The organism is Desulfofarcimen acetoxidans DSM 771 (assembly GCF_000024205.1).
In the GTDB taxonomy this organism is placed as follows: Bacteria; Bacillota; Desulfotomaculia; order Desulfotomaculales; family Desulfofarciminaceae; genus Desulfofarcimen; species Desulfofarcimen acetoxidans.
Genome location: NC_013216.1, coordinates 4,261,607 through 4,319,277, shown reverse-complemented (window position 1 = coordinate 4,319,277; position 57,671 = coordinate 4,261,607). Strand labels below are relative to the sequence as shown.

At 39.2% G+C, this 57,671-nt stretch carries 48 protein-coding genes and 5 pseudogenes (1 of these 53 cut by a window edge); 47 read left to right on the top strand and 6 right to left on the bottom strand.

Translation table 11 applies throughout. The features are described 5' to 3' along the window. From DTOX_RS19990 to DTOX_RS24600, 21 genes and pseudogenes are all read left to right on the top strand, one after another. Positions 1–2,312, top strand: partial view of an O-antigen ligase family protein gene (locus tag DTOX_RS19990; RefSeq protein WP_015759483.1) — the 3' portion only. It extends 88 nt beyond the left edge of the window; only the last 2,312 of its 2,400 coding nucleotides appear in the window; its start codon lies beyond the left edge, outside the window; its stop codon occupies positions 2,310–2,312. 182 nt (positions 2,313–2,494) lie between these two features. Then, positions 2,495–4,015, top strand: coding sequence for an undecaprenyl-phosphate galactose phosphotransferase WbaP (wbaP, locus tag DTOX_RS19985; RefSeq protein WP_015759482.1), 1,521 nt, complete (start codon positions 2,495–2,497; stop codon positions 4,013–4,015). Positions 4,016–4,087: 72 nt separating this feature from the next. Beyond that, positions 4,088–5,125 (top strand): glycosyltransferase family 2 protein, encoded by a 1,038-nt coding sequence (locus DTOX_RS19980; RefSeq protein ID WP_015759481.1) that lies wholly within the window; start codon positions 4,088–4,090, stop codon positions 5,123–5,125. Beyond that, the gene (locus DTOX_RS19975) at positions 5,122–6,063 is read left to right on the top strand and encodes a glycosyltransferase family 2 protein (protein WP_015759480.1); all 942 of its coding nucleotides are present in this window, start codon (positions 5,122–5,124) and stop codon (positions 6,061–6,063) included. Before DTOX_RS19980 ends, DTOX_RS19975 begins: the two co-directional genes overlap by 4 nt. An 85-nt stretch (positions 6,064–6,148) precedes the next feature. After that, on the top strand, positions 6,149–6,910 hold the full coding sequence (locus DTOX_RS19970) for a sugar phosphate nucleotidyltransferase (protein ID WP_015759479.1): 762 nt from the start codon (positions 6,149–6,151) through the stop codon (positions 6,908–6,910). 21 nt (positions 6,911–6,931) lie between these two features. Beyond that, positions 6,932–7,795, top strand: coding sequence for a dTDP-4-dehydrorhamnose reductase (gene rfbD / locus DTOX_RS19965; RefSeq protein ID WP_015759478.1), 864 nt, complete (start codon positions 6,932–6,934; stop codon positions 7,793–7,795). Further along, a complete protein-coding gene (gene rfbC, locus DTOX_RS19960) occupies positions 7,788–8,336 on the top strand; it encodes a dTDP-4-dehydrorhamnose 3,5-epimerase (RefSeq protein WP_015759477.1) in 549 nt (182 codons plus the stop codon). Before rfbD (DTOX_RS19965) ends, rfbC (DTOX_RS19960) begins: the two co-directional genes overlap by 8 nt. Positions 8,337–8,366: 30 nt before the next feature. Next, complete coding sequence (gene rfbB, locus DTOX_RS19955; protein WP_015759476.1) at positions 8,367–9,359, top strand: dTDP-glucose 4,6-dehydratase; 993 nt, start codon at positions 8,367–8,369, stop codon at positions 9,357–9,359. Continuing rightward, complete coding sequence (locus DTOX_RS19950; protein ID WP_015759475.1) at positions 9,356–10,186, top strand: ABC transporter permease; 831 nt, start codon at positions 9,356–9,358, stop codon at positions 10,184–10,186. Before rfbB (DTOX_RS19955) ends, DTOX_RS19950 begins: the two co-directional genes overlap by 4 nt. Further along, positions 10,176–11,582 (top strand): ABC transporter ATP-binding protein, encoded by a 1,407-nt coding sequence (locus DTOX_RS19945; protein ID WP_015759474.1) that lies wholly within the window; start codon positions 10,176–10,178, stop codon positions 11,580–11,582. The genes DTOX_RS19950 and DTOX_RS19945 overlap by 11 nt, the downstream gene beginning before the upstream one ends. Further along, positions 11,566–15,285 carry a glycosyltransferase gene (locus DTOX_RS21785; RefSeq protein ID WP_015759473.1) on the top strand — a complete coding sequence of 1,240 codons (3,720 nt, stop codon included), beginning with the start codon at positions 11,566–11,568 and terminating at the stop codon, positions 15,283–15,285. Before DTOX_RS19945 ends, DTOX_RS21785 begins: the two co-directional genes overlap by 17 nt. Positions 15,286–15,316: 31 nt before the next feature. Beyond that, positions 15,317–15,862 (top strand): adenylyl-sulfate kinase, encoded by a 546-nt coding sequence (gene cysC / locus DTOX_RS19935; RefSeq protein WP_015759472.1) that lies wholly within the window; start codon positions 15,317–15,319, stop codon positions 15,860–15,862. 496 nt (positions 15,863–16,358) lie between these two features. Further along, on the top strand, positions 16,359–17,291 hold the full coding sequence (locus DTOX_RS19930; protein WP_015759471.1) for a glycosyltransferase family 2 protein: 933 nt from the start codon (positions 16,359–16,361) through the stop codon (positions 17,289–17,291). Positions 17,292–17,318: 27 nt separating this feature from the next. Then, on the top strand, positions 17,319–17,738 hold the full coding sequence (locus tag DTOX_RS25525; RefSeq protein ID WP_015759470.1) for a GtrA family protein: 420 nt from the start codon (positions 17,319–17,321) through the stop codon (positions 17,736–17,738). A gap of 49 nt (positions 17,739–17,787) precedes the next feature. Next, positions 17,788–19,602 carry a hypothetical protein gene (locus DTOX_RS19920; RefSeq protein WP_157863027.1) on the top strand — a complete coding sequence of 605 codons (1,815 nt, stop codon included), beginning with the start codon at positions 17,788–17,790 and terminating at the stop codon, positions 19,600–19,602. 105 nt (positions 19,603–19,707) lie between these two features. Then, a complete protein-coding gene (gene rfbA, locus DTOX_RS19915) occupies positions 19,708–20,592 on the top strand; it encodes a glucose-1-phosphate thymidylyltransferase RfbA (protein ID WP_015759468.1) in 885 nt (294 codons plus the stop codon). A 95-nt stretch (positions 20,593–20,687) separates the two neighbouring features. After that, positions 20,688–21,230, top strand: a pseudogene (rfbC, locus tag DTOX_RS24615) (dTDP-4-dehydrorhamnose 3,5-epimerase); the annotation flags it as partial. Between the two features lie 3 nt (positions 21,231–21,233). Beyond that, positions 21,234–22,073 carry a dTDP-4-dehydrorhamnose reductase gene (rfbD, locus tag DTOX_RS24610; protein ID WP_042317513.1) on the top strand — a complete coding sequence of 280 codons (840 nt, stop codon included), beginning with the start codon at positions 21,234–21,236 and terminating at the stop codon, positions 22,071–22,073. Between the two features lie 85 nt (positions 22,074–22,158). Next, complete coding sequence (gene rfbB / locus DTOX_RS19905) at positions 22,159–23,217, top strand: dTDP-glucose 4,6-dehydratase (RefSeq protein ID WP_015759466.1); 1,059 nt, start codon at positions 22,159–22,161, stop codon at positions 23,215–23,217. Between the two features lie 308 nt (positions 23,218–23,525). Continuing rightward, positions 23,526–24,044 (top strand): annotated as a pseudogene (locus tag DTOX_RS25520) (hypothetical protein). A gap of 90 nt (positions 24,045–24,134) precedes the next feature. Further along, a pseudogene (locus DTOX_RS24600) lies at positions 24,135–24,351 on the top strand (sugar phosphate nucleotidyltransferase); the annotation flags it as partial. A 21-nt stretch (positions 24,352–24,372) separates the two neighbouring features. Here DTOX_RS24600 and DTOX_RS19895 read toward each other — a convergent pair. Further along, complete coding sequence (locus DTOX_RS19895) at positions 24,373–24,675, bottom strand: type II toxin-antitoxin system RelE/ParE family toxin (protein WP_015759465.1); 303 nt, start codon at positions 24,673–24,675, stop codon at positions 24,373–24,375. After that, positions 24,662–24,934, bottom strand: coding sequence for a type II toxin-antitoxin system Phd/YefM family antitoxin (locus tag DTOX_RS19890; RefSeq protein WP_015759464.1), 273 nt, complete (start codon positions 24,932–24,934; stop codon positions 24,662–24,664). The genes DTOX_RS19895 and DTOX_RS19890 overlap by 14 nt, the downstream gene beginning before the upstream one ends. A gap of 314 nt (positions 24,935–25,248) precedes the next feature. Between DTOX_RS19890 and DTOX_RS19885 the strand changes: the two genes are divergently transcribed. The 17 genes from DTOX_RS19885 to DTOX_RS19805 all read left to right on the top strand — a co-directional run bounded on the left by DTOX_RS19885 (position 25,249) and on the right by DTOX_RS19805 (position 42,389). Continuing rightward, positions 25,249–25,977 (top strand): WecB/TagA/CpsF family glycosyltransferase, encoded by a 729-nt coding sequence (locus DTOX_RS19885; protein WP_015759463.1) that lies wholly within the window; start codon positions 25,249–25,251, stop codon positions 25,975–25,977. Positions 25,978–26,168: 191 nt separating this feature from the next. Then, positions 26,169–27,272 carry a polysaccharide pyruvyl transferase CsaB gene (gene csaB / locus DTOX_RS19880; protein WP_015759462.1) on the top strand — a complete coding sequence of 368 codons (1,104 nt, stop codon included), beginning with the start codon at positions 26,169–26,171 and terminating at the stop codon, positions 27,270–27,272. Positions 27,273–27,303: 31 nt separating this feature from the next. Then, complete coding sequence (locus tag DTOX_RS19875; protein WP_015759461.1) at positions 27,304–27,741, top strand: hypothetical protein; 438 nt, start codon at positions 27,304–27,306, stop codon at positions 27,739–27,741. 63 nt (positions 27,742–27,804) lie between these two features. Beyond that, complete coding sequence (locus tag DTOX_RS19870; RefSeq protein ID WP_015759460.1) at positions 27,805–29,142, top strand: LCP family protein; 1,338 nt, start codon at positions 27,805–27,807, stop codon at positions 29,140–29,142. A 121-nt stretch (positions 29,143–29,263) separates the two neighbouring features. Beyond that, positions 29,264–30,397, top strand: a complete 1,134-nt coding sequence (locus DTOX_RS19865; RefSeq protein ID WP_015759459.1) for a glycosyltransferase — start codon at positions 29,264–29,266, stop codon at positions 30,395–30,397. Then, positions 30,391–31,542 (top strand): glycosyltransferase, encoded by a 1,152-nt coding sequence (locus tag DTOX_RS19860; RefSeq protein WP_015759458.1) that lies wholly within the window; start codon positions 30,391–30,393, stop codon positions 31,540–31,542. Before DTOX_RS19865 ends, DTOX_RS19860 begins: the two co-directional genes overlap by 7 nt. An 81-nt stretch (positions 31,543–31,623) precedes the next feature. Beyond that, positions 31,624–32,808 (top strand): glycosyltransferase, encoded by a 1,185-nt coding sequence (locus tag DTOX_RS19855; RefSeq protein ID WP_042316297.1) that lies wholly within the window; start codon positions 31,624–31,626, stop codon positions 32,806–32,808. Positions 32,809–32,864: 56 nt separating this feature from the next. Continuing rightward, positions 32,865–34,487: an O-antigen ligase family protein gene (locus DTOX_RS19850; RefSeq protein WP_015759456.1), complete on the top strand. Its 1,623-nt coding sequence runs from the start codon at positions 32,865–32,867 to the stop codon at positions 34,485–34,487. Beyond that, positions 34,456–34,953 (top strand): DUF4330 domain-containing protein, encoded by a 498-nt coding sequence (locus DTOX_RS19845; RefSeq protein ID WP_015759455.1) that lies wholly within the window; start codon positions 34,456–34,458, stop codon positions 34,951–34,953. The genes DTOX_RS19850 and DTOX_RS19845 overlap by 32 nt, the downstream gene beginning before the upstream one ends. A gap of 99 nt (positions 34,954–35,052) precedes the next feature. After that, a complete protein-coding gene (gene fabZ / locus DTOX_RS19840; RefSeq protein WP_015759454.1) occupies positions 35,053–35,478 on the top strand; it encodes a 3-hydroxyacyl-ACP dehydratase FabZ in 426 nt (141 codons plus the stop codon). A gap of 283 nt (positions 35,479–35,761) precedes the next feature. Further along, positions 35,762–36,862: a glycosyltransferase family 4 protein gene (locus DTOX_RS19835; protein ID WP_015759453.1), complete on the top strand. Its 1,101-nt coding sequence runs from the start codon at positions 35,762–35,764 to the stop codon at positions 36,860–36,862. A 58-nt stretch (positions 36,863–36,920) separates the two neighbouring features. Next, complete coding sequence (gene galU, locus DTOX_RS19830) at positions 36,921–37,790, top strand: UTP--glucose-1-phosphate uridylyltransferase GalU (RefSeq protein WP_015759452.1); 870 nt, start codon at positions 36,921–36,923, stop codon at positions 37,788–37,790. 465 nt (positions 37,791–38,255) lie between these two features. Further along, a complete protein-coding gene (locus DTOX_RS19825) occupies positions 38,256–39,668 on the top strand; it encodes a phosphoglucomutase/phosphomannomutase family protein (protein ID WP_015759450.1) in 1,413 nt (470 codons plus the stop codon). 50 nt (positions 39,669–39,718) lie between these two features. Beyond that, entirely contained in the window at positions 39,719–40,519 is an 801-nt protein-coding gene (locus DTOX_RS19820; protein WP_015759449.1) for a tyrosine-protein phosphatase, read from the top strand. Positions 40,520–40,653: 134 nt separating this feature from the next. Next, on the top strand, positions 40,654–41,319 hold the full coding sequence (locus DTOX_RS19815) for a YveK family protein (RefSeq protein WP_015759448.1): 666 nt from the start codon (positions 40,654–40,656) through the stop codon (positions 41,317–41,319). A gap of 21 nt (positions 41,320–41,340) precedes the next feature. Then, on the top strand, positions 41,341–42,081 hold the full coding sequence (locus DTOX_RS19810; protein WP_015759447.1) for a CpsD/CapB family tyrosine-protein kinase: 741 nt from the start codon (positions 41,341–41,343) through the stop codon (positions 42,079–42,081). Between the two features lie 56 nt (positions 42,082–42,137). Continuing rightward, the gene (locus tag DTOX_RS19805) at positions 42,138–42,389 is read left to right on the top strand and encodes a YlmC/YmxH family sporulation protein (protein ID WP_015759446.1); all 252 of its coding nucleotides are present in this window, start codon (positions 42,138–42,140) and stop codon (positions 42,387–42,389) included. Positions 42,390–42,420: 31 nt separating this feature from the next. Here the strand turns inward: DTOX_RS19805 and DTOX_RS19800 are convergent, their stop codons facing one another. The 4 genes and pseudogenes from DTOX_RS19800 to DTOX_RS19785 form a co-directional block, all read right to left on the bottom strand. Continuing rightward, complete coding sequence (locus tag DTOX_RS19800) at positions 42,421–43,632, bottom strand: ABC transporter permease (protein WP_015759445.1); 1,212 nt, start codon at positions 43,630–43,632, stop codon at positions 42,421–42,423. Then, positions 43,629–44,336, bottom strand: coding sequence for an ABC transporter ATP-binding protein (locus tag DTOX_RS19795; protein WP_015759444.1), 708 nt, complete (start codon positions 44,334–44,336; stop codon positions 43,629–43,631). Before DTOX_RS19795 ends, DTOX_RS19800 begins: the two co-directional genes overlap by 4 nt. Positions 44,337–45,099: 763 nt before the next feature. Next, a pseudogene (locus DTOX_RS19790) lies at positions 45,100–46,340 on the bottom strand (IS110 family RNA-guided transposase). Positions 46,341–46,987: 647 nt separating this feature from the next. Then, a complete protein-coding gene (locus tag DTOX_RS19785; protein WP_242652637.1) occupies positions 46,988–47,560 on the bottom strand; it encodes an IS630 family transposase in 573 nt (190 codons plus the stop codon). Between the two features lie 425 nt (positions 47,561–47,985). Here DTOX_RS19785 and DTOX_RS19780 point away from each other — a divergent pair, with 425 nt between their 5' ends. The 9 genes and pseudogenes from DTOX_RS19780 (at position 47,986) to DTOX_RS25515 (ending at position 56,390) form a co-directional block, all read left to right on the top strand. Continuing rightward, positions 47,986–48,621 (top strand): sugar transferase, encoded by a 636-nt coding sequence (locus DTOX_RS19780; RefSeq protein ID WP_015759443.1) that lies wholly within the window; start codon positions 47,986–47,988, stop codon positions 48,619–48,621. Between the two features lie 136 nt (positions 48,622–48,757). Further along, positions 48,758–49,846, top strand: a complete 1,089-nt coding sequence (locus DTOX_RS19775) for a glycosyltransferase family 4 protein (protein WP_015759442.1) — start codon at positions 48,758–48,760, stop codon at positions 49,844–49,846. Positions 49,847–49,967: 121 nt separating this feature from the next. Then, positions 49,968–50,852 carry a sulfotransferase domain-containing protein gene (locus tag DTOX_RS19770; RefSeq protein ID WP_015759441.1) on the top strand — a complete coding sequence of 295 codons (885 nt, stop codon included), beginning with the start codon at positions 49,968–49,970 and terminating at the stop codon, positions 50,850–50,852. Then, positions 50,839–52,179 (top strand): O-antigen polymerase, encoded by a 1,341-nt coding sequence (locus tag DTOX_RS19765; protein ID WP_015759440.1) that lies wholly within the window; start codon positions 50,839–50,841, stop codon positions 52,177–52,179. Before DTOX_RS19770 ends, DTOX_RS19765 begins: the two co-directional genes overlap by 14 nt. A 466-nt stretch (positions 52,180–52,645) precedes the next feature. Further along, the gene (locus DTOX_RS19760; protein WP_157863026.1) at positions 52,646–53,668 is read left to right on the top strand and encodes a glycosyltransferase family 4 protein; all 1,023 of its coding nucleotides are present in this window, start codon (positions 52,646–52,648) and stop codon (positions 53,666–53,668) included. Then, a complete protein-coding gene (locus DTOX_RS19755; RefSeq protein WP_015759438.1) occupies positions 53,661–54,509 on the top strand; it encodes a sulfotransferase in 849 nt (282 codons plus the stop codon). The genes DTOX_RS19760 and DTOX_RS19755 overlap by 8 nt, the downstream gene beginning before the upstream one ends. A gap of 56 nt (positions 54,510–54,565) precedes the next feature. Then, positions 54,566–55,114 carry an acyltransferase gene (locus tag DTOX_RS19750; RefSeq protein ID WP_015759437.1) on the top strand — a complete coding sequence of 183 codons (549 nt, stop codon included), beginning with the start codon at positions 54,566–54,568 and terminating at the stop codon, positions 55,112–55,114. 361 nt (positions 55,115–55,475) lie between these two features. Continuing rightward, positions 55,476–55,814, top strand: a pseudogene (locus tag DTOX_RS21780) (IS110 family transposase); the annotation flags it as partial. Positions 55,815–56,105: 291 nt separating this feature from the next. Then, positions 56,106–56,390: a transposase gene (locus DTOX_RS25515; protein ID WP_083773509.1), complete on the top strand. Its 285-nt coding sequence runs from the start codon at positions 56,106–56,108 to the stop codon at positions 56,388–56,390. Positions 56,391–57,671: the final 1,281 nt, after the last annotated feature.

The following is a 57,671-nucleotide window of genomic DNA, read 5'->3' as shown; positions in this document are numbered from 1 at the left end:
TGGTTATTCTTGCAGGTTTATCTATGCTGCTGTTTTTTTCGCCTTTTTCCCGAGGCCTATTTTTTGCGACAGAACAAAAAACGGCATTGCTCCTGGCGCTGTTAATTTTTCTTGTGGTTTGCATAGGGAAGTTAATCAGGAAAGAAACAAAAATATTTTATCATCCGATGGATTACTTTTTGCTGGCGCTTCCGGTAGTATATATAATTGCGACATTCAATGCTGTAAATTACAACCTGTCAATTAATGAAATAGTTAAAAATTTATTATACTTCCTGGTTTATTGGACTGTGGTTCAGTCTATACAAAATGAAAGAGACAGAAGCCTAATCCTGCATGCTATATATTTTGCCGCTCTGGGTACGGCACTGGCAGGTTTGGCGGCGGGGATAGGACTTATTGATATTCAAGATGGCATAGCTCTGGCGCCTAAGGTATGGATAAGTTCATCTTTTCAATACCACAATGCTTTTGCCAGTTATCTCGGTGCGGCCTTGTTCCTGGGTTTATACTTTTGGAACAAAACCAGGTCAACCCGTGATGAGCCGGTATTGTCGAGTAAACTCGCATTTTTACCCGGCTGGTTTGTGCGTTTAAATCCGCAGTTAATATTTTATACCAAAATAAATTTTTTGATTTTAACAGTTTTTTGGGCAGCCAAGTCACGAGGCGGTATATTATTTTTTGCCGCTGTATTGCTGCTTTATTTGGTGGTTTTAGGCAAGGATAGGGTAGCTGCAGCAGTATACATGTTGTTAATGTCTGTACCTGCATATATCGCCGCGGAAAAGTTTTTAAGCTGTATGGTGGCTCATCAAATGATTTCCGCTGTACTTTGGGTGGCGACAGGTGTAATTTTGGCAGTGGCCGGGCAGTTGCTATTTATTTTGTATGACAGGCAAATAGGACAATTAGGTCTTGCCGATGAAAAGAATCAGAAATATTTTTTTGCTTTGATTGCTTTGCTTGCAGTCGCAGGCGGGTTGTTTTTGGCCCACTATAGTAATGTTGAGAACAGGGTTTTATCCTTTAGCTATTTGCGAAACGCGCTGGAGAGAATGTACTTTGTTGACGATGCTGTGAAGATGATAAAAGAGCGGCCTTTGCTGGGTTGGGGTGGGGGTGGCTGGGAAGAGGCTTATCGCTCATTCCAGGAGTATCTTTATAATTCCACCCAGGTACATTGCTATTATGTACAAGTAGCTGTGGAGACAGGCATTATGGGTATTTTAACCTTGCTTGGAATTGTTGGCAGCTTCATTATATTGGTTTATAATTTATATTGTGAGCATAAAGAAAATAAGACTAAGCTTCAGGTTGTATTTACCCTTGCTGCGGCGGTGTTGTTTATAGCCGGTCATGCTGCGATGGATTTCAATCTTTCACTCTCTGCTTTGACCATGGTATTGAGTACCTTTTTGGGGATACTGGTTGGGATGTGGAGATTGTCCCCGCAAACTGTTGAAAGAAATCCGATTGACAATAAAGCCGGTTCCGCCGGTTGCCTGTATATAGCGGTGATTATGGCTGTTATTATTTTTGCTGCTGACAGCAGTTTGATATTGTCGGATAAATACGCTAAGTCTGCGAATGAAAGATTTTCGGCAAAGGATGCGACTAACGGAGTCATGTATTTGCAGCAAGCGGTTGAATCTAATCCCTTCAATCCGGCCAATAATTATGCTTTGGCGCAGATATACAGCAGCAGCGGCTTAAAAGACCAGGCTATTGCCGAAGCGAAGAAAGTATTGGAGCTAAGCAAATATGACCCCACCAAGTATGTAAACATTTCCCGTTTATATTATGGTTTGGGTGATAAGGAGAAGGCCGCTGAATTTGCGGAAAAAGCTGTCGAACTGGCTCCGTATAGGATAGAGATGTACGATAACCTTGTTGAATTGTATTATACATTGGGGTATAACGAAATATCTAATCAGAACAAAGAGGCGGCGGCTGAACGCTTTAAGAAAGTTATTGATATTTCAATGGAAATTCAAAACAGAGTAGACAGATTAACCGATTACCAGAAGAAGATGTGGAAAGATGGGCCGATGTTGGCTCTTACCACAAATATGGCCTCAAAAACGGGAGCAGCGCGCTACTTTTTGGGCCAGTATAAAGAAGCAGAGGAAAACCTGAATTTTGCTGCCACTGATGAAAATCTAAAATCAGAAGTTCTGCTCTGGCAGGCACTGGTAGCGGAAAAGCTTGGTTACCCGGAAAAAGCTCAGGAATTCTTGCGGGTTGGGGAAAAAGACAATGAGAAAATTCGGGAGCAGTTTTCAGGGCTGTCCTCAATAAGCCTTAAGTAGAATATGATTACTGATAAGCAGTATTTACTGCGGCAATTAATTCGATTGGATATTTAGGTGGTTAATGCCGGAGCTTATATGAGAATAGTTTGCTCTGGCTAATACTTATTTATTTTCACTTTTGATTCGAGATATAGCCGCTATTTGTATATCAGTCAGTTTTTCCTGGCGGGGGTGTTAGTTTGTCCGGCGATCCGGCAGTAAAGGTACTTATGGATATGAAAAACAGGACTTGCTCAAGTTTGGATGAGACTGTCATATTTTCGCGCAGTCTTCTGGCTGTACCACTTTTAATAATTTTGGATATGCTGGCTATTGCTTTTAGCCTGGGAATTGCCTATCTGATCAGGACATATGTTTTACCGGTTTTGCTGCCGGGATTTTTTCACTCGGGATTGCTGTCCAGTTCCCTGCAAAACTTATGGTGGCAGCCTTTTATTTTGGTTGCCTGCATGATTTATGAAGAGCTGTACCAGAAAAGATTGCCATACTGGAAAGAAGTAGAGAAAATATTAAAGGCTTGTACACTTGCCGTAATATTCTCCATAGCCTTGCTCTACCTGGCCAAGCTGAGCGGTGAAATGTCCAGAACTCTGGTGATGATGACCTGGTTTATGACGGCAGTGTCTATCCCGCTGCTTCGCTATACGGGAAAACTGCTGCTGGTTAAGGCCGGTGTCTGGAGTAAACCTGTGCTGGTTATCGGTGCGGGAAAAACCGCGGAATTGATAGCAAGCGCTTTAAGCAGAGAAAAGACTATGGGCTATGAGATTATAGGTTTGTTGGATGACAACCCTAATCTTACAGGTATTTATAATGCAAAATCTAAGAAGGTCATGCCCGTACTGGGAACATTTGTGCAAGCGGAGAAGATTATTTCGCAAACCAGGGTACAGGAAGTAATTGTCGCTGCACCCGGTATGCCGTCTAAGAAATTGGTTGAGCTGACTAATAGCCTGCAGCCTTTGGTGAACAATGTGATGGTTGTACCGGACCTGTTCGGTTTATCTATGAACGGCATAGAAGTAGAGTATTTTTTTGAGGAGCAGGCCCTGCTGCTAAATGTAAAAAACAGGCTTAAGTCAACACTTAACAGAAGCATAAAGAGACTTTTTGACGTCTTGACCGGTTCAATACTTTTGTTATTATGTATTCCCTTACTCTGTATGATAGCCATTGCCATAAAAATTGATTCCAGAGGACCGGTATTCTTTGCTCACGAACGTATGGGGCAGGGGAGTGAATGTTTTACCTGTTATAAATTTCGAACTATGTATTTAGAGGGTGAGAGCTTATTAAAGAAGCACCTGAGGAAGAACCCTCAGGCAAGGCAGGAGTGGTTGAAATACAATAAAATTAAAGATAATGATCCTCGCGTTACCAGAGTTGGCGCAGTCTTAAGAAGATTTAGTCTGGACGAATTGCCTCAGCTAATAAATGTTGTATTTGGCAACATGAGCTTGGTGGGTCCCAGGCCATATTTAATGAGAGAGAAAAAGCAAATGGGTAACTGGGTTTTCGATATACATGTGGCAAAACCCGGTATAACGGGGCTTTGGCAGGTAAGCGGTCGCAATGAAATTGAATTTGAGGGAAGACTTAAGCTTGATGTTTGGTATGTTAGAAACTGGTCATTGTGGCTGGATATTGTTATGCTTTTGAAAACGCTTAAAGTGGTTTTGAAGCGCGATGGGGCTTATTAATAACAGGATTTTAATAATTTAGAATCAGTAATTATAACCGGCAACAGTTCTAAATAAAGTAGCGGGTGATGTATGTTAAGAAAAGATATCATAAATCCAAATGTTAGCTTAATAATTGTAACGTATAACGCAGAAAAATTTATTGCAGATTGTTTGCTTTCAGTCAATAAGCAAAATTATACTTGTTTTGAAACTATCGTAGTGGATAATGCCTCAAATGATAACACTGTTAACCTGATAAAAACCGGTTTTAGTTGGGCTAGGCTAGTTGAGTCCCAACAAAATTTAGGTTTTACAGGTGGGGTTCATCTTGGCTATTCTATTGCGAAAGGAAAATATATAGCGCTGCTTAACCCGGATACTAGAGCGGATAAAGAATGGCTGGGCAACCTTTTAACAGTTATGGAACGTGATGATGAATGTGGTATTTGCGCTTCCCTAATGCTGAAGTGGGGAACTCAACTGATAGATACCGCCGGTGACGGCTGTACCAGGGCAGGCAAGGGTTTTAAAATAGGGAATGATCAACCGGCAAAATTTTATCAGGAAACCAGGGAGGTTTTCGCCGCTTGTGGAGGAGCTGTTTTGTACAGGCGGAAAATGATTGAGGAGATAGGATTTTTTGATAATAGCTTTTTTCTGCTGCATGAGGATACCGATTTGTGTTTTCGGGCCAGGCTTGCCGGGTGGAAATGCATGTATGTTCATAATGCTATGGTAGAGCATAAAGTTAGCTCCTCAATAGGCTATAAAACACCTTTGGCCGTATATCATTCAGTCAAAAATTCGGATATGGTTTGGCTAAAGAATATGCCCGGTCATTTTTTATTTCTTACGATTCCGGAGAAAGTAATAAGCGATCTGGCTTCTCTTATTTATCTGGGAATAATTCACCACAGGCTTAAAGACTATTTAAAAGCTAAATGGTATATTGTTAGAAATTTAAAAAATATTATCACTGCGCGAAGTGAAATGCAAAAGAAGATAAACAAACATGGAAAACTGGTATTTCAACAGCTCACGCCCTTTTTATCAAATAAGTTTATAATATCCCTATGGAAGAGCAAGTATAAAGAACTGAGATATTTTCTTAATCTTCCCAGGGGGTGAAATTAATTAAACTCAGAATATCAGTAATAATACCGACACTCAATGGGGCAAATGATTTGTCGAAACTGCTTAACCAAATAAAAGTGCAGACAACTGAAATAGATGAAGTAATTGTAATAGATTCACAATCGACAGACGATACAGTTCAAAAAGCTCTTCAATTGGGGGCTAAGGTACTTCAAATACCAAAGCATGATTTTGATCATGGAGGTACGAGAAATTTTGCTGCTAAAAAGGCTATTGGCGACATATTGGTTTTTATGACCCAGGATGCTGTTCCTTATAATAACCATACAATTGAAAATTTGCTGTTGCCCCTGGCAAATCCAGAAACGATAGTTTCATATGGCAGACAGATACCCAAGCCCGGGACCAAAATAACAGATCAATTTCTCAGATTGTATAACTACCCTCAACAAAGCTTGACAAAAGATAAAAAAGACATAAACGCGATGGGCATTAAAACTTTTCAAAACAGCAATGTTTGTGCTGCTTATCGCAGACTCGAATTTAATAAACTGGGTGGGTTTCCTAACCCGGTTGTGTCAAATGAGGATATGCTGTTTGCCGCTAAAGCCATTATGGCCGGTTATAAAGTTGTTTATGCTGCGGATGCTTTGGTCTTGCATTCACATAATTACAGTTATATAAATTTATTTAAAAGATATTTTGATATAGCAGCTTCTCTTGAGCACGAGCCAATTATTAAAAATGTAGGAAGGGCAGAGGCTAAGGGATATGATTTTTTGATAGAACAATTTAAGTTTCTTAGAGAGAATAATAGATTTTTAGCTATTTTTCAGGCCTCTTTGGAAGCTATTTTTAAGTATGCAGGATATAAGCTCGGTGAGAAAAATAACTGTATTCCAATGGGCTTGAAGAAGTATCTGGGCCTAAATAAAAATTATTGGGACAGGCAGTTGAGGAATAAGTGTTAATAATCAAATCCATGAGACATTACTGTTTGATAATTGGAGCCAATTAATTCGATGAATTGTATAATAATAAAGAGGAGACAAAAAAGTGAAAGGTATAATTTTAGCTGGCGGTACAGGTTCGAGACTGTTTCCCTTGACAAAGGTAACCAATAAACACCTGTTGCCTGTAGGTAAGTATCCTATGATATATTATCCCATTAGCAAGCTTGCAGAGGCTGATATTTCCGATATCCTTATTGTTACGGGTAAAGAGCATATGGGGGATGTAGTGAATTTGTTGGGCAGCGGTAAGCAAATGAGGCTTTCCTTTACTTACCGTGTTCAGGATGAAGCCGGTGGTATTGCCCAGGCTTTAGGGCTGGCTGAAGAATTTGCCAAAGGCAATCGCTGTGTGGTAATTTTAGGTGATAATATTTTTTATGACAGCATTTCACCCTATGTGGAAGCATTTAAAAAACAGCAGTCCGGAGCCAGGCTTTTATTAAAAGAGGTTCATGATCCTCAACGCTATGGAGTAGCAGAAATAAATGAAGGCCGGATTATAGGGATAGTTGAAAAACCGACACAGCCCAAAAGCAACTATGCTGTAACCGGAGTTTATATGTTTGATGAACAGGTTTTTGAAATGATTAAAACCATAAAACCTTCCCACCGGGGAGAAATGGAGATTACAGATGTTAATAATATATACATACAACGAGGATCACTGTGTTTTGATGTTTTAAAAGAATGGTGGACAGATGCAGGCACTTTTAATTCTTTGTCTATGGCAAACAAACAGGCTATAGAATATAATCTGGATAATCAAATCTCGAAAATACTTGGGGAACCTGCAGCAGGCATGTAAGGAGGGACGTATAAAAAAAGTATGAATATATTGTTAACAGGCGCTAATGGTATGCTGGGAAAAGATTTGATAGAAGTACTAAAAGATAAGTACTGTCTTAAACTGACAGATAAAAATGAGCTGGATATTACTGACTATATAAAATGCGAAGATTATATTATCAATGAAAAACCTGAATTAATCATAAATTGTGCGGCTTATACTTTAGTTGATAAGTGCGAAGAAGAAAAAGAACTGGCTTATAAAGTTAATGCTATTGGACCCAGGAATCTTGCGATTATTGGCAATGAACACAATATACCGATACTGCATATAAGCACAGATTATGTATTTGACGGTCTAAAGGGTGAAAATTACTTAGAAAATGATATTAAGAGTCCTTTAAGCATCTACGGGGAAACAAAATCATTGGGAGAGGACTATATTGTTGCTCTTACCAACAGATTTTATATTGTTAGGACATCCTGGTTATTCGGTGAAAACGGAAACAACTTCATTAAAACTATGCTGCAATTAGCAAAATCAAAGGATCGCCTAACTGTTGTTAACGACCAGTTTGGCACCCCAACATATACCAAGGATCTGGCTAAGGCTATAGCGAAGCTTATTGAAAAGAACTGTTACGGTATATATCACATTACTAACAGTGGTTATACCAATTGGTGTGATTATGCCAGGTATATATTTTCGCTTACCGGGTGTAAAGTTACAGTTGATCCAATTAGTACTGAAGAGTTTAACCGTCCGGCCCCGAGACCAAAATTTTCAGTTCTTGAGAATAGACTCTGGCAGTTGGAAGGTTTTCCTGTTTTGCGCAGTTATAAAGAAGCCGTTAAGGAATATATAGAGGTTAACTATAAAAGCGAGGATCTGATTAATGGGTAAATTTAATTTTATTAACACAGGTATACAAGGTCTCTATATCATTGAACCAATGATTTTTGGCGATCATAGGGGATATTTTATGGAAACCTATCATTTGAAGGAATTTTCTGAAGCCGGACTTAATATGGCCTTTGTACAGGATAACCAGTCCAAGTCTAAAAAAGGTGTACTCAGAGGACTGCATTTCCAGCGCAAATATCCCCAGGGTAAGTTAGTTAGAGTTATTAAGGGGGAAGTCTTTGATGTTGCGGTGGATTTAAGAATGGACTCAAAGACTTATGGCAAATGGTTCGGGGTAATTCTTTCGGAAGAAAATAAAAAACAGTTTTATATACCTGAAAGTTTTGCTCATGGTTTTCTCGTACTCTCAGATGAAGCTGAATTTGTATACAAATGTACGGATTATTATCATCCTGAGGATGAAGACGGTATACTGTGGAACGACCCCGCAATAGGAATTGCATGGCCATTGGACAGAATAGATGATATTATTCTTTCGGAAAAGGACCAAAAATGGAAAGGTTTAAAGGATACTCATTAGAGTAATAAAGCAAATCACAAGAGGTGCTATATGGGGAAAATATTGGTAACCGGTGGTGCAGGGTTTATTGGCAGCAATTTTATAAAATATATGCTGGACGAATATTCGGAATATAAAATAATAAACCTTGATTTGCTGACCTATGCCGGTAATTTAGAAAATCTGAAAGATGTAGAAAATCATCCAAACTATACTTTTGTATTGGGCGACATTTGTGATGCGATATTGGTTAATCAATTAGTTTCAGAGGGAGTTAAGTATGTAATCAACTTTGCCGCTGAGTCACATGTTGATCGTAGCATAGAAGATCCGGGGGCTTTTGTACGTACTAATGTGATGGGAACCCAAGTGCTTCTTGATGCGGTAAAACGAAATCAGATTAATAAATTTGTCCAGATTTCAACTGATGAAGTATATGGGAGTTTGGGAGAGACAGGCTATTTTACGGAAGATACCCCCTTGGCTCCCAACAGCCCTTATTCAGCCAGCAAGGCTGGGGCAGATACGTTGGTGAGAGCTTATCACGAGACTTTTAATTTACCGGTTAATATCACAAGATGTTCAAACAACTATGGACCGTATCAATTTCCTGAGAAATTAATTCTTCTAATGATTGCCAACGCTCAAGAAGATAAAGAGTTGCCTGTTTATGGAGATGGTCTTAATGTACGTGATTGGCTTCATGTGAAAGATCATTGTTGTGCAATTGATGTTGTGCTCCATAAAGGAAAGCTGGGGGAAGTATATAATATTGGGGGAAATAATGAGAAGAAGAATATAGAAATAGTAAGATTAATTATTGAAAGTCTTAATAAGCCGGAATCACTAATAAAGTTTGTAAAAGATAGACCCGGGCATGATAGGCGTTATGCAATTGATGCGACAAAGATAAAGATGGAGTTTGGATGGGTGCCATCCTATAGTTTTGAAAAAGGTATAAAAGATACGATTAAATGGTATCTTGACAATAAAGATTGGATGGGGAAAATACGTAAAGGACAAAATGTGGAGGTGAGAGGATGAATTCCCATCAAGTTCACCCCTCCTCACCCGTAGCAATGTTTACGAGCTTTTGGCGAAATCGTCATCTCATCTGGCAGATGGCTCGGCGCGAAATTGTGGGGCGTTACCGCGGATCGGTCATGGGCATAGCCTGGTCATTTTTTAATCCGCTATTGATGCTTTTTGTATATACCTTTGTTTTTTCCACTGTATTTAAGTCCCGTTGGGGTGTTGGTGGGGAAGCAAGTAAGTCTGATTTTGCTATTATTTTGTTTGTGGGAATGATCGTTCACGGTCTCTTAGCTGAATGTGTCAATCGGGCGCCGGGACTGATTATTTCCAATGTCAATTATGTAAAAAAAGTAGTTTTCCCCCTTGAAATACTGCCCTGGGTGGTTTTGGGATCGGCGTTTTTCCATAGCTTAGTGAGCCTATTGGTGCTCATGATAGCACAACTCTTTATAAACCAGACCTTGCCCTGGACCAGCATTTTTTTTCCGCTGGTACTGCTGCCGCTTATTTTTGCCAGTATGGGCTTTGGCTGGTTTTTAGCTGCACTGGGTGTTTTTGTGCGCGATATAGGGCAAATTACAGGTGTTTTCACAACAATATTAATGTTTTTATCACCCGTATTTTACCCTGTGTCGGCGCTACCGAAGGCATATAAGACCTGGATGCTGTTAAACCCGCTTACACTTATCATCGAAGAAAACCGCAAAGTATTGATATTCGGTAGTTTGCCTGATTGGTCATCCTTGGTTATCTCATTGTTGGTTGGACTGTTTATAGCTGCCGTTGGCTTTTGGTGGTTTCAGAAAACTCGGAAGGGGTTTGCTGATGTCCTCTGAGAACATTGTTATTAGTATTAAGAATCTTTCTAAGTGCTACCATATTTATGATAGGCCGCAAGACCGACTTGGACAATATATCATTCCGTGTCTTAAGAGGCTTGTTGGTAGACAATCTAAAAACTATTTTCGAGAGTTTTGGGCTTTGCGGGATGTATCCTTCGAGGTTAAAAAAGGTGAGACTGTTGGTATTATTGGTCGTAATGGCTCAGGTAAATCAACTCTATTGCAGATTATTTGTGGCATCCTTACACCGACTAGTGGTACTGTGGAGACTAAAGGGCGTGTTGCAGCTTTGCTTGAACTTGGTTCCGGTTTTAACCCCGAGTTTACGGGGCGTGAGAATGTCTATATGAACGGTGCTGTGCTAGGTCTCAGTAGAGAGGAAATTGACGAACGCTTTGAAGATATTGCTGCATTTGCAGGTATTGGCGAGTTTATCGATCAGTTGGTAAAGACATATTCAAGTGGGATGTATGTGAGATTGGCATTTGCTGTAGCTATTAATGTTGATCCTGATATATTGATTGTAGACGAAGCTTTGTCGGTGGGTGACGAGCTATTTCAACGAAAATGTTTTTCCCGTATCGAAGCTATTCGAAAAAATGGTGCAACGATCCTTTTTGTTTCCCATTCTGGAAGTACTATTGTTGAGTTATGTAACCGGGCGGTGCTTATGGATACCGGTGAAAAACTGGCGATTGGATCACCTAAACAAATAGTTGGTCGTTACCAAAAATTGCTTTATGCGCCGATAGACAAGCAGGGTGATATTCGAAATCAGATTCGCCGAATGGATGAGCAGTTAGTAATCTCTGGGAACATAGAACAGGTTACTCTGACGGAGTCTAACCTAGCATCAGTGGGCAAACAATCATTGAAAGAGATTTTTGATCCCCATCTCAAACCCAGCAGCACTATAGAATATGAATCTCATGGAGCTTATATAGAATCTCCGTCAATTTACACTTTGGCTGGAGAGAGAGTCAATAATCTAATACGCGGGAAGGTTTACCGCTACACATATACGGTGATATTCACTAAAGGTGCAAGTAATGTTCGCTTCGGCATGTTAATCAAGACAACCTCAGGTGTTGAATTAGGGGGGGGAGTATCTGCCGGTTCTCTCAGAGACAGCTTGCCTTATGTGGAAGCCGGTTTCATTTATCGAGTAGAGTTTCGCTTTCGATGTGCTTTGAACCCAGGCGTATATTTTCTAAACGCAGGTGTGGTCGGCATAGTTAATGGCAGTGAAACCTTTTTGCACCGTTTGATTGATATAGCCATGTTTCGAGTAATGCCTGATACAGAAAATTTGGCTACCGGAATTGTTGACTTTGAATGTTTTCCGGAAATAGGTATCCAGGAGGCCAGTGATCATGAGTCAAGAAGGTAAAGACACGAAAAATAAAAAATTAATCGTAGTTTTAGGAATGCACCGGAGTGGTACCAGCGCTGTAACACGTGGTCTTCAGGTTCTCGGAGTGGAACTCGGTAACAGATTAATGCCGCCTCTGGAGGGCAATAATGATAAAGGTTTTTTCGAAGACATGGATTTATACGCACTTAATGTAGAAATGCTACAATCACTTGGAATAGATTGGCATTACCTTGCCCCTGTCGAAGCAAGTGATGTTGACGTGCTTCGTAAAAAAGGATATTTTCTTCGTGCAACTGAATTGCTTCGTCAAAAAGTTTGTGATGTCCCTGTCTTTGGCTTTAAAGATCCGCGTGTTGCGAAACTACTACCATTTTGGAAAGAGGTATTTATACACTGCCAATTTGAACTGGGCTATATCCTGGCTGTACGACACCCTTTAAGCGTATTCAAGTCTCTGGAGAAACGTGATGGTTTTACTTCTGAAAAAAGTTATATGCTATGGTTGGAGCATATTCTTACTAGTCTTTCAGGTATTGAGGGATATAGATGTGTACCTGTTGATTACGACAGACTGATGCATGTACCTGAACGGGAATTGCAACGAATTGCCATTGGTCTTGAATTAAAAATTGATGCAGATGAGTTGCTGCGATACAAAACTGAATTTTTAGACGAAGGGTTACGACATACGGTTTACGATTTGAAGGATCTGTTGCTGGATGATACGATTCCCCCTATCGCATATGAAATCTATACTGCTCTAAACGATGTTTGTGCGGGTAAGAGACGGATAGACGATATAGAGCTAAAGAACCAGATTTCGCTTTGGAGTAGCGAATTCTACCGTATTAAATCATTTTTGCGTCTGGCCGATAAGTTTTCCGAACAGATAGTAACTCTTAACCAGACAGTAAATGAGCGGGATTTTCAGATCAACGAATTGAGCCAAGCCATAGCTGATCGGGATATCCTGTTAGCTAACCTCAATCAGGTTGTAAGCGAGCGAGACGGACAGATATTAAAACTCAATCAAGATATAGCTGGAAGAGACGAGCAAATAACAGTTTATAACCAGGTTATATCTGAGCAGGATAATCAGATATACAGTCTCAATCAGCTTATAACTGAGAGGAATGGTCAGATAGGCACCCTCAATCAAGTTCTAGCTGAGCGGGACGTTAAGATAAGTACCCTCAATCAAGTTGTAGCTAAGCAGGATGTTCAGATAATCAGCCTAACCCAGTCTGTGGGCGAGCGTGATGAGCAGATTGTTGGTCTTAACCAAGCTATGGCCGAGTGCGAAGAACAGTTTGCCGAGGTTTTTTCTTCACGTTCATGGAGGGTTACCAAGCCTATGCGGTTTTTGGGCAGGGTGATGCGGGGTGAAAGAGAAAATGTTCTGGCAGGTTTGCGATCTTATATTCATTTTGATGGGCGTACAAACCAAAAGAATAACCAAGCATCTAGGAGTCGTATAGCACGGAAATTGGTGTCTCATTATTATTCTAGTGTTCTATCTCGACGATGTTTTGCCGCAATAAAGGCTGTATCAGAAAAACTTGTTCAACCATGGTTTCCGGTACTTCATAATAATTTATTCGTGGATTTTAAACAATATTTGCAAAAGCAGTGGTTAGGTGGTAGCGGTGATGTTTCCAATGATGCTTCGACAGAGTTATACTCTTTTCCGAAGATAGTTAAGAATGAAAAATACTACCCGAAAGTGTCGGTTATAGTTCCTAATTATAACCATGCTCGATACTTGAGGCAGCGGCTTGAGTCTATTTATCGTCAAACATACCAGAACTATGAAGTAATTCTGCTTGATGATGCTTCAAGTGATGAAAGTATTCAGATACTAAAGGAATTTCAATTCAATTACCCAAGCAAAACAAGATGCTGCTTTAACAGCGATAACTCTGGCGGTGTTTTCTATCAATGGAAACGAGGCTTTAATTTAGCAACAGGGGAATTAATCTGGATTGCAGAGAGTGACGATTACTGTTCGGAAAATTTGTTAGAAGAGTTAGTTAGGTACTTTAAGAATGAAGCTGTAATGTTAGCGTATTGCAGAACAGTTTTTGTTGATGGAGATTCATCCCAGCAGATCTGGAGTTTAGAGGAGTACCTATCTGAATTAAATTCTGCATTATGGCTTAAGCCATTTATTAAATCCGCTCATCAATTGGTAAATACTTCATGGGGGATAAAAAACATAGTGCCCAACGTAAGTAGTGCGATATTTCGCAATCCTGGAAAATTAGAGCTATTAGAAGACGATGGATGGAAGCAAATGAGAATATGTGGCGATTGGGTCTTCTATTTACATGTTATTCGTGGAGGATTGGTAGCCTATTCACCGAATACAACTAATTATTATCGAATTCACAACAAAAATACCTCAGTTGGCACATACAAGCAGGATATTTATTATCGCGAACATGAAATGGTTGCCAAAGAGTTAATTAAGCTCTATCGCTTAGAAGAGAGGGTTCTGGAAAAACAGCAGCGTGTTCTTGAAGCCCATTGGTGTTCCTGCCGCGAGAATTTTGATGAGGGTTCTTTCAGGAAATGCTATGATCGGAAACGAATTAGTCTACTAGCCAAAAACCGTAAAGCAAATTTACTTATGATTACATATGCACTGGCGACAGGTGGTGGTGAAACTTTCCCAATTAGACTGGCCAATTTATTAAAGTCGGTAGGATACTCTGTTACTTTATTGAATTGCCATCAAGAACCTACGGAGATCGGTGTCAGGAATATGTTGCGTGGAGATATACCATTGTTAGAGTTGGACTATCTGCATAAACTAAATGCGGTTGTTGGTGATATGGGCATTGAAATTGTGCATTCTCACCATGGTTGGGTTGACGGGACCATATGTGCGTTATTAGAAGATAATCCGAATTGTAAGATTATTGTTACTTCACATGGAATGTATGAGATGATGCCGCCAGTTGATTTAGATAGGATTATTCCCTTGCTTGATAAAAAAGTTGACAAGATTGTTTATATCGCAGATAAGAATCTTGAACCATTTGAATCCAGCGTGATAGACAAGAATCGTTTTGTTAAAATAGGCAATGCACTTGAAAAGTTGGAATATGAACCTGTTTCGAGAGAAGAGCTAGGAATAAGTAAAGATGCTTTTGTTCTCTGTTTGGTTAGTCGAGCTATCCCGGATAAGGGCTGGCAAGAAGGCATAGAGGCAATTAAATTAGCACGCCAACTTAGTGGAAAAGAAATTCACTTGCTGTTAGTTGGGGATGGCCCTGAATATGAAAGATTGAAAGGAAATGTTAGATATAGTTATGTCCACCTCTTGGGTTTTAGATCTAATGTTCGTGATTTTTTTGCAGCTTCTGATTTGGGCTTTCTTCCATCTAAGTTTCGTGGTGAGAGCTTTCCGCTAGTAATTATTGAATGCCTTCAGTCTAATCGTCCAATGCTGGCCAGTGATCTTGGAGAGGTTTCTAAAATGCTTGAAAGTGAATCAGGATTGGCAGGAAGCGTGTTCCCATTAAACAATTGGAGAATTCCTGTTGGATGTGTTGCGGAGATTATATCGGAGTATGCAAAGAACAGAGATTTATATTTAGAACATCTCAAGAGAGTTCCTGATACAGCAAAAAAATTTGATCCGAAAGCATTGCTCCATAGTTATGAAGAGGTTTATCGAGAAGTTCTTTCTAATCAGATGTATAAAGTAAACTAAATATTTCACTTAATGGAGGTTCAATTATAAAATGTATCAGGGTTTTACTGTTTGGTTCACTGGAATGAGTGGTGCAGGTAAAACAACATTAGGGGAAAAGTTGGTTAAAGAATTGCGCTTTAGAGGTTTTAAAGCGGATGGATTGGATGGAGACGTGGTTAGACAGGGTCTTTGCCGGGATCTTGGTTTTTCAGTGGAAGACAGGGAGAAAAATATCAGATGTATGGCTTTTGCCGCACAAATTTTAAACAGGAACGGCATCTGTGCAATAGCATCTTTTATTACTCCATATAATAGTATGCGTCGTTTTTGTCGGGAACAGATTAGTCGTTATGTTGAAATATATGTCCGTTGCCCATTGGAAACACTGATTAGACGGGATGTTAAAGGTTTGTACAAGAAAGCACTGTCCGGTGAACTACCTGCTTTTACCGGCATTTCTGATCCTTTTGAGGAACCGGAAACCCCTGATCTTGTTGTTGACACTTCTTGTGAGACACCTGAAAAAAGCTTAGCGAAGGTAATATACATGCTGGAGATGAAGGGTTTTCTTGAGAAGGAAGTCGCAAAAGATTAAAATTGAGTTTTTGGGGTGGATTGATCCTAGTGTGAGTTTCCTACGCCAATTAAAATAAAAAGCCTTTAAACCCGCTTTATGTAAGAGCTCAAAGATACAAAAATAGCAACTTCTTGTATAGACTAAAGCTCAATTTACATCCAATTAGCAGAATCATACTGCCTTAGTTGCCACTATATGGTGGATCAATGTTCTATATTAAGTGTATTTATTACAAGAAAACTTCTTCTTCATATTGTTTGCAATTAGTTTCTATATTTAGTTTATACTACAACTCGTTAACTCTTGTAAATAGGGAAATTAGAGCATAATTTTTTAGTCCATACATAAAACTGCTCTCATTTCCTTATTTCACAATGGTTTTACGATATACGTAGGAAACTCACGCTAGTTATTAAGTAAGACAGCTGATGGCTAATCAATAATCGAGGCAGAGATATCTAAGTAATTAATTTCCATTTTGTTAGAATCTAAGTTTAATTGGGGGAAAAAATATATGGGGTTATTCATTTCAATAGTAGTACCGATGTATTTCGAAGAAAAAGTGGTAAATGAATGTTATATGCGTTTAACTAGTGTTTTAGAACAAAATAAAATTAACTATGAAATTATTTTTATTAATGATGGTAGTACTGACAATACATTGCAAATACTTGAAACTCTTGCTATAAAGGATAGTCGAGTTAAAATAATAAATTTTTCAAGAAATTTTGGACATCAAGCGGCAGTCACTGCTGGTATTGAAAACTCCTTTGCCGATGCTGTTGTAGTTATTGATGCAGACTTGCAGGATCCCCCTGAGTTAATTCCAGAAATGATAAATCTTTGGGAAAATGGTTATGAAGTTGTTTATGCAAAAAGAAAAAAAAGAAAAGGTGAAAACTGGTTTAAATTAATTACTGCAAAGTATTTTTATAGGATTCTTTCACAAATGACAGAAGTAAGTATTCCTATCGATACTGGTGATTTTAGATTGATAGATAAAAAAGTAATAGAAGAGTTTAAAAAAATGCCAGAAAAAAATCGATTTATTAGAGGGATGATTAGCTGGATTGGTTTTAAACAGATAGCCATTGAGTATGAGAGAGACAAGAGATTTGCTGGTGATACAAAGTATCCACTAAAAAGAATGGTTAAATTTGCTCTTGATGGAATTATATCATTTTCGGCTAAGCCACTAAAATTACTGGGGATATTAGGATTTTCTTCGGTATCTATATCTTTAGTGCTGTTATTATATACTATTACAGTTAAGTTTCTAAATAATAATGATGTAATAAGTGGGTGGGCATCATTAATGACTACAATTATTTTTTTTGGGGGTGTTCAACTTCTTTCCGTTAGCGTATTAGGTGAATATGTTGGTAGGATATATGATGAAAGCAAGAATAGACCTTTGTATATAATAGACAAAAAGGTTAACTTTTAATAATAATATTGGTAGAGGTTATGTTATATGAGAATAATTCATAAAAATTTACAGTTTATAAAATTCTCTATTGTAGGGGTGATAAATACCATTATTTCATTTATACTATATTATATTCTTATTAGTATAAATATTAACTATCTAATTTCAAGTATTTTATCTTATTCTATCGGTATGATTAATAGTTTTTTATTAAATAAATACTGGGTTTTTATAAAGAAAAGTACAACTCATAAACACTATTTTATTAAATTTATTATAGTAAATATTTTTACATTAAGTATAAATTCTATGTTGCTATATATATTTGTTTCTAAATTTAATATTAATTTATTATTATCGCAATTCTTTGTTACTCTACTTGTTTTAATGATTAACTTCTGGGGAAATAAGTTTTGGACCTTTAATATAAAAGATAAATTAGGGGGTGTATCAAATAAGGCATGATTCGAAGTTCATTAAATTTCTTATGATATTATGGGTTTTCTTTATTTTTGTGGCATTTATTAAAGTAAAAATATATATTGGTATTATATTTAACTTAAATATTTTAATTACACTTTATTATATTATAACTAAAATATATAGTGATTTTAATATTTTATCAAATTTCAAAAAACATACTAGTAATTGGCACATATTTTTAGTTATAGTTATCCTGGGAAATGTATTTGTATACTCTTTTACTCAAAGAGAAAAGTATATCTATTTTTGGGATTCTGCTTTGTATTGGGAAATGTCGATAGAATTTTCAAAATTGCTGCTTCAGACGGATTTCATAACAGTTATAAAGCAATTATATTCTAGTATACTGTATCAAGAATATTCACTCGCACCCACAATTTTATTATCCCTCCCACTTAAAATTCTAGGCTACAGCCATAGTAGTTATACTATAGCTGTGTATAATATGTATATAATACCTTTTTATATTTTGTTTATTATGTTTATAACAAAAGTTATATCAGATTATAAAATTAATTCTTATACAAATATAATAGTTTTTTGTAGTGCAGTTATTTTGTTTCCGCCTATTATATCACCATTGTTGTATGGATATTTAGATTCAATAGGTTTATTATTTGTAGTTTTAATTTATGTTATTTTATATTGTAGTGAATTTGAATTATATAACTTAAAATACAGTACACTTGTATTCTTAATACTATCTATTACCGCATTAGCCCTTACCAGGAGGTGGTATGGATTTTGGATTGCTTCGTTTTTTATTACACTATACTTAATGTACCTAATAATGTTCTTTATTAAAGATAATAAAATAAAAGTAGTAAAATCTTTTTGTAGCATTTCGGTTGTTGGCTTATCTAGTTTCTTAATACTACTAGTATTTTTTAAAACCTTTTTAATTAAAAGTATCTTTAATAATTATCATGATATCTATTCAGCTTATAGAAGCGGTAATATGGCACAGAATGCGGAAGCATTAATATTACATTTTGGAATAATTATAATTACCATAGCATTAGTTGGGTTATTTATAGGAATTAGAAATTATAAAACAAGAAAGTTTTCGCTATTTTTGCTAATTCAGTCCATTATTATTTTTATTAGTTTTATAAGAGTAAATAATTTTGGGTTGCAGCATTATTACTTATTGTGTTTTCAAATACTTTTCTTTTTTATAATGGGTATTATTGAAATTATTAGTTTCTTTGAGAATAAAAAATATAGAACTTGTTTGTTGGCATTGATTCTTTTTATTATAGTAGTTAATTTTACCCAGGCTTATATAAAAACTAATATTAAAATTATTAATTCTTTCAGTCCATTGCTTAGTCATGCAACAATGTATTGTCGGATTAGGCAGGATTTAGAGGCTGTTCATAATCTTATATCTTACTTAAATCAATTAACCGAAGGTACAGATAAAAAAATATATGTTTTATCAAGTTCTATTACTTTAAGTGATGATATTTTAAGAAATTTTAACTTACCAGAACAAAAGAATGCTGTACCTAATATTTATTCAGCAAGTCATGTTGACAAACGTGACGGTTTTCCAAACCAATTTTTAATAGCCGATATTGTAGTTGTTGGAAATCCAATTCAATATATTTTAAGGCCTAGTGATCAAAGAGTTATCGGAATACTTGCAGACGAAATTTTACAAAGAGAAGGAATTGGAGTTCATTATCAATATTTAAAAAGTTTTTACTTAGAAAATAATGTAGAAGCTAAGGTTTATAAAAAAATTAATCCTTATAACCAGCAATCTATAAATTATTTGAGGAATAAATTTTATAATTTGTATCCTGAATATCCATCTTTATATGAAATTCATTTACCATAGAGGAAATCGATTTATTTAAGGTACTGGACCTGGCCTTGTATGATAATAAATGATTTGGAGAAAAAACCGGTTAATTATTATTTATAAAGATAGAGGTGTGAAAAAATGAAAGGCATAATTTTAGCAGGTGGTAGTGGAACTCGCCTTTACCCATTAACATTGATTACAAGTAAACAGCTGCTGCCAGTTTATGACAAACCGATGGTTTACTATCCACTGTCTGTGCTGATGTTAGCGGGGATAAGAGATATATTAATAATCTCAACACCACATGACTTGCCAAATTTCGAGAGACTACTTGGTGATGGCAGCCAATTTGGTATTAAATTATCATATAAAGTGCAACCATCGCCAGACGGGCTAGCTCAGGCTTTTATCATCGGTAAAGAGTTCATCGGAGATAACTGCTGTGCCATGGTGCTTGGCGACAATATCTTTTATGGCAATGGATTCAGTTTATTGCTTAATGAGGCTGTTCAGAATGCAGAAAAGGGTGAAGCTACTATCTTTGGATATTATGTTAATGATCCCGAACGTTTTGGTATCGTAGAGTTTAATGAGAATGGCAAAGTCATGTCATTAGAAGAAAAGCCGAAACAGCCAAAGTCAAATTACTGTATCACAGGGTTATATTTCTACGATAACCGAGTAGCAGAGTTGGCCGAACAGGTCAAGCCCAGTGCGAGAGGCGAGTTGGAAATCACGGACTTAAACCGTATGTATTTAGATGACGGTACTCTTAATGTAAAGCTGTTAGGGCGTGGTTATGCTTGGCTTGATACCGGAACAATGGACAGCTTGGTAGAAGCAGCAGACTTTATACAGATGATTGAGAAAAGACAGGGTATCAAGATTTCTGCCCCGGAAGAGATAGCATATAAACATAATTGGATAGATAAAGAGACACTTCTTGCTTCCGCTGAGCGTTATGGAAAATCCCCGTATGGAGGGCATCTCAAACGAGTAGCCGAAGGAAAGATTAGGTATTAAAATTAAGTAGTAAAAGCTTATAAAATATAGCTTTGCTGTAGCTAAGACACAAATAAGTGATAAAGATAGAACCCTACATATGGGAGGTAGTGAACATGAATGTAACAAAAACTAATTTCAAAGGTTTATTCGTAATTGAGACAAACGTACACGGCGACAATAGAGGATGGTTCACAGAAACCTACACGAAGAGCAAATTCGCCGCACAAGGAATAGACACCGACTTTGTACAGGATAACCAGTCATATTCAGCGCAAAAAGGAACTTTGCGTGGCATTCATTTTCAGACTAATCCTATGGCCCAGACTAAAATGATTAGATGTACCAGAGGGGCAATTATTGATACGGTTGTAGATTTGAGAAAAGGCTCAGATACATATAAGCAGTGGTACAGTATTGAGCTTTCCGCAGAGAACAAAAAGCAAATGTATATTCCAAAGGGATTTGGACACGCTTTCTTGACAATAACAGAAGATGTGGAAGTACAGTATAAAGTGGATGAGTATTACTCAAAGGAATGTGACCGCAGCATAAAATTCAACGACCCAGAAATTGGAATAGATTGGGGAATAGAAAACCCTGTGCTGTCTCAGAAGGACTTGAATGCACCGTTATTAAAAGACAGTGATGCGGATTTTAGCATTAAAGTCCTGGTAACTGGAGTGGAGGGTCAGTTGGGTTATGATGTTGTCAAGAGATTGAATCTACTCGGAATCGAAAATATAGGTGTTGATAGAACAGATTTTGACATAACAGATAAAGAACAGACAGAAGCTTATATTTTTGATTGCAAACCTGATGTTGTCATTCATTGTGCTGCCTATACCGCTGTAGACAAAGCTGAGGAGGAGCAAGGGCTGTGTTATGCAATAAATGTTGACGGCACCAGATATATATCTGAAGCCTGCAAAAAGATTGATGCAAAAATGTTATATATTAGTACTGACTATGTATTTGATGGTGAGGGAACTGAGGCTCAGAAGGAAGATAAGCCGACTGCTCCAGCTAATTATTATGGCTACTCAAAAGAACAGGGCGAGCTGCTTGTAAAAGAACTTTTAGAGAAATACTTCATCATCAGAACTTCATGGGTATATGGCAAGAATGGCAATAATTTTGTGAAGACCATGTTGAAGCTTGGACAGACCAAAGATGAAATCAGTGTAGTCAATGATCAGGTTGGGGTACCAACATATACGCCAGACTTAGCTGTTTCAATATGTGATATGCTTCAGACTACAAAATACGGAACATATCATGTTGTTAATGAAGGCTATTGCAGTTGGTATGAATTTGTGGTAGAGATTTTTAAACAGGCAGGGATAAATATAAAAGTGAACTCAATACCGACATCTGAGTATCCAACCAGAGCAAAAAGACCTCTCAATTCAAGATTATCAAAAGAAAAGCTTGATAAGAACGGTTTTAATAGGTTGCCGGAATGGAAGGATGCATTGAAAAGATATTTGGATGAATTATAGGAATAATGATAGATTGACGGGGACAAAACTCTGAATAATAAATAAACTACATTTATTGTGATTGGTAAGAAGGTAGGTATTTAAAATGCAAAATATACTTATAACAGGCGGTGCCGGATTCATTGGCAGCAATTTTGTGAAGTTTATACTGGACAGAGATACGCAATACAAGATTATCAATGTAGATGCTCTGACCTATGCCGGCAATCTGGAAAACCTGAAGGGCATAGCGGAGAATTCAAACCATACCTTTATCAAAGCAGATATCAGGGACAGAGTAAAAATAGATGAGATATTCTCTAAACATAACATTGATACTGTAGTGAATTTTGCAGCGGAATCTCACGTTGACAGGAGTATCGTTGAGCCAGAGATATTTCTTACAACAAATATCCTCGGAACTCAAGTATTGCTTGATATTGCAAAGAATTACTGGAAAGTCAATCCCGATGATAAATACTGTAAGGAATACAAGCCGGGAGTGAAATACCTGCAGGTATCAACGGATGAAGTATATGGCGCATTAGGTAAAACAGGAATGTTTGTCGAGACCATGCCACTTTTGCCAAATAGCCCATACTCTGCATCTAAAGCAGGTGCGGATATGATTGTGAGATCTTATCATGAAACCTTTGGCATGCCAGTTAACATCACACGCTGCAGTAACAACTATGGGCCTTATCAGTTCCCTGAGAAATTGATTCCTCTTATGATTGAAAATTGCTTGAAGGGGAAGAAATTGCCAATATATGGGGATGGAATGCAGGTAAGAGATTGGCTTCATGTATATGATCATTGTTCAGCAATAGAATCAGTTCTGAATAAAGGGGTAGTTGGTGAGGTTTACAATATCGGCGGTAATAATGAGAAGTCTAATATCGAAATAGTTAAGCTTATCATATCTACTCTCGGAAAATCCGAAGACCTAATCAAATATGTCCAAGACAGACCGGGACATGACAGACGATATGCCATTGATAATACTAAAATTACAACTCAGCTTGGATGGGCTCCAGCATATAAATTTGAACAGGGAATGAAAGAAACTATCGAATGGTATTTGAATAACACCGAGTGGATAGAGAACATTGTGTCTGGTGATTATGTGAAATATTACGAGAAAATGTATCGGTATTCAAAATGATTTGTCTAAACTGGAATACCGGAATGTTCGTAAACATTTGTGCCGGTTATTTATGGTATAATAGCTTGAGAGGTAGACAGTGCTTTTTCTTTGAAAATTGGCTATAATATATATGGGAAGGCGAAATATATGGCAATTTTATCAATGTTTTATCCCACCTTCCGCAAGATAAAAATTTAAACCTGTAAAATAGTGGAGCATAAGTAATATTAATTACAATCATAGAAAACTGATCCATAAACTGGAAGGATCTCTGTTTTTTGTGTCGAATTATCACTAATAAGAATAAATATTAGTGAGGGATCGTCATGGACTTACAACCTATTTTAGAACAACTAGCTAAATTACCCCCCGAAATATTGATGAAGATAATGCCCGAATTAAAAGTAGAAGTTCCGAAGGCAAATCCCTCAGGTGCAGTACTTATCGGTAGGAACGACATCGAAATCAGTTTTAGGTTTTTGAAGGGTTCTCTTGATTTACAACAAGTATTCCTGCGCAATCCTGAAAGAGTAGATGCCTATTGCTTTTTAAAAGTATTGGCTATGCTTGTGCTTAATTTAGCAGCCTGGCTGTTGGCTAAAAATGGCAAAAAGATGTCTCCCCAAAAATTATAGAGAGAACTTGGCGACCTAACTATCTCAGAACAAAGGTTGCAGCCTATTGGTATACGCCATTGGAATGGGACGAATATTCCTAATACTATTGATGTATTGGTTAATCTGTTTAACTTACCACATCCACTTGAATTAATAGAAGTTATTAATTCAGCAATCAATTTTTCTTATCATATTGAGAAATGGTTTAAGGATAATTTTAGAAAATAAGGTTTGGCAGTGGTTCCCAGTTTAATGATCCCTTAGTGCGAAACCTGGGTAGATAGCAGGCATTAACGAGATGTACGAGGGGTTATAGTTGTGAAAGTTCGCAAGGCTGTATTCCGACTGTAGGCCTAGGCACACGTTTTTTACCGGTAACAAAAGCTCTGCTAAGGAAATGCTACCTATAGTCGATAAACCAATAATTCAGTATATAATTGAAGAGGCGGTAAGTTCCAGAATAGAAGATATCTTAATCATTACCGGCAGAGGGAAGTGGCCGATAGTCGATTATTTTAACCATTCTCTGGAATTGGGAGTAGTTTGGAGGGCAAGGCTATAGCAGAAAGTCATACTGTCTGCGCCTATACAGAATGCGGCGAATTTCCACGGTCTTGCCATTTACAACATAAAACACTAGATAGTTGTGAACCACCAGTACACGGTAGCCTTTCGCCCTTAGCACAGAGCTTCTCAGTAGCGGACACCGCATGGGCATTTGCGCAAGCGAGCCGATGCCTTCCACTATTTCATCGTACAGCTTAAATGCGGCGTCCGGCGAAAGCTCATTGATATAGTCGACTATATCCTGCAAATCCTGTTTGGACTGAGGAAAAATGAGTAGCTTATATCTTTCCATGAATGCTGCTCCGTAGTTTCTTCGTTACCTCCCAAAAATCTTCACTAGCCGCGCCATTTGCTATTTCCGCTTCAGCTTCAGACAGCTTGCAATAAAGCTCAATAAGAGCCTGCTGCTGCTCGTAAACTTCAATACTTATAACCACCATGTCACCTACTCCGTTCTTAGTGATGAAAACCGGCTCGCGCTCCCTGTGGCAAAATTCGGAGATTTCATTGGCTTTGTTCCTTAAATCTGAAATGGGCCGAATGTTCGGCATGATATGCCCTCCTTATTCTCAATATCTATACATATAATATAGCATAATATTGAGAGAAAAGGCAAGTAGCGCGGGTGCGTTTTTAATAATATATATGGAATCACAAAATTCGAGAGCTTCTGTCCCTTGATATATCCGGCCTTAAGGGGGCAGCTTTTTTATTTCTCCCAAAAAATCACAACAAAAAGCAGCTTATTTTTTATTCTGGATGTCGTAAATTGTGGAGAATATAACGATAATATGATAGAATACTGATTAGGTATGTAAATATCATGATTAGCATAAGAGTGAATTGTAAAGGGGTACCTTAGGCAATGAAAGTAAACCTGCTTGGTGCAGCTATAGATGCTTTGGACATGCAGCAGACCGTTGAGAGGACAGCAGAGTTTATTAAAAGCAGCAAACCACATTTTATCATTACCTTAAACCCGGAGTTTTTGTATCAGGCTCAGTTTCAGCATCGCCTGTTGGATTTAATCGGCGGGGCTGACCTGGTTACACCTGACGGGGTTGGTATTGTGTGGGCCTGCCGGGTTGCCGGGTGTCCGGTGCCGGAACGTGTTACCGGAATTGATCTTTTATTATATCTGACAGAAAGAGCGGCCCGCGAAGGCTGGCGCATCTTCCTCCTGGGCTCCGCTCCGGGAGTGGCGGCCGAGGCCGCTGATAAACTCGTGGAAAAATATCCCGGGCTGCAGATAGCAGGGACATGCCATGGCTATTTTAAACCCGAAGAGGAAAAAGATTTGTTGAACAGAATAAAGGAGAGCAAGCCTGATTTGCTCTTTGTCGCGTTAGGTGCTCCCCGGCAGGAACTTTGGATTGATGCCCACTTGAAAGACTTAAAAGTACCCGCGGCTATGGGTATCGGCGGCAGTTTAGATGTAATAGCCGGTAGGGTTCCTCGTGCTCCGCTATGGCTGCAGCGTTTAAAATTAGAATGGCTGGGCCGCTTAATCAGGGAGCCAAGCCGCTGGAGAAGAATGCTGGTCTTGCCTAAGTTCGCACTATTAGTTATTAGGAGACACAAATTAAAACAATAAGCTCCGCTGCTGTAATAAGCACCATAAATACCAAGCACGCAGCGTATATAGAATTAAGACTATACAGCTCAAACTTTTTAATCTTATTTATTAATAAAAAGTTTCTTACATAAAAAACCTTTGTAGTTGTTCCGCGGTTTAAGGTAAAATAGATATTGTATCAGTTTATGTGTTGGGGAAGAAGGGTTTTCATGCCTAAGGTGGTAATATCAGGATATTACGGTTTTCATAACGAGGGTGACGAGGCAATGCTTTATGCTATTGTCAACTGTTTGCGTGATCGCCTGCCCGAACTGGAAATCGTAGTTCTGTCGATGGATCCGGCCTATACAGCAAAGCAGTTTCAGGTAAAAACAGTGCATAGGGATAACCCTGCCCAAATTTGGCGCGCCTTAAAAGAGGCGGACCTATTGATTAGCGGCGGCGGCGGGCTGCTGCAGGATGTGACCGGCCCGAACAGTATTCTCTATTACCTGGGCATCGTGCTCATGGCCAAGCTGATGGGCAAGCCGGTCTTCTTTTATGGCCAGGGTATCGGCCCTGTGCGTACTGCGCTTGGACGTGCCATGATGAAGTTTATAGTCAACCGGGTGGATTTTATAACCGTGCGTGATTCCTCTTCTCGGGTTGAACTGCATTCCTTGGGAGTGGATAAACCGCCGGTTTACGTTACCGCTGATCCGGTGCTTGGTCTGGATCCCGCCTTTATCAATAAAGAGCGGGGAAAAGCTGTTTTAAAGGGATTAGGTTTGCTGGAAAACCCTGTAGTGGGTATATCTGTTAGACCGTGGAAAAACCTGACCGGTTACCGGCAGGTAATGGTTGACTTGGTGCGGGATTTTACCGGCCAGGGTTACCAGGTATTGATGGTGCCCATGCACCACTCGGCGGACTTGCAGGTAAGCCGCGAAGTTGCTCTGGAAGCCGGCGGCGGCTGTGTTGTACTGGAAAAGGAGCATAATTTCCTTGATTTATTAGAAATCATAGCTAATATGCATATGTTGGTCGGTATGAGGCTGCACTTTTTAATTTTTGGAGCCTTGATGAATGTGCCGATGGTGGGGGTTGCCTATGATCCCAAGGTCAGCAGTTTCCTGGAAATGGTGGGTATGCCACTGGGCGGCTATGTGGAGTCATTAGAATATGAGCAGTTGTCGGAGATTGTACGAAAGGTTATGGAGCAGCCGGAGGAGATACGCGAAAAATTGAAACAAAATGTGAGCTCTTTGCGCAAGGAAGCCCTTCGCGGTGCGGAGCTGGTTGTGGCTATGTTGGGAAATTATGATTTTAAATAGATTACGTAACAATTGTTAGGAGATGTTTGTTTTGTTGAAGAAAAAAATTATCATAGCAGCCATCTCACTGGCCGGTATAACGCTGTGCGGTTACGCGGTGTTTGCCGACGCACCGGTAACGGGAAGTCCCGGTTCTGACAGTGATCCACTGGTAACTAAGAGTTATGTTGAGAAATATGTAGGTGATTTTTTTAAGGGGACTGCCGGTGATTGGCAGACCACGCAGCTTACGCCGGGACAAGTATTTAGCTGTGACGCCGGGGCGGAGTTTATTGTTCGCTCGGGCAAGGCTGTTACTGTGGATTCTACCGGCAGTGGAATTCCCGATCTTACGGATGGGACAAACATCCTGTCCGGTCAGGCGGTGCCCAAAAATCATTTGTGCATAGTGCCTCGCAGTGACGGGAGAGGTGTAAAAGCTGTCGATACGGTTTGGGTAATGCATAAGGGTTCAGTAAATGTTAAGTAACGGATCATATACTTATTTATACAGTCATATAGTATATTTGAATTGTATTAGGCGGTGAATTGGATGGCAAAGGATAATCGCAGGTACCGTTTGAAAAGAAAATGGCCGGTAATGGTTTTGCTTGTTCTGGTACTTTGTACGCTGGGCGGCAGTTACCTGTATGCTAAGTACTTGTTATTGTCTCCTATCGTTCCCAGTAAACCTGACGGTGAAGAACAAACTCAGACAATTAGCGGAAGAGTAAATTTCTTGCTCCTGGGTATAGATGCCCGTAAGGGTGAAACAGCTTCCCGCAGCGATTCTATAATTTTAGCCAGTGTGGACGCTGAGTCCAAGCAGGCTTCCATGCTGTCTATTCCCCGTGATACCAGGGTGAGGATACCCAAACACGGTATGGATAAGATAAACTCCGCTATAGCTTATGGCGGGCCGGAAACTACTGTTGACATCGTGGAAGACCTGCTGGGTGTTCCTATGGATTATTACGTAGTGACTAATTTTAACGGTTTTAAAGATATTGTCGATACTTTAGGCGGAGTAACCATAGATGTTGAAAAAGATATGTACTACTACGACCCTACCGACAAATTTTTAATCAATTTAAAGAAGGGTGTTCAGCGCATGGATGGCGATAAGTCTATCCAGTATGTCCGTTTCCGTATGGATGCTCTTGGGGATATATCCCGCACCCAACGCCAGCAGAAGTTTTTAGAGGCGCTGGCTAAAGAAATGCTGCAGCCTTCGACTATTGCTAAGCTGCCCAAGCTGATTCCCCAGATTAACCGGAATGTTGAGACAAACCTGGGGCTAATGGATATGCTGGCCTTAGCCAGAGCGGCCAAAGATCTGGATAATATGAATATTATCAGCGAAACACTGCCGGGTAATTTTTTGGATATAGACGGTGTCAGCTACTGGGGTGTTGACTCGCAAAAGGCCAAGCTGGCGGTTGCGGATTTGTTCAGGGGTGAAAAGGCTGCTTCCATGGTGTTGGAGAATTCATCGACTAATGTTGCCTCAAAGACCGGCTCCTCCCAAACAAGCCAGGCGGAGGATGATGATAAGAACTCCCTTTCTGTGAATCAAGAGCAAGAGCATGACCGGATCACAAAGGAAGTTTATGACTCGGAAACCGGGACAGATACTAAAAATTCCGGAAACAGCAAGACTGGTGCAGCGAAAAAGGATGGCGCTAATCACACAGACACTAAAAATGCCCATAGTACCACACACAGCAGTGTTCCGGTTGAAGTAGATGTGTCTATTACTCCCGTTACTGTGCCTGAGCCGACTGATAAGGAAGATCAATCGACCAAAGATAATCTTACTGATACTGCCGGTACCCCTGCCGATATAGAAAAAATAATTGAGAGCAGCACTGATAACACCAGCGGGGGGTAGCAAATAATCAGGCCGTGTGTGATTTCTCACGCACGGCTTCAACAATATTTTTTGTCACTGCCTTGTCGAAAGACAGGGAAATTGATAAAATGAAGCTAGTTAGGCCAAGGAGGCTTTTAGGGTGAATCAATTGCGGGTTTTGCATATAATTGGCGGGGGTGAATTCGGCGGCGCGGAACGCCATATATTAAACCTGTGCGCTTCTCTGGATTCCCGGAAGGTAGCCATAACCGTTGTTTGTCTGTTTGAGGAACCTTTTGCCCGTATGGCCAAAGAAATTGGGGTCAATGTTCTGGTTATGCCCATGCGGCATAAACTTGATATAGGAACTCTTTCCAGACTCACCGAGGTAATTAAAAAAAATCGGCCTGATTTAGTGCACACACACGGTGTAAGAGCCAATCTTTTAGGTCGTCTGGCCGCCAAAATGGCCGGAGTAAATAGAATTGTTACAACTGTGCACAGCCTGTTGGTTCGCGATTACCCTGATTTTTGGAGCCGCCTGGCCAACTCCTGGACAGAGCGCTTGACAAGAGGACTTACCGACCACTTTATTGCTGTATCGCAGGGTTTGAAAAACGCTCTTATTGCAGACGGTATACCGGAGAATAAGATTACGGTGATTTATAACGGGCTTGATTTGGACAGATTCAGGCCTTGCCTGCCTCCCGGTACCTACAGGCACTGGCTGGGCTATGAAGAGGGTGTTCCGCTGGTAGCCATAGTAGCCCGCCTGCATTCGGTCAAAGGACACAGCTTTTTTTTGCAAGCAGCTGCCGAAGTGTTGAAAGTCATACCCAGAGTCAGGTTTCTGGTAGTCGGTACCGGGCCTGATGAAGCTGTATTAAAGGAAATGACTGCTAAGCTTGGCCTGCAGGAGGTTGTTAATTTTACCGGTTTTATCACGGAGATACCTGATTTAATGGCTGACATGGATGTGCTGGTGATTCCGTCTCTATGGGAAGGTTTTGGGCTTACGGCCATTGAAGCTATGACAGTCGGTTTGCCGGTAGTTGCTACCGAGGTGGGTGGATTGCCGGAAGTAGTGAGACCGGGAGAAACAGGCATCCTGGTTCCTTCGTCAGATGTACCGTCTTTAGCCAAGGGGATTATCTGGGTGCTGCAGCACCCCAAAGAAGCATCCCAGATGGCCGAAAACGGCAGGCAAATTGTTAGTCAGCAATTCAGTTCCAAAGGGATGGCCAGAAAAACAGAGTTAACCTACCAAAAAGTAATGAGGTGTGATCCTTGCTGAAAGGTGAAACCATAGTCTGCCTGGCAGCCGCCGATTACCACGGCATGTGGGCCAGAGCCCAGCAATTAATGGCTGTTTATGCCCGGCATGACTGTCGGGTATTGTACATAGACCCCCCGGTTACCCTGCTTTCCCCTATAAAAAATCCAGAACTGCGCAAAAGATTAACTACACAGCTTGACCGGGTAGGGGAAAATACTTATATTTTCAGACCCCCGGTTTTTTTGCCGTTCGGAAACATGCGCCGCCGGATTAATAAGATAAACCAGAGACGCCTGGCCTGCGCAGTAAATAAGACCTTAAAAAAAATCGGCTGGTCCCCCACGCTCTGGTGGACTTACCTGGTCAACAGTGTGGATCTGCTGCCTTATTTGCCGGGAAGAGCTATGGTATGCTATGACTGTGCTGACGAGCACTCGGCCTTCCCGGGCTTAATTGATGCCGCTGTAGTGGATAAGATGGAGAGAGAGCTTTTTGCCGCCTCCTCCGTTAATCTGGTTACGGCCAGGCAACTGCTGGAACGTAAAAAAACATATGCTCCTGATATCGAATTTATACCTAACGGGGCGGATGTGGAGCACTTCGGACAGGCCCTGTCAGCATCGCTGCCGGCAGCCGAGGAAGTTGCGCATTTGCCCGGTCCGGTTATCGGCTATGTCGGGGCTGTCAGCAGCTGGCTGGATCAGGAGGCTCTGGCTGCATTGGCCGGAGCGCAGCCCGGCTGGTCTATTGTTTTAATCGGGCCGGTGGATACAGATGTGGCCCTGTTAAAGCAGTACAGCAATATTTATTTCCTGGGCAAAAAAGATTACAGGGATTTGCCGGGATACATTAAAGCCTTTAATCTTTGCGTCATTCCTTTTAAGATTAATGACTTAACCGTAGGGGTTAACCCCGTCAAGCTGTATGAATATCTGGCAGCCGGCAAGCCGGTGGTCTCCACGGCTCTGCCGGAGGTGCGTGGGTTTGCCGCACTGGTGAGTATAGCCGAAAACAGTCAGCGGTTTGTAGATTTAGTCAAGGAAGAAATAAGGACTGACAGCAGGGAAAAGGCGGCCCGCAGGGTGAGGGCTGCGTTGGAAAACTCCTGGGAAGCCAGGGCGGAAGCCGCGGCCGGAAAGATCTTAGCTGCTCGCGGTCATTGAATACCGTTATATATGTTATGGGAAATACCTGGTTATAATATGCCTAATTAAAGGTTATAGAGAAAAGGGTGCTTATTTGTGATGAAACAGTTCCGGGCTGTGGTTTTGGTGGGAATGTACGAGTGGCATGACCGGGAGATCAATGATACGGTTAGGTGTCTGGCGCGTGCTTTCGAGGGTTTTGACCGCTACTATATCGACCCGCCCAAAGGTCTGAGAGCCTTGAAAGGCAATATGTCCTATGTTTTAAAATCCCCGCGCTGGCAATGGTCACAGGACGGTGAGGTGGCCGTGGGTGTCCCGCCTCTGGGTTTTCTGCCGGTAAAGCTCGGTCTGAGGGAGCGCGCCAACCGCTGCGCGGCCTGCGGCCTAATTCGCAGGCTGAAAAGAAATTATGGCGCTGATTGGCGCGAGCATACTCTGTTCTATGTTTCTTCCGGCAGCTATACGATAACCGGTTTTATTGATATGCTGGCTCCCAAGCACATGGTCTTTCACCTGCTGGATGATAACTTTGCCTTTCCCATTATTAAGAATGACCGCAGGGTTTGGGAAGAAAATAAAGCATTCATGGATTTTATGCTGCTGCACAGTTCACTGGTGCTGGCGGTTTCACAGGAATTGGTGGGCAAATACAGTGAAATGTATAACAGAAAAATATATCTGCTGGGCAACGGGGTTGATGTGGAGCACTTCAGTCCGGAAAACAAGGCCTGGCCGGAGGCGCCGGAACTGGCGGGAATTTCAGAACCCGTGCTCCTGTTTATCGGAGCGGTTAATTCCTGGATTGATATAGGGCTGCTTAAGGAGTTGGCCGAAAAGAGACCTGCTTACAAGTTGGTGATAATCGGCCCCTGTTACGAAAGCAGCATTGATTTGGCTGTCTGGAACAGCCTGAAGGAAATGAGCGGCGTGCTGTGGCTGGGCAGCAGGCCTTTTGCCGAGCTGCCTCACTATATTCAACATGCTTCGGTACTCCTGCTGCCCAGAACCAGGGATGAACACTCGTTGGCCTCCGACCCGCTGAAACTTTACGAGTACCTGGCTACCGGTAAGCCTGTGGTGGCGGTAGGGATTCCGGCGGTACAAAAATTTGCCGCTTTTGTTTATGCGGCTGCCGGCAGAGAAGATTTTATTAAGCTTACAGATCGGGCATTGTCCGAGTGGAATGAGGAAAAACAGTCATTACAGCTGGCTGCGGCTGAGGAATATTCCTGGTCTTCCAGAATTGGCACAATTCTAAAATTGCTGGCCGAGACCGGATAATATAATGAGGCCGGGCATTATCAGCCCGCTGTAAATTGGCGGAAAGGCGGATAGGTTTGTTTAAGCGTAGTTGTATTATAAATTCTTGCCTGTACTTGTGGAACTCTAGTTTAACAGCGCGCCTTTTATCTGCATTCTGGCTGGCTGTGACCGGCTGCTGGCAGTCCGGTTTTGTTTACCATACCGTGGCTGCGGATGTGGTGGCTCAAAGCTTTTTGTACAGGCAGTTCAACCGCCTGACCGGTAAAATAGAGCAGCTGATGCCGCGAACTGCTCTGGCCGTAAGGGGGTTTTATTGGCAAAACGGCCCCGGTATGATAACCAGGCCGGTTTTTTGGTATTTGATTGCGGGCATTGTCCTTTTAACAGCTATACCGGCGGCCTTTATTGACCGGCAGGCAGCCTTGACGATAGCGGCGGGTGTTTTAACTATGGCCGTGGTTTTCGCCATACCTGAGTCGGGCCTTTACCTGGCCGCACTGCTTTTGCCCTTCACATCTTTTAATAACCTGGCCCTGCTCGGTGTATTGACTGCACTGGCCTATTCAGCCAGGGTTATTGCCGGGGGCAAGGTTGAGCTTTGCCGCAGCTCCATATTGCTGCCGGTGCTGATTTTTTTTGCTGTTCTGGTATATGGCACTGTGACCTCAGTGCTGCCCCGGAGCAGTGCCTATGAATTTTCTATTTATGTGGCGGCCGTGATATATTTGTTTTTAATTATAAATATGATTGACAATAAACAAAAGCTGAGCCTCCTGTTAGGCTGCCTGGCACTGTCAGCCGCGGCGGTTGCGGCTGACGCCATATATGATTATTATTTCGGGGTCACCTTTGTTGATTTGCATAAGGGATGGGTTGATCCGGAGCTGAACCCGGATATTAAAAACCGCGCCTCGGCAGTGTTTGAAAATCCCAATTTGCTGGCGCAGTATTTTGTTCTGGTGATACCCATTACCGCCTCTTTAATTGCCGTGGTCAAAAGAATCGGCTATAAATTTTTGCTCCTGGCCATAGCCTGCCTGGCCGGTACGGCACTGGTGCTCACCTATTCCAGAGGCGGTTTATACGGGTTTGTTTTTGCCATGGCGGTTCTGGCTATGATCAGGGGTCCCAAGTTTTTACCCCTGTTTTTTGCGGCAGCTGTAATCGGAGCCTTCTTTTTGCCTCACACAGTCATAGACCGCCTGGCTACGGCGGATAATTTGAATGACAGTTCGGTAGTTTACCGTTTTGACATCTGGAAGTCCACGCTTATGATGATCAAGGATTATTGGCTGACCGGAGTCGGTGTGGGCACAGAGGCTTTTATGAGGGTTTATTATGTCTATATGATGAATTCAGCCATTATGCCGCACGCGCATAACCTTTATCTCCAGCTTCTCAGCGAAACCGGCATCTTCGGGCTGGCTGCTTTTCTTTTATTGATGTACAAAATATACCAGACTGTTTTCCGTCTGGTGTCGAGCAAGTTAAGTTATATAAAGTGGTTGAATGCCGGAATAGCCGGTGCCATGGCCGGCTTTTTGCTGCAGTCGCTGTTTGACTACGGTCTCTGGTATTATAAGCTGGGGGTTCTGTTCTGGATTTTGATAGGCGTATATATTGTGCTGGAGAAACTTAACGCGCGGGAGAAAGGAGCGGTATTTGATGGTGAAAATCCGCAAGGACAGGGAAAGTGATTCTAAGGCAAGATTTAATATCATTGATTTTTTGATCATCGTCATGATTCTGGCCCTGGCTATAGGAGGATATTACAAGGTTTTTGTGGCCAACAAACAGCTGGCCCAACAGGAGCAGCAAATAGAATACAAGATTCTGGTATCTGAGGTGCGCCAGCCGACTGTGGAAGCCTTCCAGAACGGTCAAACGGTGCAGGATTTAAAAAGTAATGTGGTCATGGGCACGGTAATTAATAAGGAAACTTTACCTGCCACTGATGATGTGCCTACTTCAGACGGGCGTTTGGTACTGGCGGAGATTCCCGGCAAATATGATCTCCTGCTCACTGTGAGTGCCTCTGCCGTGGTGTCAGAGAATAATATTATGGTCTCCAACAAAGAAATAAAAATCGGTCAAAAGGTGGATATCAAAACAAACAGGGCGGCTTCTTCCGGAGTTATCTACGGCCTGAAAACTTCAAAGTAATAATCCGGTGCCTGCACCCATGGAAATTATGCTTATGGTGGATTTGTGGATGAGTCATTGTTTTAAAAAAAAGTTGAAAAATTGGGAGTTGTCTGGAAAATGCTTGATATTAATGAGATTATGAAAGTTTTGCCTCACCGGTATCCTTTTTTGCTGGTTGATAAAATTGAAGAAATGGAAGCCGGCAAGCGGGTAGTCGGTTACAAAAATGTAACAATAAATGAGCCTTTTTTTCAAGGGCATTTCCCCGGTTTTCCGGTAATGCCGGGTGTTTTGGTAATTGAGGCCATGGCCCAGGTAGGCGCCGCGGCAATCTTAAGCATGCCTGAATACGCAGGCAAAATAGCGTTTTTTGCCGGCATAGACAAAGCCCGCTTTCGCCGCCAGGTAGTTCCGGGAGACCGGCTGCGCATTGTGGTGGAAGTAACCAACCTGCGCAAAACTATAGGCAAGAGCACTGCCGTGGCCTATGTTGATGAAGCGGTAGCGGCTGAAGCGGAGCTGATGTTTGCTATAGGCAAATAAAGAGTCTGTCATAATTTTTGTAATTCCTTCGCACAGGAAAGTCGCTTATGGCGGCTTTCCTGTGCGGCTTTAGCGGCTAAAAAGGTAAAATATTTGCTTTAAACGGCGAAAGAAGGAGAATGCCTGTCCTATAAAGAGTTAGTTATATGATTTAGCTGACTGAATAGCTTTTCAGTTATTGTTATTAACATAATCCTGCGTTACAATAAGTTTAGACTTTTGTGTTGCTCTAGGAAATTATGCTTATGGTGACTTTCTTGCTATTCGTATTATTGGAGGGATTATGGTGCTTAAGCCGGTATTGCTTGTTCTGGCTTCCTTATTTATTTCTCTGCTGGCAACTCCTCAAGTAATTAAGCTGGCTTATCGCTGGGGGGCTCTGGATCAGCCGGATCCGCGCAAAGTTCACCGGAAGATTATGCCAAGACTGGGTGGTCTGGCAGTTTATTTAAGTTTTATTGCGGGTATTTTGTTAATGGGGCAGCTCACCTCTCCGGTGATAGGACTTATAATAGGGTCAACCTTGATTGTTTTGTTGGGTATTGTCGATGATATCAAAGGAATTTCACCTCGAGTAAAATTATTGGGACAGGTGCTGGTGGCTTTCTCAGTACTCCCGTTTGGTATAAGTGTTGATTTTATAACAAATCCTATAAACGGAGATATTCTGCATCTGGGCTTTTTGAGTATCCCGGTAACCGTCTTCTGGCTGGTAGCCGTCACCAACGCTGTTAACCTGATAGACGGCCTGGATGGTCTGGCCGGCGGTACCTCACTTATTTCGGCTGTTACTTTAGCTGTGGTATCATGGACCCAGTGGCGGGTTTTTGGCCTGCCGGAACAAATGCAGGTAATTTTGATGGCGTTGATATTGGCAGCCTCGCTGTTAGGATTTTTGCGCTACAACTTTAATCCGGCCAAGATATTTCTGGGCGATACAGGCTCAATGATGCTGGGTTTTTGCCTGGCTGCTATGTCTGTCATGGGTTTGACCAAGAGTACTACGGCTATTTCCGTAATTATACCTCTGGTTATTCTGGGTATTCCCCTGCTGGACACAGTATTTGCCGTTGTGCGGCGCTACAATATGCATCAACCTATTTTTAAGGCGGACAAGGAGCACCTGCACCATCGCTTGCTGGCCCTGGGACTGAGCCATAAGCAGGCTGTTTTGGCTATTTACGGTGTGAGTGCTTTTTTAGGATTGAGTGCGGTCATGTTGAATTTAATAACGACTAACCAGGCAATACTGGTTCTGGTTGTACTGGCAGTTGTGATTATTACCGCAGCCAATAAAATAGGCATTATCGGACATAAAAGACAGCCTGCGTATCAAATTTCGTCTGGGGCGGTCGAAATGGAAAAACGGTCCTCGGAAATATAGGACCGTTTTTTAATGTCGTTTTTTGTAGATATATATTAGGATTTTGGGGGGGCTTTTTGTGCTGGTAAAAAAAGCAATTATACCTGCAGCCGGTTTGGGAGTGAGATTTCTTCCCGCTACCAAGGCGCAGCCAAAAGAAATGCTGCCGATTGTTGATAAGCCGACTATCCAATATATCATTGAGGAGGCAGTAGCCTCCGGTATTGAGGATATATTGATTATTACCGGAAGCAACAAAAGGGCTATTGAGGATCATTTTGACAAATCCCATGTTTTGGAGATGCAGCTGCAGCTAAAGGGCAAGACTGATTTGTTAAAAACGGTTCAGGACATCAGCAACCTGGCGGAGATCTATTATATTCGCCAGAAGGAACCGCTGGGTTTAGGGCATGCTGTATACTGTGCCCGCAGTTTTATTAAAAATGAGCCTTTTGCCGTGCTGCTGGGTGATGACATTGTCAGCAGTACAAAACCCTGTCTCAAGCAGTTGATGGAGTTGTATGAAGAAGTGCAGGCGCCGGTGCTGGGAATAAAAGAAGTGCCACTGGAAGATGTTGATAAGTACGGTATCTTAGAGGCTGAGCCGGTCAGGCCCCAAGTATATAAAGTCAGTGATCTGGTGGAAAAACCTGAGCCCCACGAGGCTCCTTCACGCTTGGCCGTTATGGGCAGGTATATTATTAACCCGGGCATTTTTGATATTCTGGAGAATACCAAACCGGGAGCCGGAGGAGAGATTCAACTTACAGACGCCTTACGGGTGCAGGGACAGGCAGAGGGCATGTACGGATTGGTTTTTGACGGCCGGAGATATGATGTGGGAGATAAAATGGGATATCTGAAAGCTACGGTGGAATTTGCTCTGGGCAGGAAGGATTTAAAGGAAGTATTTTCTCAATATATTAGGGGTATTGCAGAAAATTTATAGACTAAATGCTGCTTTAATGGCAATAATGTGGAATTGGCATCTTGTGATGTGACTGAATCTTAAACACTAAAAGCCGGTGCTGCTGATATGCCGGCTTTAGTGTTTTATAAACCATAATAGAGTTAATATAATCACAGCCCATAGCGGGATGCTCAGCAGGGTGCCGTTAATCAGGCCTTTAAAAAATCTCATTCAGTCTTTTTGCCCTTTTCGGCAGAGTATTTATCCGGCCTGATCTGCTGCAGGTAATCCTTCAGGCTCTTTTGTTTTTCTTTTAGGCTTTTGATCAAAGTTGTTGTCATTTTGTTGTCCTCCTTACATAAAAGCTGTTATAATTATTGCCATAAAATATATATTATATTCAGTATTTAGTGAATTGTAATGGTATATGGTTTTTTTAGCGTTTATAGCGGCAATAATATAAGCTATGTTGAAAAATTTAAAAGATGACAGGAGGTTCCCTTCATGAGTAAGATAAAATTTGGTACTGACGGGTGGAGGGGTATTATAGCCCGTGATTTTACCTTCGATAATGTAAGGCTGGTTAGCCAGGCCGTAGCTGATTATGTCAATTCCCTGGGCATAGCTGAAAGAGGACTGGTTATAGGCTATGATAACAGGTTTTTATCGGATAAATTTGCTGAAGCCGCAGCGGAAACAATGGCCGAGAACGGCATTCCCGTTTATATGACGGAGACTTTTACCCCTACTCCGCTGACTGCCTTTGCCATTAAAGAGTGCCGGACGGCGGGTGCTGTCATGCTTACAGCCAGCCATAACCCCCCGGAGTATAACGGCATCAAATTTATTCCCGAGTATGCGGGACCTGCCCTGCCTTATATTACGGAAAAAATCGAAAAGAACATTCGCAGCCTGGAAACAAGTGAAAAAATGAACCCGGAAAACAAGTCGCGGGCGGAGATTAAAAAAATCAACCCTTTTCCTGCCTATAAGAAACATTTGGCTGAAATTATTGATTTTGATATAATCCGCCGGGCCGGTCTAAAAGTTGTGATTGACCCCATGTTTGGCTGCGGCATCGGTTACCTGGAGGCTATTTTGCGTGAAGCAGGCGTGCAGCCGGAGGTAATACATAATAACCGGGATCCCCTGTTCGGCGGCGGTATGCCTGAGCCTTCACAAAAACTCCTGGTTGAAATGAAGGACAGGGTACTGGCAGGCAAGGCCAATCTGGGGCTGGCCCTGGACGGTGACGCGGATCGCTTTGGCATTATTGACAGCAACGGTGAATTTATAACCCCCAATATGTTTTTGCCTATTTTGTATTATCACCTGCTGGCAGTGAGGCAATGGCGCGGGCCGGTGGCCAGAACGGTAGCAACCACTCACCTGCTGGATCACATGGCGCGGCATTATAATCTGGAGGTGGAAGAAACATCGGTTGGTTTTAAATACATAGGACAGTGCCTAATGGAAAAAGACGCTGTGCTGGGCGGTGAGGAAAGCGGCGGTCTTTCCATCAAAGGACATATACCCGAAAAGGATGGGATCCTGGCTACTATGCTGGCGGCAGAGATTGTGGCGCATCACGGATTAAGCCTGACTCAAATGATGGAGAAAATAACTGACCTGTTCGGCAAATTATACAGTGAGCGTTTGGACATTAAAACTTCACCCGCGGAAAAAGAGCGTATCATGGATATGCTGGGTAAACTTGCTCCGGATAACCTGGCCGGGCAAAAAATTACCGGTAAAGTGACTGTGGATGGACTTAAGCTGGTTTTGGAAAGCGGTGCCTGGGTTTTAATCCGTCCTTCCGGAACGGAACCGCTGTTCAGAGTGTATGTGGAAGCCAACTCAATAGAAGAAATGCGTAAACTGCAGGCGGAGATAAAAGGCGTGTTAGGGCTTGACTAGAAATTATTCCCGCCTCAGGCGGGTTATTTATTTCAGGAAAGGAAAATGCTATGATAGATGTGCATTCGCATATTTTGCCGGGCCTGGATGACGGTTCACCGGACCTGCAGACCTCTCTGGCCATGGCCTCTGCCGCTGTGGAAAACGGTATCGGTACGATAGTAGCCACCCCGCATTTTATACCGGGTGTTATGGAAAACAGGAGAGACAAGGTGCTTGAGGCGGTCAGGGCATTGCAGTCTCACATAGACAGGGAGAAGCTCCCCCTGAGCATCCTTCCCGGTACTGAGGCCTACTGTGATATCGCCCTGCCCGCTCTGGTAAAAAGCGGGGAAGTGCTGACTGTCAATGACGGCGGCAGATATTTATTGATGGAGCTTCCCATGGCCACTGTTCCGCAGTATACGGAACATGTAATATACGAGTTGAAACTGCTGGGAATAACTCCTGTTATTGCTCATCCCGAACGCAACAAGGGGATAGCTTCCGATCCGTCTTTTTTGTACAAGCTGGTCAGCAATGGGGTACTGGCACAGGTAAATGCCACCAGTCTGCTGGGTGAGTACGGAGAATCGGTAAAAGCTGCCGCCCTGCAGTTTTTGAAATTAAGGTGGGTTCATTTTTTAGCCACTGATGCCCATTCACCGGGAAGGAGACTGGCTTCACTGGTTAAAGCCAGCGATTACATAGAAAAGATATTACAAATAGAAACAGAATGGATTAGGAAAAACCCGCAATTATTAATAAATAACGCGGATATAAATGTCGGGCCTCTAGATATGCTGCAAGCCAAGAAAGGATTTCTGGGGAAATTACGGCAAATTGTAGTCAGAAAAAGAAAAACGTATTAACATAATCTGTCTTATTGTAAAAATTTATTTTTTCCGCTGACAGCAGGACATTTCTAAACTTTGTAGAAGAATTTATAGGTTGTTGTCATGTTATATAATAAATTGCATTGTATTATATTTGGGGAGTGAAAAGAGTGGAACTGAGGGATATCCTTGGAATATTGAAGAAAGGCAAGTGGTTCCTGATTATTTTGCCCATAGCAGCCATGTTGACCAGCGGAATCGTCAGCTATTTTCTGATAACCCCGATTTATAAGTCCTCCACAACTCTTATGGTTGGCAAGACTTATGCCGGCGAAAACGGGCCGCTTTTGCAGTATAATGATATCCTGACGGCTAACCAGTTAGTTAAAACCTACAGCCAGATTGCCAAGAGCCGGACTGTGGCCGAGAAAATAATTGAACAGGAGAAGCTGGATATTACTCCGGAGGCATTCAGCGCTAAGATAAATGTGGAGCCGGTGCGTGACACGCAATTAATTTCAATTTCCATTGAAGATGCCAGTCCGGACAAAGCGGCGCGCCTGGCTAATATTTCCGGACAGGTATTTATGAAAAAAGTTGTTGAGGTTATGAAGCTGGATAATGTTAACATTGTAGATCCGGCAGTGCCTGCTCCGGCACCGGTGAAGCCGAACAAAAAAATGAACATCCTGCTGGCGGGTGTTATTGGTTTGATGGCAGCCGTAGGGCTGGTATTTTTACTGGAGTTTTTAGACCAGACAATTAAAACCAACGAAGACATCAACCGGTATTTGGAACTTCCGGTGCTGGGTGTAATACCCAAAATAGATGCTTAACGGGCGGAGGGAGTCACCAGCATGGCTGTAGAGAAGTTAATCACATTGCATAGTCCTAAATCACCGATTGCCGAGGCATACCGGATATTGAGAACCAATATTCAGTTTTCCAGCCTGGACAAGCCGATTAAGTCTTTGTTGGTAACCAGCGCGGGGCCCAATGAAGGAAAGTCATTAACCGTGGCCAACCTGGCAGTTGCTTTTGCCCAGGCCGGGTTAAAGGTTTTAATTATTGATTGTGATATGAGGAAACCCACACAGCACAAAATATTTGAGCTTAGCAATATTAAAGGTTTGTCCAATGTTTTAATTGGAGAGCTTTCACTTATGAAAGGGCTTTTGGATGTGGGAATTGAAGGCCTCAAGCTGCTGCCCACCGGACCGACCCCGCCTAACCCCTCTGAATTGCTGGGATCACAGCGCATGAAAAACTTTATTGCCGAGCTGTATGAGGTGTTTGACATTATTCTGGTGGATACTCCGCCTGTAGTGCCTGTTACCGATGCAGCGCTGATGGCAGCAAATGTGGACGGGGTTTTGCTGGTAGTGGCATCCGGACAAGCCAAGATAGAAATGACGCTGAAGGCCAAAGAATTATTGTTGAATGTGAATGCCCGGATTATAGGAACTGTTTTGAATATGTTGAATGTCCAGGGTGAAGAATATTATTATTACTACTATTATTACAGTGGCGAGGATGGTGGCAAAAAGCCAAAAAATAAAGGCCACCGCAAAAAAAATTTGCCGGCAGCTACTATGTGATTCGGGTAACCAATTGAGCACCTCCCGCATAGTCTGGTGCAAGGAGGTGGATGACGATGTTTAAGATTTCTGATTTAGCTAGAAGGGATATTATAAACCTGTCTGACGGGTCGCGTCTCGGCCCGGTGAAAGATATCCATATCGACAGCGCGGCCGGCAATGTAGTGGCATTAGTGCTGAAAACCCCTAAAAAGAAATACATGGGCTTGATGAGTGCGGGCCAGGATATTGTAGTTCCCTGGGATAAAATCAGGAAAATCGGTGTGGATGCTGTATTGGTAGATGTTGATGCCTGGCAAAAAAAATAACCATAAGACCTGCTGCCCGTGCCGCAGGTCTTTATTTATGTCTGATAGCTCTGGCCGGCTGCAGCAGGGCGGCCCGGACAGCCGGGTAGAGGCCGAAGATAATGCCGGCAGTAGTTGCCGCCAGCCCTGTCCTGGCGATCGATAACCAGGTGATTTTAAAGGGTAGGGACGGCAGGTAGTGCGATAATATCTTGATAAACCCGTAACCCGCCGCGATACCGATTAAACCTGCCAGGGCGGCTATAAGAACGGCCTCAAAGACAAATTGTATGAAGATATCAAAAGTGGTTGCCCCCAGTACCTTCCTGATCCCTATTTCCCTTGTCCTCTCAATAGCTGTCAACAGCATTACGTTAGTAATCCCGATTGCCGAAATGACCAGTGTTATTCCTGTAATTCCGGTTAGCATAGCAGTCAGTACGGCAGAAAACTTGTCAATCATAGAGAGCATTTCACCCTGTTTTAGAATACTGTAGTCAGTGGTTTTATGCAGCGGGCGAAGTGCTGAGCCGATTTTATCCTTGCACCTGTCTACCACATCATTGCTTTTTGCCTGTACCAGAATCAGGGACAGCTTATCCAGCCCGGTAATAGACTGAGCTTTTTCAATAGGCAGATATACTCTTTCATTAAAAGAAAAACCTATGCTTTCTTTAGGTTCCAGCACACCGGCAACATTAAATCTTTTATTTCTAATGATAATTTGTTGGCCCAGGGCGTTTTCTTCACCAAATAGGGTTTCTTTAACGGCGCTGCCAAGAACAACATTCTGTGATGTTTCATCAGCGGAAGTGAAAAATTGACCTGCTGAAAGATTTAGCTTTGCCAGTGTAAAGTACTCCGGTGTAACGCCGGTGATTAAGGTATCTGCGCTGTTAATACCACCCGGCCTTACTACAGTGAGGACATTTTCCGATTGAGGCGCTGCCACAGCCACGTCAGGTACTTTTTGAATAGCATCAATATCTTCCAGACTCAGAGTGCCGGTAAATGTAGGCAGACCTCTCAAAAAGTCCGGTTGGTTAGAGGTGGTTTTGAGAGTGCGCATGGGAATGATTATAAGTTGGTTAGCCCCCAGAGCCTCAAACTGTGAAGATACCTTTTCCTGCACACCCTGCCCTAGTGAAAGTAAAAGAATTATAGAAGCTATGGAGGTGCTGATACCTAACATAGCCAAAAAAGCACGCACCTTCTTTTTAAAAATTCCCCTCACAGCCTGCCTAAAGTTAACAAATAGTTTCATTTTTCTTCCTCTTGTGATATTATATTTTTTGTGGATATAATCATACCATTTTCCATAATAATGATTCGTTTGGCCCTTGCTGCCACTTTCATATCGTGAGTTACAATAACCAGGGCGCACCCCTGCCGGTGCAATTTCTCCAACAGGGATAAGATTACTTCAGCCGTTTGGCAATCCAAATTGCCCGTCGGTTCATCGCATATGAGCAAAGCCGGTTCGGTTACCATGGCTCGTGCCAGGGCTACCCTCTGCTGCTGGCCGCCTGAAAGCTGTACAGGCAGGTAATGCAGGTGTTTGGACAGGCCTAGTTTGGTTAAAACCCTGGTTACTTTTTGTATTCTTTGCCGGTGTGAAATACCGCCATATATCAGGGGCAGCTCTACATTTTTAAAAATTGTGAGATCGTTAATCAGTTCAAAATCCTGAAAGACAAAGCCGATATGTCGGTTGCGTATTAAGCCAAGTTTAAAACCTGACAATGAGGAAACAGGTTGACCCATGAAATGGTAGGAGCCGCCGGAAGGTTTCTCCAGAAGGCCTATTAAGTTGAGGAGAGTTGTTTTGCCGGCACCGGATGGGCCGGTTATAGCTACAAACTCATCCTTATAAATATTTAGATTAATATCATGTAATATTTTTGTGGGACCGGATTTGGTTTTGTAGGACATGCTCACATTTCCCATATTAATTAACAATTTTATCACCCCATGTTATTATAACAAACAATTGTTTTTAGTTTAACTTATTTTGATAATATTAGCAAAAAAATGAGGCAGGATTTTATGGTATCAAAGTGGAATTAAAAAAAAGCAAATAAAATTATATAATTTGCAGGATTTTAAGAGAAGATGTGGTAAATTAATAATAGCTTGATAAATATTGTTGTTATTACTATAACTTTCTCTATTAATCTGGAGTTTGGCGTAAATATTTACTAACTCCAGTAATATTAATGCCTAAGAGGTGCAGATTATAAAAGTGTAGTAGCTAATAACATTATTTAAAATATAGTTTGACCTTGATAAATATAGGGGTTTGGGTAGAATATTTGTAGTATCAATGTATTGAGTTCATATGTACCAATATAATTAATACAAGCCATTAAATACAAGGGAAGAAGCCACAAATTACAAATAAACGGTTAATTGAAATTATTATTTGGAACTATTTTACTACATTCATTCGAGAATTAACCCGATATAAGTAATAATATGCAGAATAAGGCGTCTGGAACCGGTAGAAAAAAGTGTGTAGTAGCGAATGTCTTTGTTAAAAGATACCTTAGTCCTTGATACGCCTATACTTGGAAATATCTTATGCAAAACTTGGGATTAATGAGAAAATAGGTTGTCCTAGTTGTTCGGAGTCATTTGGGTGTTGAGTACTTCAAAATTCCAAAAGGGCAAAACAAGCCCTGGATGTGGAAATCAATCACCCCATAATTTCAGAAATAAAACTTAAATTTATTTATGCACTCGGAGGCGTTATAATAAAACCACAACTAGTCAATTCTCTAATTATAGCTTTTTGACGTAGTTCTGATATTCTTTGTTGCTGTTCTAAATATACTTCTTTCTCATATGAATTATCATTATTCTTCAGAAGGGCAAAGATTATAGTTAGTATTTTTCTGGCTAGAGATATTTGGCTTTTTTGGCTCCGTGGCACTGTTTGACTTTCCAATACCAGTTTGAGAGATATGTTTTACGAACACGAGTAACACACTAAGCTACTTCAAATAAAATTCGTTTTATATATCTATTACCCTTAGTTATTCGTACAGACTTTTTTCCTGCACTCTCATTGTTCCCCGGACTAAGACCGGCTTAGGAATATATGTGGGCTGATGAGGAGAAATTTTTCATATCCGTGTCGATCCCGGCAATTATAGCTGCTGCGACTACCTCATCTATACCAGGAATTTCATCAAGTAATTTTAACTGTTTTTGAAACATTATCAATGCATGATTAATCTTATCGTCAATTTCTTGAAGATGAGCCTCCAGTTGATATAAATGTTTCAATTTCATGCCAAAAAAATTTTGTTGATGCGGTGAAAGTTTACCTCTAACAGTAAGGGCTACGTCATCCTTTTTATTGCGGAGACGACCTTTAAGATATTTTTCTAGTTGTGCAACTGAGATTTCTCCATGTTTATAAAGATGTTCTAAAATTGCTCGTCCTGATACACCAAAAGCATCGGAAAGAAAAGATGACAATTTAATCCCACAGCTTGGTAGGAACTTTTCAATCCGGTTTTTCTGAGTAGTAGCTTCTTCAACTATACTTTTGCGATATCTCGTTAAATCACACGTAATTTCTTGGCTGTTTTGATGGGATAAAACTACCCTTAAGAAGCCCGGATCTAAGTAACTGGGCAATCCACTCGGCATCTTTAATGTCAGTTTTTTTACTAGGGACGTTTTTCATATGCCGAGCGTTTACAATTAAAATTACCATTGAACCATCACAGGCGTTTTCTAATACATTATATACTGGTTGCCAATAAACTCCGGTACTTTCCTAGCCACGTGATAGTAGTTCTCTTTAATTAACCAGTCTCGGAGTTGCTTTAAATCATATGGTAAAGCTGAAAATTCTCTTATAGTTGATTCATGTTTACGATTAAAAGGTTCTTTTAGTAGGCAAGCTACAATTGTATCTCTATGTACGTCAAGACCACAACAGTAATTAAGAATGGCTTCCATTTAATAACATCTCATGTTTTGATTTGGCAAGAATGGCCCCCTGAGTTATAAGAAATTTAATGCACGTGCTATCCAGAGGATGTCACAGTGGGTTGTACTCGAAGAGGGCCAAGTTAAGTATTGGTGTAATATCCACCAATTAAGAATCAACTTCTATTCTTTTGCCTTACTCTAAATTTAATACAAGATGTCTCATTTAAAAATGCTACCTATTTTCATTTGTGGGTTGTGATTTCAAAAAACATGAGAGTTAAGAAGGTATTAGTTGAATTTACATGAATGGTAGGGCAAGATTACTAATTTTACTGGTGTGTCATTAAACTGTTGATAATCTTGTCAATGATTATTCCAGTTCTTATTAGTTTCCCTAGTGGGCTGAATTAAGTAAGGTTTTTGGTGAATATATGAATTTTGCTCCAAATTGTGCAATTGTTATGCTTGTATTTTTTATGCATTTGGCCTCTATTAAAGGGTATGGGCCTATGCTAGTATTGGTGAGCTAATGACTATAGTTAAGGTGGTTACGACAGAAAAAGTTATTGTTATTGCTTTGTGAATTGATAAATTATGACAGTTAGTATTTGCCGGTAGGCTTTATTGATGATGATGTAAATAATGGCTAAGCAATTATAATTAATGCTAATTATTTAGAAAATCACCATATCATCCATTTTATTTCTGAAGCGATAGATTATCGGGAAATCATTAATTTCCTTTATGTATTTATAGATTCTATCTTTAAGTTTTTCTTTTGATTTTATTCTGATAGCCCTCAGCATTGTTTGGGCCATTTTACCGAAAAATGATTCTATTAAGTTCAACCAAGATCCATTTTTAGGTATAAAAACAAATTCAAAACGATTTGGAACAGTATTAAGGTAAGCCCGAGTTTCTTTAGAAATATAAGCCGAGTGGTTGTCCAATATAACTATAATTTTTTCTTTATCTTTGTAGTGCTCATCTATCATTTTTAGGAATTCTACAAACTCACTGTTACGATGATGGTCTTCTACTTGAGCCAATATATGACCTGTTACCAAATCAATACCAACCATTAGACTAAGTGTGCCACGGCGAATATATTCATAATCACGAGTAAAACATGAATAAGTTCCAGGAAAAGGAGGGAGATTAGGAACAGTGTTTTCTATAGCCTGAATATCAGGTTTTTCATCACATGATATATAGGCATATATTGGAATATTAATTGAGTGCCGCATCCAAACCAAATTGTAAAACCTTATCTATATGACGCTCTACTTTAGCACGGTTTGTCTCTAATATTCTAGCATTGATGCTATTGTTTCTCCTCAATGATACAAGAGAAACATTTTAGTTCATTCAATGTGACTTACACTTTCTGTTCTTGAATGTATAATTTTTTCCAATTTATTTACTTCTTCTGTTGTTAAGTCTAATTCTGCTCTTTGGCTCATGAATGGCATAGTTATTTTCCCCACTTATTATTTATTACAGGGAATTATATACCATGTTGATTTGTGGTTCAATAATAATTAATAATTGCTCTACTAGGGAGCAATGGTAGTTAAATCAATATCTTTATATTTACCTGTGGTACAGGCCCCCACCACTACATCAATTTTAAGGAATGATCCTACCAGCAAACTTGTGAGGAGTCAAAAAGATGTATTTCAAAATTAAAAGACTTTTAGATTTTATTTTTTCGTTAATAACTATTTTTATATTATCGCCTGTATTTTTATTTTTATTCATAGCAATTAAGTTTGACTCGAAAGGCCCTGTGTTTTTTAAACAAAAGCGTGTGGGTATATATAAGAGCCATTTTAATATATTGAAGTTTCGAACTATGAGGATAGATACCCCTAAAGATACTCCGACTCATTTATTGGAAAACCCTGAGCAATATATTACAAGGATTGGGAAATTCCTAAGGAAATCTAGTCTGGATGAGTTGCCTCAAATCTGGAATGTCCTGCTTGGGCAAATGAGTATTATAGGCCCGAGACCAGCTTTGTGGAATCAATATGATCTTATAGAAGAAAGAGACAAATATGGTGCTAATGATATAATCCCCGGGCTTACTGGATGGGCCCAGATAAATGGTAGAGATGAAATTTCTATTAAAGTTAAAGCAAAACTTGATGGGGAGTATGTTGAGAAGATAAGTTTTTGGATGGACTTTAAGTGTTTCATTTGGACTATTGCGTCAGTTTTGAAAGGTGATGGTATTGTTGAGGGTGGAACTCAAACAACGGCACATAATGAAATTATTGAGAATGAATTGGGATCAAAAAGATAGTTTTTATGGCAATAGAAGAGTGATATGTTAATAAATATTAATACTAGTATGTAGGCAGGAATATTAGGACATATTTTCAGATTTTTAATTTTATAAAGCCTGAGTTTGGATAGTTGAAAATAGGTTGGTGTGAAATATGAGTAAGAGAATACTGATACTATCAAATCATTTTATAACACTATACAATTTTAGAAAAGAATTGATTGTTTATCTGGTTAAATGCGGACATGAGGTTATTATTTCTTTACCAAAAGCTAAAGAAAATATTTTTTTTAGTGACTTGGGATGTAAGGTTATTGAAACTCACGTAGATCGCAGGGGAATTAACCCTATTATAGACTTAAGGCTGATTATTAACTACATTAAAATAATGCAGAAAACGAAACCCGATATCATATTCTCATATACTATTAAACCCAATATTTATGGAGCCATAGCCTCTAACATAACAAAGAATGCACAAATTTGCAATATAACGGGAACTGGTTCGACATTTATGAGGAACAATGCTGTTAGTTTAATAGCAAAGGTAATGTACAAGATTTCGGTTAAGAAGTCATACAAGATTTTTTTTCAAAATATTGGTGACAGGGATTTATTTATTAAAAACGGGATGGTTGGAGATAATTTTTGTATGATTCCTGGTTCTGGAGTGAACCTAAATCAATATAAACTATGTGATTTACCACTCGGTGATGAGATTAATTTTGTTTTTATAGGTAGGATTATGAAATTAAAAGGTATTGATCTATACCTTAAGTGTGCTAAAGTAATTAAAGAGAGGTACCCTAGAACAAATTTTTACATTGCAGGTTTTGTTGAAGAAGATAAATATAAAGAAGTAATTAATTATTATCATGCAAAAGGCGTTATTAATTATATAGGGTTTGAAAAGAATATCAAGTCACTTATTCAAAAATGTCATTGTACAATCCTACCATCTTATGGGGGAGAGGGTGTACCGAATGTGCTTTTAGAGACTGCAGCTATAGGAAGAATATGTATTGCATCAGCAGTTAATGGTTCTAAAGACGTTGTTGAGGATGGAGTTACAGGTTATCTATTTGAAAGCGGAAATATTAAAGAATTGATAAATAAGGTTATGAATTTTTTGGAATTAGATTATGAGACGAAAAAGAAGATGGGCATGGCAGGTAGAGAAAAGGTAGAAAGGGAATTTGATAGACAGATTGTGGTTAAAGCATATATGGCAGAAGTAAAGTGAAAAAATTAATAATTAAGCTAGCAGGCTTATTATTTGTTAAACGGTAGACTTAAAACCAATTAAATTTACTTATATGTAATAGGTTTTAGGATAAGAAATATATGCTTATAAGGAGGAAATTATGCTCCCTAATTTTATATGCCCTGGGGTTCAAAAGTCAGCCACCACAACTTTGTATGATATATTAAAACAGCATCCTGACATATATTTGCCTAAAAAATTGAAGGAGCCCGGCTTTTTTCATGTTGAAGAACGATATTTAAAAGGTATTAATTGGTATGAGGAGAATTATTACAGTGATGTTATTAATGAAAAAGTAATTGGGGATATGAGTACTGGTTATATTTTTGAAGAAAAAGCGCTAGATAGAATAATAAAGGATTTAGGCAAGGATCTTAAAATCATAATAATATTAAGAAACCCGGTTGATAGAGCTTATTCTCATTACTTAATGAACACTAGAAATGGAATTGAAAGTTTATCATTTAGAGAAGCGATTGAGAACGAGAAAAGAAGGATCCAACTCAGTAATGAAAATAAGTTGAATTATAGTTATTTTTCTAGAGGTTTATATGCCGAACAAATAAAGCGCATACTAAGGTATTATGATAAAAAACAAATTTTAATAGTATTGTTTGAAGAGTTTGTTAAAAATCAGGATTTTATTCTAAATAATATTTATGATTTCCTAGAAGTAGAGAGAATAAAAGTAATTAATAATATTAAAAGTAACGCGGCATCAAAATCAAGATTTGAATTAATAAGTAAGTTAATTATGTATCCATCTAATTTAACAAGAAAGATTATAAGATTGATTATTCCAAACAGTAAAATTAGAAAATACGTTGCATTAAAAATATATCAAATAAATCAAAAGCGTATGGAATATTCCATTGATGCTAACTATAGGAAGTTATTGAGTGAGAAGTATAAAGAAGATATAAAAGAATTAGAAGCAATTCTAAATATAGATTTAGGGAAATGGTTGATTTATGATAAAGTATAATAACATAGTTATAAGCATTATTGCTTTTAGTGTAATTATTTTTATTTTAACATTATTTATGCTTAACAATAATTATTATAGCGTGGATAGTGCAATTTTATTTTTAAATACAACGTTATTTGGAATATTATTTGCTTTCAATTACGTCAGGACAAAGAACTTGTTGGATTATATAAATATTTATGGTGTGTATTTTTATTTATATACAAATAGTATTTATATAAATAATATATTTTTTCAAAAAGAAAATTATTTATATTTGGATTCAATGCATTATCTTGCAATTGCATCATTAATTACATATGTATTCTTTTCTCTAGGGTATAATTTTTATTATAACCAAATAAATACCCAAAATAACTCTAATGAAATAGGTTTCGAATATAATAATTCCTATACTTTGCTATTGTGGTCAATATTTACAATTGGATTGCTGATGGAGATCAATGTAATTAGTACAGTAGGATTTATCGATTTTTTTTCAGCAAGTAGGGCTAGTAGGCTGTTGATAATACAACATTCTGGTTTATTAGCTTTGTATACAGATGTTAGCGCATTTGTGTCCATAGTTAGTTTTTATATGATCATAAAATACAACCCTAAAAGAGCAGGGTTGACATCATTATTTGTAGTATCATTTATTCATAATGTTATTTATGCAGTTTTCACTGTTTCACGTGGTGATTTTTTGTTTCAAATTATACCTATGTTATATGTTTTGCTAGACTATAAAAAAATAAAAAAAACAACTGTTATTTATGTTTCTTTATCATTACTAGTTTTGTTTGCATTTTGGAAGCAAATAATACCTTTAATAATTCTTAACAAAAGTAACCAGATATCTTTTCCTGGTTTGCCATCTGAGTTTTCTATATGGTATTTTATTGGTGAAGATGTCCTAAGTACTATGAGTCATAACCTATTATATGGTAAAAGTTATTTGGATTCAATTATTGGACTTATTTTGCCGTTATATGATTTTGAATCGTTATCAGTCTGGTATATAAAAAATTATTATGGTGGTATATTCTCTCTTGGTGGAGGTAGAGGCTTTTCTACGATAATAGAATCTATATTAAATTTTGGCTGGTGTGGTGTCATAATTACAGCCTTATTATATGGTTTGATATTTGCTAGGTTGGCATCAAATAAGAATAAAAATGATTTTAGTTATTTAATTTATATTTTTTCGCTTTCATATGCTTACAAACTATTTAGGTCTGAAATCTTTGCTGTTTTTAAAGTTTATCTTTGGGTATATGTATTCCTTGCTTTTATAACATTTGTTCTTGCTCAGAAGGTTATTGGTAAGCTTCAAGTCAAATAATAGACAATTTTTCTATATAACAAACAATTATATTATAGGAAACACATTATTATTGAAGTTAAAAACCAGAATCTTAGTAGGGATTGCCCCTTATCAACCCTATCATTGAGGAAAACAATTATTTTTCATGTTACATATAGATAAAGCTTAGGTTTTTGGCTTGATTGTAGCACTAAATGATCCTCTTCTAGGAGATCAAAAACATATATCGAGGAATCTAAAGTGGGCTGTTTTTTCTAGGTGATACGGAATCTTACAGGTAAAAAAACTCGGTTTGCAATGATGTAATATATAAGTACCTTTTTTCTTGCTAACAACCAATACGTTCAGGTTGGGTAGTAGACAACCATGAAGTATTTTGTACAGCATAATTACTACAGTTGTATTATACGCGGAGGTGTCTTATATTAATTCAAATTCAGAAATGAGGATAGCAACTATCGTAAATTCAATTGGCGATACTAGTATGCCATATAATGAATTTGTCATGTATCGAAATTCTGAAGAATTGCTAAAATGCAAGCAATTGGTAATATCGTTTAAAGGTGAGCAAGAATATGAAGAAGATTTAGTTACTGTTAAAGGAAGTAATAATAGTATTATTACTTTTTTTAGAAATTTAAGATTATTAAACGAAGGAGATATTGTACATATACATAATAGTCATGTTGGTGTTTTATACTTTTTTTTATCTTTGTTTTTAAGACAAAGGAACAGAGTATTGTTCACTATACATAGTATGTTCGAGCGATATACAGTTAAGGTAAAACTATTTACTCTTTTATGTATTGCTTTATCGGACGAAATTACTCTTGTTAGTAAGGCAGCATATCTATCATTACCCCAAATAATTAAAAATATATTTAATAAAAAAATAACAATAATAACAAATGGAGTTAACTGTAAGAAAATTGAAAGTTTTATTAATAATATGTTAAATAAATCTAAAAAACACGACAATTTTACAGTTGTTTGTGTAGGTAGACTTGTAAAAGAAAAGAATCAAAAGTTACTTTTAAAAATTTTATTACGCTTACCAGATGTACAACTCAAAATTATTGGTAATGGATATCTGTATAATGAGTTAATTAATTATTGTTGTGAGAAAAAAATAGCAAATCGAGTATGTTTTTTGGGCGAAATAAGTAGAGAAGATGTATACAAGGAAATAATAAAATGCCATTTATTTGTTTCCACATCTACTTATGAGGGGTTACCTATAGCGGTATTGGAGGCACTGTATTTAGGCATGCCAGCTGTATTATCGGATATTGCACCACACGTCGAAATCAAAGAAAAGCTTGATAATGTTGATGTTGTAGACATAGATACTATAGATAATTGGTTACCTTATTTTAGTTTTTCATATATAAATTCATATGAAGAATTAAATAATATTTTCTTAATTAAAAAATGTTTTTCATTAGACAAAATGCATGATGAATATAACAAATTATATTTTAGACTAAGAAGGAGCAATTATGGATAGAAAAAATGTGATATATATTGCGGGTTATGGTAGAAGTGGATCAACATTGCTAGAAATGATAATTGGTTCAAATAATAAAATTTACCCATTGGGTGAATTAACTAATTTTGATACAATTAAACATAAGGATAAGGCCAAATGTTCTTGCGGCAAATATTTAAAGGAATGTGAATTTTGGAGAAATATTATTAAAGAATATGATTTAAATAATAAAATAGCAATTAATGGGCAAAAAAAATTATGGGCCTTAATTTTTAAAAACACTCCAGAGAATATTCATTATGTTATTGATTCTTCGAAAACTGCAAGGAAGAATCATTTTAGGCCAATAAGACTTGCAAAATTATTAGGGAAAAATATTTATATGATACATATAGTTAGGGATGGTAGAGGGTGCATTCAGTCATTGATTAGAGGTTCTAATCAAAAAATGGAGAATGGTGAGGAACCAAAAATTTATTTTCCAGTACTAAGGGGGACATTGGGATGGATGATATCTAATTTTTCTGCTCATATTTTTCAAATTCTACATAAGGATAAATATTTGAGAATTAGATATGAGGATTTTACAGGAGATTTTGAGAATGTAATGAAAAAGATTGGTGTTTTTTTAGATATTTGTTTTCAAGAAGAGATCAAAAGAATTAAAGAAGCTAATGAACTACCAACAATTCACCAGATATCCGGAAATAGATTAAGAAGCCAACGTACAATATCTCTTAGAACCGATGATGGATGGAAAAATAGTTTTAGTTCCATGAATAATATAATTTTTTTAATCTTTAATTATTTTTTTGTTAAGCTTTATGAATACGACATTAAATTCAATAAAATTCCATAAAATTCCATAGTTTAATTCTATAATACTAGAGATTATAAACAGATATGGGTGGTAATATGGTAATTTTAAATTTTATCAAAATTTTAAAGTCATATATTCGTTTATTGCTTTGTAAAGTTGTTTTAGGTAAGAAGCTTAAGCTAAGAAACTTTTTTTATACCTATATCGATAGCTTTGTTAATATAGAAATTAATAAAAATGGATGTATTTTTATGGGTAAAAACGTGAGAATAAGAAAAATGTGCAATTTAAAGTGCACAAGTGGTATTATAAGAATAGGTAATAATGTTTTTTTTAATAATTTCGTATCTTTAAACTGTAGGGAACATATTGAGGTAGGTGATGACTGTTTATTTGGCGAAAATGTTAAAATATATGACCATGATCATACTTTTCGACAAGGGGAGAAAACAAGCATGTTACCAATAGTGTCTCAGAGAATTATTATTGGCAATAATGTGTGGATAGGTGCTAATGTTGTAATTTTGAAAGGAGTATCAATAGGTGACAACGCTGTTATAGGAGCAGGAAGTTTAATAAATAAAGATGTTGGTGCTAGTACAATTATTTACAATAAAAAGGATAATATTATTAAAAGTATATAAAAAATATATTTGAAATAAAAGAAACTAAAAAACTATTTGTTATGCAATTGAAGCTAACGCTGGAACACATGCGTATAACTATAAAAACCTACTTATTAATATAAAATTTTATAGATGTGAGATAGTGCCTTTTTGTTTGCGCTAGCACAGATTTGTAAAGTCTAAAATTTAAAATACGAATTCAATATATATTGAATCTATATAAATAAAAAAATCTAATTCTGAAACGCTCTCCCAGACATAATGGAAGGGGCAGCCACTCCAATAGCGATACGTAGGTTATACTACACAGCACAGAGCTACAAGCTAAAAGAAGGAATCTGGCCTAGTATGAAGTTATACCACATTTGTAGGACTTGATGTACATAAAGAAACCATTGCAGTTGCGGTTGCCAAGGAAGGAATAGAAGTAGTGGAATTCATGAGCACGATAATCAATAGTCCAGAAGCTATAGCAAGGCTAGTACGCAAACTTGGTTCGGCGAAAAATCTGTACTTCTGTTATGAAGCTGGCCAATGTGGTTATGGGATATACCATCAACTAACAGCAATAGGAGCAACCTGTATGGTAGTGGCGCCATCACTAATACCAAGAAAACCTGGTGAAAAAGTGAAAACTGACCGACGGGATGCTAAAAAATTAGCTCAATTATTGCGTAGTGCTGAATTAGCTGCTGTCTGGGTACCGGATGAAAAGTAGGAGGCCCTGCAAGATCTGGTGCGAACTCGTGAAGATGTAGTGGAAGATATTCTTCTAAGCGTAATCAAATTAGCAAATTTCTATTACGCTTAGAAAAAAAGCCACCTCAAGGTGTAAAATCCTGGACTATTAAATACCGGTAATGGTTAGATAAATTGAGTTTCGATCAAGCTGCTAATGTGATAATACTTAAAAAAATATATTCATGTTTTGGAAGAAGCGGAATCTATTAAAAAACGCTTGGAAAAAGAGATGGAGATTTTGGTTAAGGATAGCCAATAAGCTCCGTTTATTGAAGCATTTCAGTCATTATGTGGAGTTGGTCTTATTACTGCTGCTACAGTGGTAGCTGAAGCAGGAGATTTATGCCGGTTTGATTCAGCAAAGCGATTAATGGCTTATGTTGGATTGGTTCCGGCTGAATCATCCAGTGGAGGTGGTCGGTATCAAGGAAGAATAACTAAATTAGGTAACGCTCATATTCGTCGAGTAATAGTGGAATCTGCCTGGCGTTACCGGCGTCCACCATCAGTAAGTGCAATACTAAAAAACGTCAGGGACAATCAGAAAAAGTAAAGAACATATCATAGTAGGCACAACATCGGCTTAACTTAGAGTTTCGTCGTTTAATAGCTAGGGGTAAATCAAGTCAAATAGCAGCAGTTGCAGTTGCGCGGGAATTACTGGAATTCATGTGTGCTATATCTCAAGAATTAGGACAGGATAGTAAGAAAATTTCTTAAAAATCTAAGAAAAAACAATGACAATTTGTAAAGAGAAGTATGATCCAAGAATAATATCAGGTGGGGTGTAGGGGCGTTCGGCCACGGTAAGGAGAACCCTCGGTTATACTCCTATGTTCTAGACACTTTATATCTAATGCACGTTACTAGACCGAGGTAGCTCCCGACGTATTTAAGTCTTGTGTTATCCAATACACGTATATAAGATTGAGCAACCGTCGATTTAGCCCAACTACCTATTGTTCCATGCACCCTTGCAAAGGAGATGAAATCGCCTAAAAAAGGTTTAACGCTTTTGTTCTCCACAAGGATAGCAAAAATAAGTCTGGAGATCAAATAAAATAGGATAAGGGACAACGTTAAATTGTCCCTGCTATCCCCGATAGAACTCCGCCTGGCGCTTGGGTTGCTCCTCAGCATTGCCCTATCCTCCAGACGGATAAGAGCTTAATTAAATTATTTACAAATATTCTAATTTGAATTTACTTTTTGGGACAATGATGTTATTGTGTTTTTTAGCTAACATAAAAAAATTTGTTGGGGTTCTTGACAAGGCCATTTCATATCAGAAAAGTGTTTCAAAAGTCGTATTATATATTGAATTAGGCAAACAAGAAATCTATTTTTGAAACGGTCTCCTAGCATATACCTAGGCTATTCGTTCTCTTTCGGCTATTTCAAGAAGTTGCTTAATGCCCATACCAAAGCAAATGTTCGATAAGTACCAGTTACCTATTACAGCAAAATAAATAGGAAAGAGTAATTAGTACCAATAGTCTGTCAACAGAAAAAGTCGATTGAACCCGATATTTATTTAAAACAGATTGACATTTCTTTTGCGATAAATATACCATTTGTTTCTGTAATATTCTAAGATGGTCTGGGTATCAAGATTAACATCGTTATATAAAAAGGCATGTGAGGATTTTGGCTTTTTAAAGGCTGTTACCTGTCCAACGCAACAAGACCACAACCATTATCAATCTGATTGAGAGTCCCCTCATAATGATATACCCAGAAGGAAGAACCTTTCACTGAAATGAGGTGAACATTGCCTTTTTTAATATGCTGGCAAATTCATGAACATGAGTGTGGATTCCCTTAGGATAAAAAA

What these genes read in the sequence shown, in the direction of transcription:
- cysC (WP_015759472.1), top strand. Translation starts at nt 15,317, where the DNA reads ATGTATCAGGGTTTTACTGTTTGGTTCACTGGAATGAGTGGTGCAGGT.
- DTOX_RS19770 (WP_015759441.1), top strand. Translation starts at nt 49,968, where the DNA reads ATGCTCCCTAATTTTATATGCCCTGGGGTTCAAAAGTCAGCCACCACA.
- rfbC (WP_015759477.1), top strand. Translation starts at nt 7,788, where the DNA reads ATGGGTAAATTTAATTTTATTAACACAGGTATACAAGGTCTCTATATC.
- DTOX_RS19785 (WP_242652637.1), bottom strand. Translation starts at nt 47,560, where the DNA reads ATGCGGCACTCAATTAATATTCCAATATATGCCTATATATCATGTGAT.
- DTOX_RS19890 (WP_015759464.1), bottom strand. Translation starts at nt 24,934, where the DNA reads ATGCCGAACATTCGGCCCATTTCAGATTTAAGGAACAAAGCCAATGAA.
- DTOX_RS19945 (WP_015759474.1), top strand. Translation starts at nt 10,176, where the DNA reads ATGTCCTCTGAGAACATTGTTATTAGTATTAAGAATCTTTCTAAGTGC.
- DTOX_RS19835 (WP_015759453.1), top strand. Translation starts at nt 35,762, where the DNA reads ATGGTGCTTAAGCCGGTATTGCTTGTTCTGGCTTCCTTATTTATTTCT.
- DTOX_RS19895 (WP_015759465.1), bottom strand. Translation starts at nt 24,675, where the DNA reads ATGGAAAGATATAAGCTACTCATTTTTCCTCAGTCCAAACAGGATTTG.
- DTOX_RS19855 (WP_042316297.1), top strand. Translation starts at nt 31,624, where the DNA reads ATGAAACAGTTCCGGGCTGTGGTTTTGGTGGGAATGTACGAGTGGCAT.
- DTOX_RS19755 (WP_015759438.1), top strand. Translation starts at nt 53,661, where the DNA reads ATGGATAGAAAAAATGTGATATATATTGCGGGTTATGGTAGAAGTGGA.
- DTOX_RS19800 (WP_015759445.1), bottom strand. Translation starts at nt 43,632, where the DNA reads ATGAAACTATTTGTTAACTTTAGGCAGGCTGTGAGGGGAATTTTTAAA.
- DTOX_RS19845 (WP_015759455.1), top strand. Translation starts at nt 34,456, where the DNA reads ATGGTGAAAATCCGCAAGGACAGGGAAAGTGATTCTAAGGCAAGATTT.
- DTOX_RS19765 (WP_015759440.1), top strand. Translation starts at nt 50,839, where the DNA reads ATGATAAAGTATAATAACATAGTTATAAGCATTATTGCTTTTAGTGTA.
- DTOX_RS19870 (WP_015759460.1), top strand. Translation starts at nt 27,805, where the DNA reads ATGGCAAAGGATAATCGCAGGTACCGTTTGAAAAGAAAATGGCCGGTA.
- DTOX_RS19780 (WP_015759443.1), top strand. Translation starts at nt 47,986, where the DNA reads ATGTATTTCAAAATTAAAAGACTTTTAGATTTTATTTTTTCGTTAATA.
- DTOX_RS19820 (WP_015759449.1), top strand. Translation starts at nt 39,719, where the DNA reads ATGATAGATGTGCATTCGCATATTTTGCCGGGCCTGGATGACGGTTCA.
- DTOX_RS21785 (WP_015759473.1), top strand. Translation starts at nt 11,566, where the DNA reads ATGAGTCAAGAAGGTAAAGACACGAAAAATAAAAAATTAATCGTAGTT.
- DTOX_RS19980 (WP_015759481.1), top strand. Translation starts at nt 4,088, where the DNA reads ATGTTAAGAAAAGATATCATAAATCCAAATGTTAGCTTAATAATTGTA.
- DTOX_RS19930 (WP_015759471.1), top strand. Translation starts at nt 16,359, where the DNA reads ATGGGGTTATTCATTTCAATAGTAGTACCGATGTATTTCGAAGAAAAA.
- DTOX_RS19750 (WP_015759437.1), top strand. Translation starts at nt 54,566, where the DNA reads ATGGTAATTTTAAATTTTATCAAAATTTTAAAGTCATATATTCGTTTA.
- rfbD (WP_015759478.1), top strand. Translation starts at nt 6,932, where the DNA reads ATGAATATATTGTTAACAGGCGCTAATGGTATGCTGGGAAAAGATTTG.
- DTOX_RS19775 (WP_015759442.1), top strand. Translation starts at nt 48,758, where the DNA reads ATGAGTAAGAGAATACTGATACTATCAAATCATTTTATAACACTATAC.
- rfbB (WP_015759476.1), top strand. Translation starts at nt 8,367, where the DNA reads ATGGGGAAAATATTGGTAACCGGTGGTGCAGGGTTTATTGGCAGCAAT.
- rfbA (WP_015759468.1), top strand. Translation starts at nt 19,708, where the DNA reads ATGAAAGGCATAATTTTAGCAGGTGGTAGTGGAACTCGCCTTTACCCA.
- DTOX_RS19760 (WP_157863026.1), top strand. Translation starts at nt 52,646, where the DNA reads ATGCCATATAATGAATTTGTCATGTATCGAAATTCTGAAGAATTGCTA.
- fabZ (WP_015759454.1), top strand. Translation starts at nt 35,053, where the DNA reads ATGCTTGATATTAATGAGATTATGAAAGTTTTGCCTCACCGGTATCCT.
- DTOX_RS19885 (WP_015759463.1), top strand. Translation starts at nt 25,249, where the DNA reads ATGAAAGTAAACCTGCTTGGTGCAGCTATAGATGCTTTGGACATGCAG.
- rfbB (WP_015759466.1), top strand. Translation starts at nt 22,159, where the DNA reads ATGCAAAATATACTTATAACAGGCGGTGCCGGATTCATTGGCAGCAAT.
- DTOX_RS25525 (WP_015759470.1), top strand. Translation starts at nt 17,319, where the DNA reads ATGAGAATAATTCATAAAAATTTACAGTTTATAAAATTCTCTATTGTA.
- DTOX_RS19805 (WP_015759446.1), top strand. Translation starts at nt 42,138, where the DNA reads ATGTTTAAGATTTCTGATTTAGCTAGAAGGGATATTATAAACCTGTCT.
- DTOX_RS19825 (WP_015759450.1), top strand. Translation starts at nt 38,256, where the DNA reads ATGAGTAAGATAAAATTTGGTACTGACGGGTGGAGGGGTATTATAGCC.
- csaB (WP_015759462.1), top strand. Translation starts at nt 26,169, where the DNA reads ATGCCTAAGGTGGTAATATCAGGATATTACGGTTTTCATAACGAGGGT.
- DTOX_RS19950 (WP_015759475.1), top strand. Translation starts at nt 9,356, where the DNA reads ATGAATTCCCATCAAGTTCACCCCTCCTCACCCGTAGCAATGTTTACG.
- DTOX_RS19810 (WP_015759447.1), top strand. Translation starts at nt 41,341, where the DNA reads ATGGCTGTAGAGAAGTTAATCACATTGCATAGTCCTAAATCACCGATT.